The 46,428-nt window shown below is 44.7% G+C and carries 33 protein-coding genes and 1 CRISPR repeat array; of the genes, 16 read left to right on the forward strand and 17 right to left on the reverse strand.

What is annotated here, in order from left to right; all coding sequences use genetic code 11:
* Positions 1-112: 112 nt before the first annotated feature.
* Positions 113-1,251: direct repeats of the CRISPR family, unit length 36 nt; unit sequence GTTTCAATCCCCTCTCGGGGAAGTGGTAAAGGAGAC.
* A 212-nt stretch (positions 1,252-1,463) separates the two neighbouring features.
* The 3 genes from QUB56_RS13555 to sppA all read right to left on the reverse strand — a co-directional run bounded on the left by QUB56_RS13555 (position 1,464) and on the right by sppA (position 3,289).
* Positions 1,464-1,751, reverse strand: coding sequence for a hypothetical protein (locus tag QUB56_RS13555; protein ID WP_332955755.1), 288 nt, complete (start codon positions 1,749-1,751; stop codon positions 1,464-1,466).
* A 12-nt stretch (positions 1,752-1,763) separates the two neighbouring features.
* The gene (aroH, locus tag QUB56_RS13560; protein ID WP_332955756.1) at positions 1,764-2,189 is read right to left on the reverse strand and encodes a chorismate mutase; all 426 of its coding nucleotides are present in this window, start codon (positions 2,187-2,189) and stop codon (positions 1,764-1,766) included.
* A gap of 281 nt (positions 2,190-2,470) precedes the next feature.
* The gene (gene sppA, locus QUB56_RS13565) at positions 2,471-3,289 is read right to left on the reverse strand and encodes a signal peptide peptidase SppA (RefSeq protein ID WP_332955757.1); all 819 of its coding nucleotides are present in this window, start codon (positions 3,287-3,289) and stop codon (positions 2,471-2,473) included.
* A 360-nt stretch (positions 3,290-3,649) separates the two neighbouring features.
* Here sppA and QUB56_RS13570 point away from each other — a divergent pair, with 360 nt between their 5' ends.
* Positions 3,650-4,723, forward strand: a complete 1,074-nt coding sequence (locus QUB56_RS13570) for a DMT family transporter (RefSeq protein ID WP_332955758.1) — start codon at positions 3,650-3,652, stop codon at positions 4,721-4,723.
* Positions 4,724-4,736: 13 nt separating this feature from the next.
* Here the strand turns inward: QUB56_RS13570 and QUB56_RS13575 are convergent, their stop codons facing one another.
* From QUB56_RS13575 to QUB56_RS13590, 4 genes are read right to left on the reverse strand one after another with little or no spacing between them, the layout of a single operon-like run.
* A complete protein-coding gene (locus tag QUB56_RS13575; RefSeq protein WP_332955759.1) occupies positions 4,737-5,156 on the reverse strand; it encodes a PIN domain-containing protein in 420 nt (139 codons plus the stop codon).
* Complete coding sequence (locus tag QUB56_RS13580) at positions 5,153-5,449, reverse strand: hypothetical protein (protein WP_332955760.1); 297 nt, start codon at positions 5,447-5,449, stop codon at positions 5,153-5,155. Before QUB56_RS13580 ends, QUB56_RS13575 begins: the two co-directional genes overlap by 4 nt.
* Positions 5,450-5,499: 50 nt before the next feature.
* Complete coding sequence (locus tag QUB56_RS13585; RefSeq protein ID WP_332955761.1) at positions 5,500-6,180, reverse strand: phage tail protein; 681 nt, start codon at positions 6,178-6,180, stop codon at positions 5,500-5,502.
* A gap of 1 nt (position 6,181) precedes the next feature.
* On the reverse strand, positions 6,182-7,477 hold the full coding sequence (locus QUB56_RS13590; protein ID WP_332955762.1) for an AAA family ATPase: 1,296 nt from the start codon (positions 7,475-7,477) through the stop codon (positions 6,182-6,184).
* A gap of 47 nt (positions 7,478-7,524) precedes the next feature.
* Here QUB56_RS13590 and QUB56_RS13595 point away from each other — a divergent pair, with 47 nt between their 5' ends.
* From QUB56_RS13595 to tcmP, 3 genes are all read left to right on the forward strand, one after another.
* Entirely contained in the window at positions 7,525-8,373 is an 849-nt protein-coding gene (locus QUB56_RS13595; protein ID WP_332955763.1) for a M28 family peptidase, read from the forward strand.
* 202 nt (positions 8,374-8,575) lie between these two features.
* Complete coding sequence (locus QUB56_RS13600; RefSeq protein ID WP_332955764.1) at positions 8,576-12,283, forward strand: hydantoinase B/oxoprolinase family protein; 3,708 nt, start codon at positions 8,576-8,578, stop codon at positions 12,281-12,283.
* Between the two features lie 93 nt (positions 12,284-12,376).
* Positions 12,377-13,666, forward strand: coding sequence for a three-Cys-motif partner protein TcmP (gene tcmP / locus QUB56_RS13605; RefSeq protein WP_332955765.1), 1,290 nt, complete (start codon positions 12,377-12,379; stop codon positions 13,664-13,666).
* Positions 13,667-13,731: 65 nt separating this feature from the next.
* Here the strand turns inward: tcmP and QUB56_RS13610 are convergent, their stop codons facing one another.
* Positions 13,732-14,460 (reverse strand): phage Gp37/Gp68 family protein, encoded by a 729-nt coding sequence (locus QUB56_RS13610; RefSeq protein WP_332955766.1) that lies wholly within the window; start codon positions 14,458-14,460, stop codon positions 13,732-13,734.
* Between the two features lie 216 nt (positions 14,461-14,676).
* Between QUB56_RS13610 and QUB56_RS13615 the strand changes: the two genes are divergently transcribed.
* Together QUB56_RS13615 and QUB56_RS13620 are read left to right on the forward strand one after the other, a co-directional pair.
* Entirely contained in the window at positions 14,677-15,324 is a 648-nt protein-coding gene (locus QUB56_RS13615; protein ID WP_332955767.1) for a sigma-70 family RNA polymerase sigma factor, read from the forward strand.
* 175 nt (positions 15,325-15,499) lie between these two features.
* Positions 15,500-15,823, forward strand: a complete 324-nt coding sequence (locus QUB56_RS13620) for a 2Fe-2S iron-sulfur cluster-binding protein (RefSeq protein ID WP_332955768.1) — start codon at positions 15,500-15,502, stop codon at positions 15,821-15,823.
* A 608-nt stretch (positions 15,824-16,431) separates the two neighbouring features.
* Here QUB56_RS13620 and treS read toward each other — a convergent pair.
* Positions 16,432-19,815, reverse strand: coding sequence for a maltose alpha-D-glucosyltransferase (treS, locus tag QUB56_RS13625; protein WP_332955769.1), 3,384 nt, complete (start codon positions 19,813-19,815; stop codon positions 16,432-16,434).
* Positions 19,816-20,357: 542 nt separating this feature from the next.
* On the opposite strand from treS, the gene QUB56_RS13630 reads away from it, so the two are divergent.
* On the forward strand, positions 20,358-20,585 hold the full coding sequence (locus QUB56_RS13630; RefSeq protein WP_332955771.1) for a photosystem II protein, Psb35-related: 228 nt from the start codon (positions 20,358-20,360) through the stop codon (positions 20,583-20,585).
* Between the two features lie 344 nt (positions 20,586-20,929).
* Here the strand turns inward: QUB56_RS13630 and QUB56_RS13635 are convergent, their stop codons facing one another.
* Entirely contained in the window at positions 20,930-23,851 is a 2,922-nt protein-coding gene (locus QUB56_RS13635) for an AAA family ATPase (protein WP_332955772.1), read from the reverse strand.
* A 275-nt stretch (positions 23,852-24,126) separates the two neighbouring features.
* On the opposite strand from QUB56_RS13635, the gene QUB56_RS13640 reads away from it, so the two are divergent.
* The 3 genes from QUB56_RS13640 to QUB56_RS13650 all read left to right on the forward strand — a co-directional run bounded on the left by QUB56_RS13640 (position 24,127) and on the right by QUB56_RS13650 (position 28,568).
* Positions 24,127-25,542 carry an MBOAT family O-acyltransferase gene (locus tag QUB56_RS13640; RefSeq protein ID WP_332955773.1) on the forward strand — a complete coding sequence of 472 codons (1,416 nt, stop codon included), beginning with the start codon at positions 24,127-24,129 and terminating at the stop codon, positions 25,540-25,542.
* Positions 25,543-25,547: 5 nt separating this feature from the next.
* Entirely contained in the window at positions 25,548-26,519 is a 972-nt protein-coding gene (locus QUB56_RS13645; RefSeq protein ID WP_332955774.1) for a DUF459 domain-containing protein, read from the forward strand.
* Positions 26,520-26,792: 273 nt separating this feature from the next.
* A complete protein-coding gene (locus tag QUB56_RS13650; RefSeq protein ID WP_332955775.1) occupies positions 26,793-28,568 on the forward strand; it encodes a hypothetical protein in 1,776 nt (591 codons plus the stop codon).
* A gap of 113 nt (positions 28,569-28,681) precedes the next feature.
* Here QUB56_RS13650 and gloA read toward each other — a convergent pair whose 3' ends face one another.
* The 4 genes from gloA to QUB56_RS13670 form a co-directional block, all read right to left on the reverse strand.
* Positions 28,682-29,110, reverse strand: a complete 429-nt coding sequence (gene gloA, locus QUB56_RS13655; protein WP_332955777.1) for a lactoylglutathione lyase — start codon at positions 29,108-29,110, stop codon at positions 28,682-28,684.
* 73 nt (positions 29,111-29,183) lie between these two features.
* Positions 29,184-29,420 carry a hypothetical protein gene (locus tag QUB56_RS13660; protein ID WP_332955779.1) on the reverse strand — a complete coding sequence of 79 codons (237 nt, stop codon included), beginning with the start codon at positions 29,418-29,420 and terminating at the stop codon, positions 29,184-29,186.
* 152 nt (positions 29,421-29,572) lie between these two features.
* Positions 29,573-31,828, reverse strand: coding sequence for a heavy metal translocating P-type ATPase (locus tag QUB56_RS13665; protein WP_332955781.1), 2,256 nt, complete (start codon positions 31,826-31,828; stop codon positions 29,573-29,575).
* 360 nt (positions 31,829-32,188) lie between these two features.
* Entirely contained in the window at positions 32,189-32,389 is a 201-nt protein-coding gene (locus QUB56_RS13670; protein WP_332955783.1) for a heavy-metal-associated domain-containing protein, read from the reverse strand.
* A gap of 477 nt (positions 32,390-32,866) precedes the next feature.
* Here QUB56_RS13670 and QUB56_RS13675 point away from each other — a divergent pair, with 477 nt between their 5' ends.
* From QUB56_RS13675 to QUB56_RS13700, 6 genes are all read left to right on the forward strand, one after another.
* Positions 32,867-33,574: a DUF305 domain-containing protein gene (locus QUB56_RS13675; RefSeq protein WP_332955785.1), complete on the forward strand. Its 708-nt coding sequence runs from the start codon at positions 32,867-32,869 to the stop codon at positions 33,572-33,574.
* Between the two features lie 551 nt (positions 33,575-34,125).
* Positions 34,126-34,323, forward strand: a complete 198-nt coding sequence (locus QUB56_RS13680; protein WP_332955787.1) for a hypothetical protein — start codon at positions 34,126-34,128, stop codon at positions 34,321-34,323.
* 193 nt (positions 34,324-34,516) lie between these two features.
* A complete protein-coding gene (locus QUB56_RS13685) occupies positions 34,517-36,469 on the forward strand; it encodes an efflux RND transporter periplasmic adaptor subunit (RefSeq protein ID WP_445243341.1) in 1,953 nt (650 codons plus the stop codon).
* 582 nt (positions 36,470-37,051) lie between these two features.
* On the forward strand, positions 37,052-38,341 hold the full coding sequence (locus QUB56_RS13690; protein WP_332955789.1) for an ABC transporter substrate-binding protein: 1,290 nt from the start codon (positions 37,052-37,054) through the stop codon (positions 38,339-38,341).
* Between the two features lie 633 nt (positions 38,342-38,974).
* Complete coding sequence (locus tag QUB56_RS13695) at positions 38,975-42,088, forward strand: efflux RND transporter permease subunit (RefSeq protein WP_332955791.1); 3,114 nt, start codon at positions 38,975-38,977, stop codon at positions 42,086-42,088.
* A gap of 34 nt (positions 42,089-42,122) precedes the next feature.
* Positions 42,123-42,602 (forward strand): hypothetical protein, encoded by a 480-nt coding sequence (locus QUB56_RS13700; protein ID WP_332955792.1) that lies wholly within the window; start codon positions 42,123-42,125, stop codon positions 42,600-42,602.
* Positions 42,603-42,716: 114 nt separating this feature from the next.
* Here QUB56_RS13700 and QUB56_RS13705 read toward each other — a convergent pair whose 3' ends face one another.
* The 3 genes from QUB56_RS13705 to QUB56_RS13715 all read right to left on the reverse strand — a co-directional run bounded on the left by QUB56_RS13705 (position 42,717) and on the right by QUB56_RS13715 (position 45,947).
* Positions 42,717-43,661: an FTR1 family protein gene (locus QUB56_RS13705; RefSeq protein WP_332955794.1), complete on the reverse strand. Its 945-nt coding sequence runs from the start codon at positions 43,659-43,661 to the stop codon at positions 42,717-42,719.
* Positions 43,662-43,740: 79 nt separating this feature from the next.
* Positions 43,741-44,778 (reverse strand): helix-hairpin-helix domain-containing protein, encoded by a 1,038-nt coding sequence (locus tag QUB56_RS13710; protein ID WP_332955796.1) that lies wholly within the window; start codon positions 44,776-44,778, stop codon positions 43,741-43,743.
* A 164-nt stretch (positions 44,779-44,942) separates the two neighbouring features.
* Positions 44,943-45,947: a multicopper oxidase domain-containing protein gene (locus QUB56_RS13715; protein ID WP_332955798.1), complete on the reverse strand. Its 1,005-nt coding sequence runs from the start codon at positions 45,945-45,947 to the stop codon at positions 44,943-44,945.
* Positions 45,948-46,428 lie beyond the last annotated feature (481 nt).

Here is a 46,428-nt window from a genome sequence, read left to right on the forward strand (position 1 = left end):
TGCCGTGTCCCTACCCCCATTAATTGTAGGGACACGGCACTGCCGTGTCCTCTATATCATTCCGATGCAACCGGAAAAAATATCAGGGGCCCAGTGGAACAACCAGTTTGGAGTTTCAATCCCCTCTCGGGGAAGTGGTAAAGGAGACGTTGAGTAATGTAGCCAAGTTAGCTCAAGCTTTAGTAATGTTTAAATCCCCTCTCGGGGAAGTGGTAAAGGAGACTCAAAACTACCATTATCCACAAAGTCACGGAGAATTACAATGTTTCAATCCCCTCTCGGGGAAGTGGGAAAGGAGACACAGTTTGGTACTGGTGGCTACTACCCCAATGTAGCTGCGTTTTAATCCCCTCTCGGGGAAGTGGTAAAGGAGACCATCAACATCTTGAAAGGTGGCTACGATTCTGTTTTGTTTCAATCCCCTCTCGGGGAAGTGGTAAAGGAGACGCAATTACTGACGAGATGGGCTCGATTGTAGCAACAAAAGTTTCAATCCCCTCTCGGGGAAGTGGTAAAGGAGACTGTGACCTATTTAATGGGGAACAAACGGAGTTTAAAGTTTCAATCCCCTCTCGGGGAAGTGGTAAAGGAGACCTAACAAAACCCGAACTAGACAATGCCCGCCACTTAGAGTTTCAATCCCCTCTCGGGGAAGTGGTAAAGGAGACGATTAGCGGGTTAGTTCCGAAGATGAATGGTCCCTACGTTTCAATCCCCTCTCGGGGAAGTGGTAAAGGAGACAGGTGGAAAGTACGACAGAGTCGAAGTTTCCTATAATGTTTCAATCCCCTCTCGGGGAAGTGGTAAAGGAGACTAGCATTCTATTAGAATTGCGAGAGTGGTAGGTACTTTGTTTCAATCCCCTCTCGGGGAAGTGGTAAAGGAGACATGCCCTTTTTTAACCCTTTCCCGAAGGGTAGTCAAAACGTTTCAATCCCCTCTCGGGGAAGTGGTAAAGGAGACGTTTTAGCTCAGGACGTTACCAAAAACACATACGAGAGTTTCAATCCCCTCTCGGGGAAGTGGTAAAGGAGACGTGTTTAGTGGGAGATCCGACATGCTTTTAACTTCTGGTGTTTCAATCCCCTCTCGGGGAAGTGGTAAAGGAGACTCAAGACCCGGGAATTACTCTCGTCACCAGAAATGTTTCAATCCCCTCTCGGGGAAGTGGTAAAGGAGACTCTGCAAACGGTCAAACAGGTGCAGAATCCAAAAGTTTCAATCCCCTCTCGGGGAAGTGGTAAAGGAGACTCTTCGGCCAGGAAGCCTTACCCAGAAAGGGTTTCAAGCCTCAAATCGACGCACCTTTTTTTACCTGTCAATAAGACCGTAAAACCAGCAATAAGCTCAGTAGCTTCCAAGCCGTAAGCCTTGGTATCAGAGTAATCGACGCACCCCAACGAGAAAATCAGGGTTTTGCCGATCGCCCTCGCGGCGTCGATCGCCCATCTGCGACACTGAAACTAGCCGCAGATCAAAAAAAAAACTATGCAATTTTCAACGTTCTGGAGCGATCGAGCTTTGCAACTCGCAAACCCACCATACACATCAACCTGCAACTTGTCAACAAAAATGATAGTCAAATCCGACGATATCCCTTTTTGAGTTGTCAGGGCGACAAAATCAAAGAAACCGGGTTTTTGCAGTTGTAGTCGGCTGTAACCAACTATTCTAGAAAAAACCCGGTTTCTGGGAACCCGCGAGTCGAGGACTGTTAGACTTTTTGAATTGTCAGGGCGATCGACCTTCACAATTCAATAAGTCTAATTTTCCCCAGCCACCGCCACCGCTAAATTCCTATCCGGCCGCAAATTTTGAGCTCCCCGCAAATAAGGATGATAAATTTCAGTATGTGCCGGCCAATTAACCAGAATTAAAAACCGGATGCAGCGTTCCAAAGCACCCTCAACGTGCATTTGCTGTACGTCCAACAAAGCAACATTACACCAGTGAGGACGTTCGCGGGCGATCGCAGCCGGAAACACAGCATCTAAATCGCGAGTAGCAGAAAACGTAGCACTAATAATTAAATTTGGATCTAAATCATTTTTTGCTTCTAATTCATCTAATAATTCTTTCACCGCTTCTCGAATTGCTGCCACCGAATTCTCGCTAGCAGTTGTTGCCCCACGAATACCGCGCACTTGCCACTCCACGCAAATTTCCTCCATATTTTTGTTATGAGTCATTAGTCATTAGTTATTAGTCATTAGTTATGAGTCATTAGTCATTAGTTATTAGTCATTAGTTATACTAACTTAGGCTTAAATACCCAGTTTATTTCTAAGTCCCCCCTTGAGTAGAGTTCGTTTGTGTAGTTTGACCTCGAACTCCTAGGCTAAGCCAGCGCGAAGCGCTGATGATGGACAAAGCGCCGCATTGGAGTTTGAGGTCAACAGATTTCAACCGCCCAATCATCCAGGGAGTAACTAATGACTACCGACTCCTGACCAATGACTAATTTATTTAATCACGGGCGATACATCCACAACGGCACACCGTTAGTAGAAAGCTCGAATTCCAGCAAATTCTTGTAAGCCCAAAGCCCGGATGTATCCAGACTACTCCCCAACACGCGATTTAGGAAAGGTTTTGCTTTTTCTAGCGTGCAAGACTCGGTTTTTTCCGGGTCCAGGCCTGCGAGTTCGGCGGCCAGGCGGCGAGCGTCCTCTTCTGTTCCCAGTCGATCGACCAAACCCAATTCTAAGGCTTGCTGACCGGTAAAAACCCGACCGTCCGCAAAACTTTTCACTTTCTCAACAGCCAATGAACGGGCTTCCGCAACGGTTTCCACAAATTGCTGGTAGCTGGTGTCGATCAAGTCTTGCAGAATTTGCTGTTCCGGATCCGTCAATCCTCGATCGAATGCCAAGATATCTTTATAAGGGCCAGATTTAATCACCTCAAAAGAAACGCCTACCTTTTCTAACAGGCGTTCTATATTGTTACCCCGGATAATCACCCCAATGCTGCCAGTAATTGTACCGGGATTAGCAACGATATGCTCGGCTCCCATGCCGATGTAAACTCCGCCAGAAGCTGAAATATTGCCGAAACTGGCGACAATTTTGACTTTTTCGCGCAAACGCTTGAGCGCGCTGTAAATTTCCTGGGAATCGCCCACAGTGCCGCCGGGGCTGTCTATCCGCAGCAGCAAGGCCGGAAATTTGCGTTCTTCAACGGTTTTGAGAGCTTCTAGCACTCGTTTGCGGGTTTCTCCGGCAATGGCTCCGGTGATTTCGATACGGGCGATTTGTTTGCGGTAGCGGGGCTTGAATGGCCAAATCATGAGCAATTTACAGGCAATGTTACGGATTTTTGTAGCTAACTCTTATAGTGTGACTCATCCGAGGGAAGAAGAGGGGGGACACCGAGGCACGGTCCCTACAGCGAATCTGGGCGGGTACGGGCGCACTGTCTGCAAGTGCGATGAATTTACCCCAACACGGACAAGACTTGCGCCCTGCGACTAAAGAAACCAGGTTTTTTACCGATATTAAGGGTTTGAACCAAATATTTGGGTAAAAAAACCCGGTTTCTGGCCACCCGTGCGTCCAGGACTACACCAATATATAATTGTAAAAATTGCTTAACAAATCTACATCATTCTCGTGAGAGCCATTCTCATCAATTATTTGGAGAGTCCGCCATGCAGCTAAAGCTTACCGATTCAAAACTGCCTTTTGCCCCGCTGTTGCTAATTGCGCCGTTTTTCCTGTGGGGAACCGCGATGGTAGCGATGAAGGGGGTGATGCCGCACACAACCCCGCTGTTTGTGGCCGTCGTGCGTTTGATACCTGCGGGTGTGTTGGTGCTGCTGGCGGCCGCATTCATGGGAAAACCGCAGCCGCAGGGTTGGAAAGCTTGGCTGTGGATTTCCCTGTTTGCTTTGGTGGACGCTACTTTGTTTCAAGGCTTTTTAGCCGAAGGTTTGGCGAGAACCGGTGCCGGTTTGGGTTCGGTGATGATTGATTCTCAGCCGCTAGCTGTGGCGATTTTGTGTTTGTGGCTGTTTCAAGAAAAAATAGGTTTTTGGGGCTGGTTGGGATTAGTTTTTGGCGTTGCTGGCATCAGTTTGATCGGGTTGCCCGATGGCTGGATTTTGGGGCTTTTTCATCCTGAAAACAGGCAGGTTTCTGCGGGTATCGAACAGTTGTTTCAGGGTGGAGAATGGTTGATGCTGTTGGCTGCTTTGTCGATGGCTGTGGGTACGGTTTTGGTGCGCGGGGTTTGCCGTTATGTTGACCCGGTGGTGGCGACTGGTTGGCACATGATTTTGGGCGGTTTGCCGCTGTTGGCAATTTCGGCTGCAACTGAGTCTGAACAGTTTGTGAATATCGATTTTTCCGGCTGGATGGCCTTAGGTTATTCTACGGTGTTCGGAAGTGCGATCGCCTACGGTTTGTTCTTTTATTTTGCTTCTAGTGGCAGTCTAACAAGTTTAAGTTCTCTTACCTTTCTTACGCCTGTATTTGCTTTGCTGTTCGGCAATTTGCTTTTGGGCGAAGTCCTCAATCCGGTACAATCGATGGGAGTTGGGCTGACTTTGGTGAGTATTTATTTGATTAACCAGCGGGATACTTTGGCGGAAAAGTTGCGAAAAATGCGGCAGGGTGAAGCGAGTGCAGAAGTTGAAACAACAGGATTGTTAGAGTCGTCTGAGTTGAATTCTGTAGAATTACCCGTGCAGTTGCGGGTTAGCGAATTGGAATCAGAAGTTTAGCGCTTTGAGAAATTTAGCGAGAATCAGTTAATTCAAGAATTAACTGATTTGGAGTTACAATCCTAGGAATATTAACCGGAAAATCTCGCGGGTTGCGGGTGACAATGGCATCAATTAGATTGATGACAGCAGTGCTGTACTGAATCGCATCTTCAAAATCCTTGAAGTTGCAAGTTAATGCAATTGAAATAACCGAGTTATCTACTGTTGCTACTTGACAAAATGTGGCTAACTGCCGCAAAAACTCCAGTGTCCAATCGCGACCTTTGTCTCGGCGAATAATATAATAAAGGTCGCTAAAAGTTGAGGCTGAAACATAGCCTTGAATTTGTGCTTCTTCAGCTAAGGTTAAAATGCGATCGCTCTCAGCATAGAACGGTTCTCGCTCAAGCGCAACATCTGCTATTATATTGGTGTCTATGAGGACTTTCACAAGTTATGTTTCTCCTTCAAATATTCCCATTTTGCTTGTTTGTCGGAATCGTTAAAGTCTAGCGGTTCGGGTACAGCATCTCGCTCAAACAAAGCTTGAAAGGCTCTCACCTTGGTTTTAAACTTTGTCTGAGGTGTCTCAGATATCGCACTTTTCGACTCGCTAGCGAGTGTAACCGCATCAGCCACTGGCAAAACGATGATTTCGACATCTCCGGGTGGCATATCCACGGATTCCAAAACTACCAAGTTGCCAGTTGCATCGATTTTACCTCTCAGTTTGTATGGCTGCATAGTAATCTCCTAAGTTTTGTCTCTATTATACGACATGAAAATCTGGAGCGTTACCAGTCATCCTCTTCAAGAATTTGAATATTTCTACTCTCAATCTCTTCTATAAAAATTTTCAGACTAGGATTATCTTGGTAATGCTTCATTAAAACTTTATGCTTGCCATATTGTTTGGCCATCTCTCGATAATATTCAGGATTTTTAGGATTATTGTCAATTGTAAATTTGTGTTGCTTGGAAAGCTCATAATTTAACGTCTTAAGACAGTTTTTGCCTTTAGCTTTTTTCTGTTGAGCTGTATAATACAGTGGGAGCAACCAACACTCAATAGAATGTACAGATATTGCAAAAATTATCTTCTGTTGATTGGTATTGTAAAAATGCTCACCAATCCCGTCTCTGAATTTATCAATAACTTTTGCAATCAAATACTGAGGAGTTAACTCACGATTTTCATCTTGCTTGGCGAGCTGATAATCTTCTGAAACATCAGTATGTATTTGGATAAGAATATAATCGATAAATTGAAAGGCTTCCTTAAAATTATTTGACTCGCAGTAAGCAAAAACTTGACTCCAACCTCCATAGTTATGAGATTTATTCTCATCATCTTTATCTCTTTCTGGTTGAAGCGGTCTAATATCTATATCCGGGTTATTGAAATATCCTGCTAAAATACTTTGAATAACAATCTGGTCAGTTAATCCCTCTGTAATTAATCCAAAATTAGTCATATTAAAAATTCTTAGGAAGTCCTCCGATATAGCCCCTCAAAAAAGCCTCTGATAATTTTACAGGTTCTTGTCCCTCTAGAGGTTCAGGTTTTAGAATCCGTCTAGCTTTAGTATGCCCTAATTGGTTGCGGTAGATCACAAACAGCCGCTGTTCCTCATCATCTAAATCTAAACCGTCCAAAACAGCCGGGTTGTGGGTTGTAAATATAACTTGTTTGTCTTGTTTTTTTGCTAATTCGACTAATTCTTCCATTAATCTGCGACACAATCTGGGGTTGAGAGAAGCATCAATGTTATCAATTGCAAAAAAATTAGGCGTGAGATCGCTAATGAACAAGGCAAAGTAAAAGAGTAAAAATAAAAAGCCTTCATTAGAGCTTTTTTGGTCGAAGTAAGTTAAATCTCTATCTAAATATTTATCTTTTATTTGGATAGAACTTTGCAGGGGTGATAAATCTTCAGGCACTTCCAAATCTCTAAACCAATCTATTAATCGCAACTTTTCTTTAATTTGATTGAGTCTATTTTGGTTTTCCTCTGACTTCAAAACCTTTATCAGTTTAAATAATCCTTCACCATTAATGCCTAACGGTTGAATTTGTCCTTCTTTTTCAAAAGTGCGTAATGCTTGGTTTTCGGGAGAGTAAATTGTAAATTTACTGAAATTATAGCCATCACTCAACTTGTTAATTGAATTTTGAAATGATATAAAAGAAGAGGATATAATAGACGACAGAATCTCCTCAGTGGATATGTACTTTAAAGACTTTTTTCTGCTTTTTATTAATTCTTCTTGTAAGGCTTTAGATTCGTCTTTTGAATCTTCTAAAGAAGTTTCAGGAAGCGGCGATGGGGATATGTAATTTAAATACTCTTTTATTATTTTTATTAATTCTTCTTGTCTTAAGGTTGTAGATTCGTCTTTTGAATCTTCTAAAGAAGTTTCAGGAAGCAGCGATGTTGTTTTATTAATCCACTGAGAATACGGCAAGTTATCATTAGATAAGATACAACTAAAGTTTTCATCAGTTCCTTTGATATCAATTTTGATATCTTTATCTAAATTTTCCTTTTCAAAGGCCGATCGCATAAATCGAGGTTCTGTCACTCGAATCCCCCGTGCAGCTAAGAACTCATTATCAAGTTTATCATTAGCAGCCGCAGAAGCCAGGGCGATCGCCTCTAGGATATTGCTCTTGCCGCAGCCATTTTCACCGATCAATACAGTTACTCGTCCTAATTCTAGCTTCAGCTTTTGAATGGACTTATAATTTTCGATTCTGACTTCTCCAATCATAATTCAATCCCATATAATCTTAGTGTACTCATTGTATCTCCGATCGCATGGATCTCAAGGAACGCCTGCACAGCCATCTGATTCAAATTGTACGCGATCGCAATCCATACCTCGCATCCCAAGGGCATTTTTATGCTCAGCAATACATCCGCGAACAGTTGGCACAGTGGGGAACAGTAGAAATTGACGATTTTTCGGTTCGCGGCCGAATTCATCACAATCTTATTTTGGATTTACCCCCCTCCGAAAAGGCGAGTAAACAGGGGTTACCGCCGATCGTAATTGGTGCTCATTACGATACTGTACCCGGATCGCCTGGGGCCGATGATAATGCTACTGGTGTGGCTGTTTTGTTGGAACTCGCAAGGGATATCGCATCTGGGCCGCTCAAATATCCAGTGCAATTAGTCGCCTTCGATATGGAAGAATACGGTTGTTTGGGAAGCAGCCATCATGCAGCTAAATACAAGCAACAGCAAAAGTCAATCCGGTTAATGATTTCTTTGGAAATGTTGGGTTACTGCAACCATAATCCTAATTCTCAAAGCTATCCCGCTGGCTTGAAAGATTTTTATCCAAATAGTGGTGATTTTATTGCTTTAATTGGCAATTTGCGGACGGTTCCCGATTTGATTAATTTGAGTGGGAAAATTCGCAAATCTGGTCAGCCCTGCGAGTGGCTGCCGGTGCCGAATCGAGGTTTAATTGTCCCCGATACTCGCCGCAGCGATCATGTTCCTTTTTGGGATAATGGTTATCCGGCTATTATGGTGACTGATACGGCTAATATGCGGAATCCTCATTATCATCGAGAAAGCGATAGGATTGAGACTTTGGATTTGGATTTTTTGGCGGGTGTTTGTTGGGGGTTGGTTGAGGCTATTCGATATATATAGCAGTTTTATTTTAACGAACCGCTTTCGGCGCGTTAGGCGAAGCCGCGCGTAAGCGCTAGACCGCGAAGGAAGAAAGAAGAAGAGAAAAGAGAAAGTGATATAATTTTTATGAGTACAATGTTATGAGTTTTATGAATTGACTTTTAGATGGTTTTGTTAAATAATTCTCAATTATTAACCTAACAAAATTTAGGAAAAATATATGAAGGCTGATTTTCCCGATCGCACTCGCTGGCAATTTTGGATCGATCGCGGCGGTACTTTTACCGATATTGTCGCCAACAGCCCCGACGGTAAATTAGTCATTCACAAGCTGCTGTCGGAAAACCCGGAACGCTACACCGACGCCGCTGTTCAAGGAATTCGCGATATTTTGAGAATTCCCGCCGACGCAGCTATACCCGCCGCCGACATTGAAGCGATTAAAATGGGGACGACGGTGGCGACAAATGCTTTGCTGGAACGAAAGGGCGATCGCACAATTCTGTTAATTACTAAAGGTTTCCGCGATGCGCTGAGAATTGGCTATCAAAACCGCCCGAATATTTTCGCGCGTCACATTGTTTTGCCCCAGATGCTGTACGATCGAGTTATTGAAGTTGCGGAACGCTACAGCGCTCAAGGCGAGGAGTTAAGTGCTGTCAATCCCGAGTTTATCCCGTCTTTGCAGCAAGCATACGATGAGGGAATTCGCAGTTGTGCGATCGTATTCATGCACGGCTACCGCTACTCGGAACACGAAAAACAAGTTGCTAAAATAGCGAAAGAAATTGGCTTTACTCAAATTTCAGTATCTCACGAAGTCAGCCCGCTGATGAAATTAGTTTCGCGGGGAGATACTGCGGTTGTCGATGCTTATTTGTCTCCGATTTTGCGGCGTTATGTCGAACAAGTAACCAGTCAATTAAGAGAGGCAGAGCCTCTGGATATGGGTTCCCAGGCACAGCCTGGGAACGAGGAAATGCCCAAGGCCCAATCCCCTAAATTAATGTTTATGCAATCGAACGGCGGCTTAGTGGACGCGGCACAATTCCAAGGAAAAAACAGTATTTTATCCGGGCCTGCTGGGGGAATTGTCGGTGCAGTTCAAACCAGCAAAAAGGCAGGTTTTGATAAAATTATTACCTTTGATATGGGCGGGACTTCGACAGATGTTGCCCATTTTAACGGCGAATACGAACGCGAATTTGAGACGGAAATTGCTGGGGTGAGATTGCGATCGCCCGTGATGGCAATTCACACTGTAGCAGCCGGCGGCGGTTCAATTGTCTTTTTTGACGGGGCTCGCTACCGCGTCGGGCCGGAGTCTGCAGGAGCCAATCCTGGGCCCGCTTGCTATCGCAAAGGCGGCCCCTTGACGGTGACTGATTGCAATGTGATGTTGGGAAAAATTCAACCGGATTTTTTCCCGAAAGTATTTGGATTGAATGGAGATTTGCCGATCGCCCCTGAGGTAGTAAACCAAAAATTTGGGCAACTAGCGCGGGAAATTGGGGGCGAGAGGACGCCGGAACAGGTGGCGGAGGGTTTTTTGGCGATCGCTGTGGAAAAGATGGCAAATGCTGTCAAAAAAATCTCGCTTCAGCGCGGTTACGATGTTTCGGAGTATACATTTTGCTGTTTCGGCGGTGCGGGCGGCCAACACGCTTGTGCGATCGCCGATGCTTTGGGGATGAAACGGGTATTTATTCACCCTTATGCGGGTGTGTTGTCGGCTTACGGTATGGGTTTGGCTGATGTGCGGGCTATTCGCGAAAGGGCGATCGAGCAACAATTAAATGCAGAATTATTACCTGAGTTGCATGATATTTTAACCGAATTGGAGGCTGATGGAAAGAGGGAATTGAACCGCAGAGGCGCAGAGAACGCAGAGAATGAGTCTGAGGTTTTAGTTGTTAGGAAGCTGCGCTTAAAATATCAGGGAAGTGACTCGGTTTTGGCGGTAGATTTTGCTGACAGTATTGAGGTCATGCAGGCTGAATTTGAAGCAGCACACCGACAGCGTTACAGTTTTATTATGCCAGAAAAACCGCTGATTGTGGAAGCGGTTTCGGTGGAAGTTGTAGAAAGAATGGATGTGCCGGAAGCATCCACAATTTCCCCCTCTGGTGGCACGGGCATCTTGCCCGTGCCACCAATTTCTACCGTGCAAACCTATGTTGCTGGCGGGTGGCGGGCAACCCCTGTTTATCGGAGAGACGATTTGCGATCGGGCGACTGCATAGAAGGCCCTGCTATGATTGTTGAAGCTACGGGAACTAATATCATAGAACCGGGCTGGGAAGGGGAAATTACCGAAAATAACGATCTAATTTTGAACCGCAGATGCACGCAGGTGGACGCAGATAATATCCGCGTTGATTCGCGTTTATCTGCGGTTAAATCAGATCCGGTTTTGCTGGAAATTTTTAATAATTTGTTTCGGGCGATCGCGGAACAAATGGGCGTCACATTACAAAACACAAGTTCCTCAGTCAACATCAAGGAACGTCTCGACTTTTCCTGTGCTATTTTTGACAAAAACGGGCAATTAGTTGCCAACGCGCCGCACATTCCCGTACATCTCGGTTCGATGAGCGAAAGCGTTGAAGCTTTAATTTTAGCACAAGGCAATGCGATTCAACCGGGCAATGTTTATGTTTCTAACAATCCCTACAACGGCGGCACACACTTGCCAGATATCACCGTTATTACTCCAGTATTTGCTCGTGATTCCTCCCTTCCTTTGTTTTATGTTGCCTCGCGGGGACACCACGCCGACATCGGCGGCATTACTCCCGGTTCCATGCCTCCTAACAGTACAACACTAACTGAAGAAGGTGTATTGCTTGACAATTTCCTGTTAGTAAGCGAGGGCAATTTTCGAGAAAAAGAATTACTAGAAATTCTGACATCGGGTAAGTTTCCTGTTCGCAATTCCGCTCAAAATATAGCCGATTTGCAAGCACAAATTGCTGCTAACAAGCGCGGCGCAGAAGAACTTCTCAAGATGGTAGAACATTATGGATTAGAGACTGTGCAAGCTTATATGGGCTTCGTACAAGACAATGCTGAGGAGTCGGTGCGCAGGGTAATTGATGTTTTGCAAGATGGCGAGTTTACTTATCCGATGGATAGCGGCGGACAAATTAAGGTAGCGATTACAATTGACAAATCTGCCCGCAGTGCAAAAATAAATTTTACTGGCACTTCTGCTCAACAATCCAACAATTTTAATGCTCCCGCTGCGGTGTGCAAAGCTGCTGTTTTGTATGTTTTCCGCACGTTGGTAGATGACGATATTCCTCTAAATGCGGGCTGTTTGAAACCTCTCGAAATCATCAATCCCGAAGGCTGTATGCTGAATCCTCGCTATCCAGCGGCGGTAGTTGCCGGAAATGTAGAAACATCGCAGAATATTACCGATGCTTTGTATTGTGCTTTGGGAGTGATGGCTGCTTCTCAGGGAACTATGAATAATTTTACCTTTGGAAATCAGCGCTATCAATATTATGAAACTATTTGCGGCGGTTCGGGTGCTGGTGCAGATTTTGACGGTACGGATGCGGTTCAAACTCACATGACTAATTCGCGTTTAACCGATCCAGAAGTATTAGAATGGCGGTTTCCGGTGTTGTTAGAAAGTTTTGCAATTCGGGCTAATAGCGGCGGGAATGGATATCATGGCGGCGGGAATGGGGCAATTCGTCGCTTGCGTTTTTTGGAAAAAATGACGGCGGGGATTTTATCGGGGAGGCGGGTGATCTTTCCTTGCGGTTTGAATGGTGCGGGGGCCGGTTCTCTTGGTAAAAATTATGTTGTGCGGGAAAATGGAACTGTGGAAGCTTTGGGAAGTACGGCGGTTGTGGATATGGATGGCGGTGATGTTTTTGTGATTGAAACCCCCGGAGGTGGGGGGTTTGGAGTGTAAGAGTAAAACATAACTTTGCTCTAACTATTTTCATGTCGTAACTTTTATGTTACATTAATGCTCAATATAGCATTTTACTTAGGGATATAAAAAATGGAAGGCAAGCAATTATCTCTATTTTCAGAAGAACCAGAAAATTCCGAAAACTTTTTTGAACGCAAACGAGACTGGTCAGCATCTAAACATAGGATACTGCTTAAATACCTACAAGCATTTTGCTATAATCTTGGAGGTGATGGAAACTATCAATCCGAGCATATTAACTATGTTGATGGTTTTGCCGGTACTGGGAAATATAAAGAAGGAATTGGAATAGAAGATTTTGTAAACAATTCTAATTTTTGGGCAAAGTACCAACATAATTTTGAAAATACCGATGGCTCACCCTTAATAGCTCTAAAATGTGCTAACCTCTTTAATCAAGAAAGACGAGTCAACTTAAGATGTTTTTTTGTAGAGGCTGAAGCGGAGTCTAATCAACAGCTTAAGGAAAACTGTCGCTTTCTGGGTAAAGATTTGTTTTACAAAGTTTATGAAAGTCAAAAATTTGAGACCGCTTTTCCAGGTGTAATGAAGGACTTAAATCGCTATCCTACGTTATTTTTTCTTGACACTTTTGCGGTCAAAGGAGTTACTTTTGAGCATATCTGTGAAATAGGAAATTATGTCCGTCAGAACAAAGGAGAGCTATTTATACTATTTCACAACAGTGCAGTAGCTCGCCATGCGGGGCATTACAAAACTGTATATGATAGCATAAAAGAGCAAAAGACTGCTGAAACTTTTATAGAGAACTTGACTAAACTCCTAGGTATCAATTCAGACCAAGATTGGAAACCAAAGTGGCTAGAACTTAAAGATCAACCTCAACAATTTGAAAAATGGGCACTTGAATATTTTAAGAAAAGAATGAAAATAGAAGCAGGGTTTAGAGGAGCAACCAGTTTTGAAATTAAAGAAAGCTACAGCGATCCCAGACCCAAATATAGTATTGTAGTAGGTAGCAATCACCCCAAAAAAGCTTTTGGAAGTTTCTTGAACGATTTCGTTTGGGAGGAGGAAAGATTGTTATTTTTTAAGGACAGCCACACAGGAATTAAAAAATTTTTAGAAAAAGAATGGAATTCAGAGCAGCAGAAAAGATTAGCTGAAATAAAAACTCAAGCTATCAAAATTTTTGGTAAGCTTAATGATTGGATATCTTTTGACGATGCAATTACTCATCTAATATTAGAAATGAATGACATAGGACGTTTAAAGCGAACTCATTACAATAATGATGTTTTAGATTGGCTGTATACAGAACAATTGATAGAAATCAAACATCCTTCTAAGCAGAAAAAGCCTTACACATTAAAAAGCCACTTTAGGCTTAAAAAATGATACGAATATCAAACCGTATATGTAAGAAAATTTAGATTTTTTTACTCAACAGGGATTAAGGGTAGTTATTTTAGCCATCTTTTTTGATGTTTCTTCCACCTGTCAGGCATCTCATCCCAAATTTTCCCATCCAACAGTCTCCCAGCAGCTTTAGGTGTTCTACCTCCCCATTGCTTGAAGAAAAACGCGACTTCAGCATCCTGACACTGATCCCGAATACTTTGTGCCCATTCTTCCTGCATCGGACGGTGTTTTTGCCCCGACTCTCCCCCAACTATTACCCAGTGAATTCCTGTTAAATCAAGCTGTAACGATCCTAAAAGTGGTTCGCAGGATAAAAAGCGTACCTTTGCATTGACTTGTCGCAAATGATCCACACGATGAACATAGTTTTGATTTTCAACAGACACCCCCATCCAAATATTATCAGACCATTCAAGTTGAGAAGCTAACTCTACTAAACGTTTATCTCGCTTGGTAAGAATTTGATAAATGTGGTGAGGAGTTTCACGCATTACCTCAAAAACTTGTTTCAGAAATTCCAGAGAAACATCTTCATGGAACAAATCGCTCATTGAGTTAACAAAAATGCGACTCGGCTTGCGCCAGCTTTTAGGCTCATTCAAACGTTTTGGATATTCCGTTAAATCAAAACCGTTAGGAAAATTAGTATGAAACCGTTTTGTTAATGCTTCAGCATAACAATGCGTACAACCTGGACTGACTTTATCGCAGCCAGTTGTTGGATTCCATGTTCTGTCGGTCCATTCGATACCAGTATTAATGCTAGACATACCAATAATTTACCATTTAAACAACATTTGTAGGTGACGGTTAACAAATAAAATTGGGTCTATTAATTGAGATTTATTCAGCCTCACCTACAACTTAATTATATAATTAATTAACTTAATTATCAACAAATTTTGCCAGCACTTGCATCAAATGTATATCGTGTTGTAGAATCGGGCTGCACCAGCATTTATTCCCAAAACCTTTCCAGAACAATTGTGCAAACACCTAATTTTTCAGAATTCAACCATCCTGTGGTCAAATCCCTGTTTCACCACAGCGATCAAGAATTATTGACTCTGTTTCAAAACCATCCCGATCAAGGTAGGTTCTTCACGGCGATTTTTTGCCGCTACGCTCAAATTGTCTACTCCCTGATTCGCCATTCCGTGCGATCGCCCGTACAAGGCGATTACCTATTTGCCCACACTTGGCTGCACATCTATCACGAACTCCGAGGCCTGGATTTGCGCCGCGAAATCCATGAGTCTGATGGCGAAAATCTCAGTCTCCAAAACTGGCTGATTAATGTCACCGCCGTCTGCATCAATCAAGCCGATTTGCCCCCTGTTGAGTCGATTCACTACTCTTTGCAATCGGCTTCGCCTCCCCTCTGGTGTTACGTCAAACAAGCCTTAGAATTGTTAGCGCCTCTGCCCCGTTTAGTCGTGTTGATGGCTCAGACTTTCCGCTGGAGCGAAACTCGAATTGCCGCTTATTTACAAGCAGAAGGCGAAGCTATTTCGCCCGCTCAGGTAAAGGCTTTGCTGCAAAAAGGATATCAAAGTTTAGAATCCAACTTGCCGGAGGATATTCGGGCTATTTATCTAGGTGAAAATCTCGATTATCAAGAAGAACTTGTCTAGTATAGCGATCGAGTTTGTGGTTTCTCAAAAACCCGGTGTTGGGAAAATACCGGGTTTTTTTCGCTATCATGTATAGCGGAATGCGATCCGTGCGCACCGTACATTTTGATTTTTTGTGTAAATTGTAATCATCTATTTTGGTTGAATACCAGCAATCCCAATATAAGAGGTGGAAATGGCTGTTTATCAAGTTCGGTTGGTGAATGAGACTCTCGCGCTCGATCGCACGATCGCCGTACCAGACGACCAGTATATCTTAGATATGGCCGAAGATGCCGGCATCCGCTTGCCGAACGGATGCAAGCAAGGAGAGTGTTCTGCTTGCGTTGCCAAATTGTTGAGCGGTGAAATCGACCAAAGCGAACAAAAGTTTTTGAAGCCCTCAGAATTGCAAGCTGGCTACGCTGTTACTTGTGTGGCTTACCCGCTTTCTGACTGCACTTTGTTAACGCATCAAGAACAAGTTTTGTATCAAACATCTCTTTATTTAAAGTCGTAAGTAGGGAGCGATTTAAAGATACTCGTGAAGGCATCTACTCCTTCCAGAATGAATTTCTGGTGCGATGCCCTTTTTGTGATTCCTGTGCGATATTGCGTTGTATCGAGGATCGCGAATTAAATAACTTACAATTTTAATTGTTATTGTGGGATGGGCGTCCAGCCCGTCCTTAAAAGACGGGCGGGACGCCCATCCCACTTTCAAGAGTGGAAGTTATTTAATTCTCATTCCTAAGAGTCTGTTCTCTCGACTTCCAAAATGGATACAATCAGGCAAGAATCGAGAAGAAATTCTCAAAGCGATCGCCAAGATACGTGAATCAGTTGTGACCAAGAATTTCAAAGGTGGTACCCGCCACGTGATTTATCCGTGGAATCAATCCCAAATCTCAAATCGAAAATCCTCAAGCCCACGCCTTTAGCCGTGGGGTCAATCTAAAATCTAAAATCTAAAATCTAAAATCGATTGACTCCTACCTAATATTCGCCGCTGTCCATGGTTTTTCAACCAGATTTCGTGTCATGTAAGGTGCGTGACTCTCAAGAATCGGGCTGCCACTTGAGTGGCTAGAAAGTCACGCACCCTAATAAGTATAGATAAACCCGCCCTTATAAATTAAGCAATTGTAGAATCCGCTGAAGCGGAATTTGCGCCCAATCCAAGCGGTAATTGAGTTCGTAGGCTAGCTCGGCAACCGCTTTTTCCAAAATGTAAGCATCTAGCAAAACTTGTAGTTCCGGTATAGATTTGGGCAAGAAATTTGCATCGGCTGCTGTTACCAAATAGCTGTCAACAAAAGTGAGGCTGACCCAGCGGTGCCAAACGTTCGCCCACTGCTGCATCTCCGGGAGATTTTCAGGGCGAATCATGCCACTTTCTACTTCATTGCGGAGTGCCAAAGTAACAGCGTAACTCAAAGATTGCAGCATTCCCGCAACATCTCGCAGAGGCGACCTCTTCATCCGCCGCTCGCTTAAGGGTCGATCCCGTTCTCCTCCGAAATCAATAATTACGAAGTCTTTGCCTGTATAAAGAACTTGCCCGAAATGAAAGTCCCCGTGACAGCGAATTCTATCGGCCGTGATTCTCAAGTTCAAAATAGACTTGAAACGTTCCATGAGCAAATCTTCGCGGTTGAGGAGCTTTTGCGCGAATTTTTGTGTTTCTGGCGGCAGTTTGGACAGCCGTTTTTTCAGCTCCAGCAAAGTTCTTCCTGCCAGATTTCTCATGTGCTGATAGATGGAACGCTGGTAAAAGGAGGTGAAGTTTTCTGGGGCAAAAGCTGGATTTTCTGTGTCAGAAGCTAAAGCGAGGTGAAGTTCGGCTGTCCGCTGACCTAAAAGTTCGGCTGATGCTAAGTAAGACCCGATCAGTTCGCGAGCTAATGGCGGAATTTCTAGGGATAAATCCGCTACTAGCGAGTTTGACTGTCGCTGCGTCGATCCTGTCAAAGCGCTCGGTAAATAATTTTCGGGGGAAATAGATAAATTTTCGCCGGAATGCTTTGCTTCTACTGTCATTACTTGCTCGAAATAGTCGCGCAGTGTGTCTAATGTATAAGACCAAGCGTCTACGCTGTCGGGGATTAATTTTTGTAGTATTCCGACTGTAACGACTTGTTTTCCTGGTGTGTGATATTCCAATGCTCCGGCAATTGGAGCGTAATGTTGGATCGAGTTGCGCTCTGTTAAAAAGCGTCCGATTTCTAATTCGGGGTTGATTCCTTCCTCGACTTTTCGCAATATTTTCAGGACGAAGCGATCGCCGTAACCTGCGGATGTATTGCTTTGTTCTTTTTTGAAAACGTGAGGTTCGAGCTGCGATAAATCTTGTTCCGATCTGAATGCACTGTCGGCAATTCCTACCAGTTTACCTGCTACACCTGTGTAATTGCGAGAATTGCCGATCGCCCCCAGCAGCGCGCTCAGAAAACCTTTCTCCCCTGCAGCATCAAATAGTATCCCGACTTCCTTGTTGGTTTCTGGGAACTGCAGGCGCGCGATCGCCCGCTCGTCCACATCGCCTTTCATCTCTTCCCAACCTAAAGGCAAAACGTAAGTTTCCGGCATACCTTCAGTATAATTTAACAGCAAAAACAGAATGTAAACTTTAGATTCTTCCCCCGCACTATCTTTACATTCCACAGGTACAACCTCACTTATTTCTAATGATTGAATTGTCCTGTCTGTACCGCTATACCAGCGATTCCGTCGCAAGTATTCCGGCAAAAGATTGACCAGCATATCGCTTAACTGACTTGTAGAAAAAGCAGTTTTCCAAGTGCCTATGACCGCTAAACTAGGTAAGCCTGTATTAAAACCGTTCACCAAATAATCTTCGTGTTTAGCACTAAGAGTAAACCAGTAAAACGTGTGAGGGCTCAAGCTCAAAAAGTAAGGATCCTCGCCAACCGCCGGAAACTCAGTGCGGCCGAAAATCTCCACTGGAATAGCACCTTTAAAGGGCGAAAGGTCTAATTCTGCCGTCTGCACGAAGCGCGACAAATTAGCCACTACGAGGATGTGTTCGTCTTGATAAGTGCGCACAAAAGCTAAAACTTTGCGGTTTTCCGGGTACAGAAACTCGCAAGTTCCGCGGCCGAATGCTTGGAAGCGCTGTCGAATTGCAATTAGGCGTTTCATCCACCACCAAAGAGAACTCGGATTCGCCCGCTGCGCTTCCACGTTAACAGATTCGTAGTGATATTCAGGGTCAACAATTGGCGGGGCGTAAAGCCGCTGCGGGTTAGCGCGGCTGAAACCGGCATTGCGATCGCCGCTCCACTGCATCGGAGTTCTCACCCCGTTACGATCGCCCAAATAGATATTGTCTCCCATGCCAATTTCATCGCCGTAGTAAAGCACCGGCGTACCCGGAAGAGACAGCAGCAAAGCATTCATCAACTCGATGCGGCGGCGGTTATTTCCCATCAAAGGAGCCAAGCGGCGGCGGATGCCCAAATTAATTCTCGCCTGAGTGTCTTGAGCGTAAACCCGATACATATAATCTCGGTCTTCATCACTCACCATTTCCAGCGTCAATTCATCGTGATTCCGCAAAAATAATGCCCACTGACAGTTATTGGGAATCTGCGGAGTTTGCTGGAGAATGTCGCTAATCGGGAAGCTATCTTCCATATACAAAGCCATAAATAAACGCGGCATCAGCGGAAAATGAAAGTTCATGTGACATTCATCCCCAGCAGCGTAATATTCAACCGCATCCTCCGGCCACTGATTCGCCTCAGCCAGCAGCATCCGGTTCGGGAATTTCTCATCTACGTGCTTCCGCAAGTGCTTCAAGAATACGTGAGTTTCTGGCAGGTTTTCGCAGTTAGTACCTTCGCGCTCGTACAGGTAAGGCACCGCATCCATGCGCAGTCCGTCTACTCCCAGTGCCAACCAGAAATCTACCACATCTAAGATGGCTTGGCGGACGGCGGGATTGTCGTAATTTAAATCGGGTTGGTGGGAATAAAAACGGTGCCAGTAATAAGCTTTTGCTACCGAATCCCAAGCCCAATTAGAGGTCTCAAAATCTTGGAAAATAATCCGAGCATCTTGATATTTTTCCGGGGTGTCGCTCCACACATAAAAATCTCTTTCGTTACTGCCTTTAGGGGCGCGGCGCGCTCGCTGAAACCAAGCGTGCTGGTCGGAAGTGTGGTTGACAATTAATTCAATAATGACCCGAATTCCCCGCTGGTGCGCTGCTTCTAAAAGGTCTTTAAAATCCTCTAATGTGCCGTAAATTGGGTTGACGGTGGTATAGTGAGATGTATCGTAGCCGTCGTCTCGGAGCGGCGAGGGAAAAAATGGCAGTACCCAAATTGCTGTTACTCCCAAGTTTTGCAGGTAATCCAGTTTTTCGGTCAGTCCTCGAAAGTCGCCGATGCCGTCTGCATTGCTGTCTGCAAAAGCGCGAACTGGTACTTCGTAAATAATCGCGTCTTTGAACCACAAGGGGTCGTTATTTAACATTGAGTTGGACATGATTTTTAGGGTTGATTGGTAATTGGGAATTGGAACTTGAAATTTGGGAATTTGGATTTGTTATTTCAAATCCAAATTGATAAATCATAACTCATAATTTGGCCGCCGTTCCTCATGCGAGCGGCAGAGTTTTAATCGTAATTTATTAACGCAAAACTTATAACTCCTTAACTATAAAACCTCAACAATCTCTTTGGCTATTTCGGATACAGTTCACAATCCGGGTACTGTGCGCGGTGCACACCCGAAAGACCGGTGCGCGGTGTACACCCTACCAAGGCGTGTCAACAATCGCCTGAAACCCCTCTGTATCTCTCGCTGGTAGCCCAGTCTAGATCCCCCTAAATCCACCCTGCTTATTAAGGGGGGCTAGGGGGGATCGAGCTCTTGTTGACACTAAGCGCACCCTACAGACGAAGTATCAGGGGCGGTATTTACTACCTGCCGGACGGTTGCCACGATATAAGACTACCTTGACGTTAATGGCTAGCTATTGTTACATTTGTTTACATAAAGCAACAAAAGTTAAGGAAACAGCAAAAATGACTATTCTAATCGCTCTTTTTATTGTCGGCTGGGTCGCAGCCTCAGTCATTGGCACTCAAGCATATTTCCTGGGCGAACAGTCAAAGCCCATCCACGAGCGGAATTGGAACGATGAGTCTTTTGAACAACTGGCAAAATCAGTGACGGGAACAGAAGTTGATTACCTCGTTCGCGTTCCTGCATACAGCATGGATGTTTATGCGAGCCGCACCATTTCCAAGTAGTAATATTAAGTAAGGCGCTTCACTATTTTCAATAACAGGCTTTCTGCCCTGTTCCACTACAAGATGGATTGTTTGTGGAACAGGATACAGCATTTTTAACCACAGGCTTTCTAACCTGTGCGACTAGAGAATTAATTGTTTGTGGAACTGGATGCACTCTTTTCAATTATATAGCAATTCTTGCAGGAGTCGTAAATTTTTTACCCCACCCCAACCCTCCCCGATGCCTTGGGGAGGGAGTAAGAGATTCACAAATGATTTAGGATTGCTATAGGCTTTCTGGCCTTGACCGCTGGAAAATTTATTGTTTGTGGAACAGGCCGGAAAGCCTGTTCTTAACACGCCTACAAACTGTTACCTGCTAGGGCTGGGCGAAATTCTTTTTTGCGAAATTGCAAAGTGTTATTTTCACAGTCGATCGCAATTGTATCGCCCTCGACAAACACATTTTCCAGAATCTTGTTGGCCAGCGGGTTTTCCAGCTCCCGCTGGATGGCACGTTTTAAGGGACGAGCGCCGTAAACCGGGTCGTAACCAACATCTGTGATATGGTTTTTAGCCGCATCCGACAGTTCCAAAGTGATTTTTTGCTCTGCTAACAAACGCTCGATCCGCTTCACTTGAATGGTGACTATTTGCCGCAATTCGATCTTGCTCAAAGTGTGGAACAAAATTATTTCGTCCACCCGATTGAGAAATTCGGGCCGGAAGTGCGATCGCAGCGACCCCATCACCCGTTTTAACATCTGTTCGTACTCTTGGTCTGTCTCCCGTTCTTGACTCAATAAATTTTCATTTTCACTCTTGTCTGGAGTATCGACTCGCTCTGCCGACACCTCAACAGTACCGTCGGCAGCCACTTTATAATCTGTCTTTTGACTTGACAAATCTTTCGTTTCATGCTTCCGAGCAGCAGGTTTTTTGGGGGTTTTTTCCTTCTTAGTAAACACGTCTAAAATGTGGTCGCTGCCGATATTGCTAGTCATCACAATTACGGTATTTCTAAAGTCAACCACTCGACCTTGAGAATCGGTAATTCTGCCGTCATCCAACACTTGCAGCAAAATGTTAAATACGTCCGGGTGCGCTTTTTCCACTTCGTCAAACAGCACTACCGAATAAGGATGTCTCCGCACTGCTTCGGAGAGTTGTCCCCCTTCATCGTAACCGACATATCCGGGGGGAGCTCCTACCAACCGGGAAACGCTGTGTTTCTCCATGTATTCCGACATATCGATGCGGACGATCGCATCATCGCTGTCAAACAAAAACTCCGCCAATGCCCGCGCTAACTCAGTTTTTCCGACGCCTGTGGGGCCCATAAACAAGAAAGAGCCGATCGGCCTCCCGGGGTCTTTCATGCCCGCCCGAGCACGCCGAATTGCCGCCGCCACGGCTGTTACAGCTTCCTCTTGACCGATGACTTTTTGGTGCAAGTGTTTTTCCAATTGCAGCAACTTTTGGCGTTCGGATTCTAACAACCGGTTAACCGGAATGCCAGTCCATTTGGCGACAATTTCCGCAATATCCCCCTCAGTAACTTTTTCGCGCAGCAGGGAAGAACCTTGAGCTTGCTGTTTCAAAAGTTCCGCTTCTTTCGCTTCGCGATCGCGCACCGCCGTTTCCAACTTGCCGTACTTTAACTGTGCGGCTTTATTCAAATCGTAAGCCCTTTCTGCCTGTTCGATTTGGACTCGCAGTTGGTCTTCTTCTGCTTTCAATTTATTGATTGCATCCAACAACTGCTTTTCGCCCAACCACTGAGAGGACAATTTTTCCTGCTTAGCTTTTAAAATGTCAATCTCAGATGTGATCCGTTCGACGCGGAAGCCGAGCCCAGGGGCTAGAGCACCTTTTCCTTCGCCTTCGATCGACAATTTTTCCATTTCCAACTGCATCACCCGGCGGTCGATTCCTTCCAATTCCACAGGTTTAGAGGTAATCTCCATTTTCAAGTGGGCGGCCGCTTCATCTACGAGGTCGATCGCCTTGTCCGGCAAAAAGCGATCGGAAATATAGCGAAAAGACAGAGTTGCAGCAGCTACCAGGGCCGAATCCGTAATTTTTACCCCGTGGTGGCGTTCGTAACGGTCTTTCAATCCGCGCAAAATCGAAACAGTATCTTCCACGCTGGGTTCGCCGACAAATACTTGTTGAAAGCGGCGTTCCAAGGCAGGATCTTTTTCAATATTCTTGCGGAATTCGTCGAGAGTAGTAGCGCCGATGCAGCGCAATTCCCCTCTGGCCAACATGGGTTTTAACAAATTTCCCGCATCCATTCCCGAACCAGAACTGCCACCGCCGCCAGTGCCGACAACGGTGTGCAATTCATCAATAAACAGGACAATTTGCCCGTCGGAATCGATGACTTCCCGCAGAACAGACCGCAACCGTTCTTCAAATTCGCCCCGGAATTTTGCCCCAGCAATTAAACTGCCCATGTCAAGGCTAAATAGCTGGCGATTTTTCAAAGATTCCGGTACGTCGCCGTTGACAATTCGCTGGGCTAAACCTTCGGCGATCGCAGTTTTTCCAACTCCGGGATCGCCAATTAACACCGGATTGTTTTTTTGGCGGCGGGAAAGAACTTGCACCACGCGGCGGATTTCCTCGTCCCGGCCAATTACTGGGTCGAGTTTGCCGGCTTTGGCGGCTTCTGTCAAATCGCGGCCGTACTTGTTGAGGGCGTCGGAGTTAGCTTCGCCATCTTGATCTTGGGCTTTAGCGTTGCGGAGGCCGGCTTTCCCCGTTTCGGAATTTTTTTCTTGGGCTTTAGTAGCGGCGCGGACAGATTTGATCGCTTCTTCGAGTTTTGGCCGATCGATCGTACCGGCTGGGGGTTTGCGATCGTAACCGGGGCGGCCCGGCGGCCCGTCGCCTTTTGTCAGCAACCTGCGGCCGACTCGTTCGTCTTCTACTAAACCAATTAATAAATGTTCAACGTCGATAAAATTATCTTGCCAAGTCGCTCTAGTGGCCTCGGCAACATCTAACATCACTTCTAAGCCGCGGCCGAGGTATAGTTGGTCAGCGTTGGCAACTCTGGGCTGTCGTTTGGCAAAAGCATCTAACTGCTGCGCCAAGCGGGGGGCATCGACTCCAGCTTTGCTGAGAATGCTGTTGGCCTGGCCTTGCTGTTCGAGAAGGGCGATGGCTAAATGTTCAACCTCTAGCTGCTGATTGGCAAAGCGGCGGGCTACATCCTGGGATTTGACAATGGCTTCCCAGGCTTGATCTGTAAATTTGCTAGGGTCTGTTGGCTGCACGTTGGTTCCTCGCAATCAAGGGGATTCCTGTTGTTATCCGTTAATACATCGTCTCACAACCATCATAATCTTTAAACACGATTATGAATTTATGAGTGCGGTTAACTAGGGCGGAAGTTATGACCTAATTGACCTCTTGCAAAAGCTTACAGTCCGCAATCCACCCCGAAATTTGGTGCGTTCAGACCGACTCTGGCGATTCCCTTGGGGATAGGTTCGCTGCCCGTACTTATAAAAATATTGCCAGAATCAAGATTTTTTAGCGGCTGAGGTTTATGCTATTTCCCACTTACCAATTTTTAATCTTTTTCCTAATTATTTTTAGCGCGATCGTCTCTGTGAAACCCCAAGTCGAGTTGTATAAAATTGTCTTGCTAGTTTCCAGTTTATTATTTTATTCCTTTTGGAGTTTCGACTTTCTCTTGCTGCTCGTTTTAGGTACTGCCTACAATTATATCATTCTCCGGGCGGTCGGCAACGGCAAATATAAAAAACTTGCTTTAATCTCGGGGATAATTTTCAACATTGCCAATCTCGGCATCTTTAAATATTGCAACTTCTTTGTAACTTCTTTATTTGAGGTACTGAACCAGCTACAAATTCCAGCCAGCTTTCAAGTTTTGCAAATAATCGCCCCCGTCGGTGTGTCGTTCTACACTTTTAGAATGATTTCCCATTTAATCGACTGCTACCAGCAAAAAATCCCCTGTCCGAAATTTGTAGATTACGCCGCCTACATTACCTACTTTCCCCAAATAGCCTCCGGGCCAATCTCGCGACCTCTGGAATTTTACTCGCAGCTAAATTCCCAAAAAAAATACGACTATCAAATCGAAGAAGTTATAGTTTTAATTTTATCTGGGCTCTTCAAAAAATATACTTTATCGAGCTTTTTGTTTAACTTCACTCAACTGCCCTTTAAAGTCCCCCAGCAGTACAGCAGCATCGATTTAATCCTCGCCGCAATTTCCTATTCCTGTTTAATTTACGTAGATTTCAGCGGGTATTCGGATTTAGCCAACGGCATCTCCTGTTTGCTGGGTTTCCAACCCATCGCCAACTTTAATATGCCATACCGATCGCTCAGCGTGCAAGAATTTTGGAAAAGGTGGCACATCAGTCTTTCCGAGTGGCTGAGGGATTACGTTTACTTTCCTTTAGGCGGCAACAAATACGGCAAGTTGAGGAAGTACCTAAATCTATTTTTAACAATGGCGATCGGCGGATTTTGGCACGGCGCAGGTCTCAACTTTATTTTCTGGGGAGCAATTCACGGTTTAGGATTAATTGTCAACCATTTATGTAAAGATATCCCCCAAGCTATCCACTTTAAATTAGACTATGCCTTTCCCAGATTTGCTAAATTTTGCAGTTGGCTGTTAACATTTAGTTTTGTTACTTGTAGCTGGGTATTTTTCGGCACTCCCAACTGGGAAACTGCGGTGAAATTTTTTCAAGGAATTGTCCATCCGGCAGTCGCAACTTTTCAATTTAACTTTTGGCAATTGTATTTAGTAATTGCCGTCGTTGGCGCGCTCAACTTGTGGGGCGATCGCATCGCCAAAGTATTGCAAACCGTATTGTCATTAAAAAACATTTTCTTTCGGGTTGTCTTAGTTTCGCTGCTCGTGTATGCTATCTTGATGTTGGGGCCGAGTACCGTCCCGCCTTTTATTTACTTTAATTTTTAAGAAATATGAAAGACCGGGAAATTTTGCTGATTGTTACTTCTGTAATTCTCACTTTGATATTTTCAAACTTATCATTATTTCTGAAAAGCTTTGCTTCAACTCCTTTCGCCAGTCCCGAAATCAAACAAGCAGCGCGCCAGATCGAAATAGACGGTTTCAGGAAATCCGAACAAGATTTTTGGAGCAAAATTAAAGATATTAACTTCGATAGCCTCCCCAAAAAATCCGAAATTCCTCCTGTCAAAACCGAAACAAAAGCAGCCGCACTGCCCCAAAAGCTTGCTAAAAAACCAACCCCAGCTAAACCCAAACTGACCAGACCTTATCGCAAATTTTTATTTATTGGAGATTCCGTAATGTTCGACTTAGGAATTAAACTCCAATACACTCTTAAGCAAAAATATAATATCGCAGATACGAAAATTGACTACAAGGTATCGAGCGGATTAAATCGGATAGATTATTATGACTGGTATGCCAGAACTCGCCAAATTCTTAATGATTACCAGCCGGATGTAGTGATAGTTTTGTTCGGAGCAAATGACACTCAAGATATCACTGATTTTCAAGGAAAATCCCGGGTAATTTTAACCAAAGAATGGCAAAAAGCTTATCAAGAAAGAGTAGAAAGATATGCCTACTTACTTGCTTCGTCATCCGTGAGGAAAGTGTATTGGGTCGGTCAATCGATACCTAACAAATCTTCGTATCTCAAAGCTTTTCCTATCATGAACGATATTTATAAAAATGCCAGCAATTCTTCAGCAAAACTCGAATTTATTTCTACTTGGGACACTTTTGCACAAGCCGGAAAATTTCTTCCTGTAGTTGCTGATAAATCGGGGAAGCGAGGCTATGTAAAAAATAATGATGGCTTGCACTTTACCTCCCACGGAGCTCAAATTATCAGTGATTTAATCATTGACCAAATGGCGAGCGACCAAATCTTAAAAGCTCCGAAAAAAAAATCATTATAGTAGGTTGGGTTTCGTGGCCCAACGTAAAAATTTGATATTTCACCGATCAGTGCAAAATTATATATTTAGTTCGGGATGAAATTTGGTCTTGCTAAGCCCGGTTTAGAGGAAAAATCAGCGCTTTAGTCATGAGAAATTTATTCGTGAAACCACCGGGTTTCTAGCTTCCTATGCGTTCAGGACTAATATTGACAAAAAGCAGCAGGAGATGTAAAGTTACATTGAGGAGTAAACAACGGCGTCAATATCTACTAATTGTCATGGCGACAAATTATGACGAGCAATCAGTGCAAACCCGATCGCACCAGCATCCCTATGCCAATGGAATGCAGTGGCACAGCGCTAATCTTCACTCTCAGTAAATATACTCAAGCTTGGCAAAGAATAAACACAGTTGAAGGAATCCTGCAACAGTGCGGGATCGAGCCTTTTGCTGAAGTTTTGGGCGTACCGAAAAGCGGAATATTAAGGGGAAATATACTGGCATCCGTCAGAAAACCGCATCCGAATTTGCTGTTTCGCGCTTTGGCAATTCAGGCATTTGGGAAGGTGCGAAATGATCTGATATCAAGTGAGAGAGCAGCTAGAGTAAGGGATTTTAGCAAAAATCTGCTGGCGGCGTTAGAAGTGGAAGCGCGAGGGGGATCGACTCCTTTAATTCGGTGGTCTGTGGCTGTTAGTATTAAGTCAATTTGGTTGAATGAAGCAGGGCAAGGGCAAGGCAAGGAAGGTGGTGTAAATCTCACAATCAATGCAGGAGAAATTGAGCGGCAGGTTGTAGAAGAGCAAATTAAAGTCTTAGCAAGCAACAAATTTGCTTTGGGCGACAGCAGCAGAAATGACAGCAGTAAGGAATATGAGAATTGTCTAGATTTTTGGGTGTACGGCCCGAGCTGGCTGCTGCCGGGCCTGCCAATGGATTGCGAGGAATATCTGTTTTGGATCGATCGAGTATTTGCTGCGATCGCATTTACGAACCCGTACAAATTAAATGCCGAAAACGATGCAGCGGTAACAAACTTTTTGGAAGTTGCGGAAAATAATTTTAATGACTGGGAATTCTCCCAAATACTTGCCAAAATTTTTGAGTTTCTGCACCACCCCGAAGACAGAGTTAAAAATCTAGCTACAATTATTTTAGAACCTTACAAAGACCAGCTAGACCGAAAATCTGCGCTGATTATGACAGCGCTCGTATATAAATTTAATGTAAAACATCAGCCCTTAGAATATCTGACCATTCCCGAAATTGAGGAGTGCAAAGCGTCAGTGTATCTCCGTAAAAGGGAACTTGACGAGTTGTATGGTGAGGCTTTGTCGCTGTGCGAGGATGGCGAGGTCGAACTCGCAAGCTTCTTGTCAGCTCAACAAAGGAAATACCAAAATACTCTAGAGGAGAAGATCAACAATCTCAGCAAGTTCGTTAAATCGATCGTAGATTGCCAGAGCTTGTTAGATGCTAATAGGGAACTTTTGTATTTGACTGTAGAGCGGCTGAAAAAATGGGATTACACCCTAGACAATAAACTGGATGCGCACCGCAAACAACTCCAAAACCTGAGCTTTGACAAAAGCACCTCCGAGGAGTGCATAAACCGCGACAAGGAACTCAATTATATCAGAGATTGTTTGCAGTATACTTTGTATGAAGTCACATCAAATATTAACAGCCAAATTAGAGAGTTAGAACTTTCTGCGTCCAAAAATAGCAAGACTGTAACAGATATGTTTAGGTGGACGTGGCTATTGTTCGCCGTGGGGTTTTCAGTAGGGATGTTTTTGTATTTATTGGATTTAGTAATTAACGAAATATTCGGGGTCAGCTACGCCAGCGAATTTATAGTTTATTGGACTATTTTATTTAGTGTGATGGTGGTATTTTTGTTAGTATTAGCTGTATTCTTTTCTGTGGTCGCTGCTTTAGACCAGCGCCGACAATCTAAATTAATTTCTCAGTTTGATAGCTTAAGCAAAATAGGCAGCAGTTTTTCTGTTTTGTGGAAAAAGAGTTATTTACAGCAGTTTGTAGCGTCGGTGCGATCGAATTAAAAGTGTTGAAAACCCCCTCGCATCTCCTGAGTACGGTGCGTCAGATAAAAAGTTTCAATATAACTCAAAAAGTTTGTTTCTGACGCACCCTACCAGGACTAGCAGGACGAACTCTAGGAGGCGGTTACCGCACTTAATTTCTGACTGCTGCTGTTGGGCTTTTGCAGTTGAATTAATTCAACTTTATATCCATCTGGGTCTTGCACAAAAGCGATGACAGTTGAACCGTGCTTCATCGGTCCGGGTTCCCGAATAACTTTACCGCTGCGGGCTTTAATTTCTTCGCAAGTACCGTAAATGTCGTCAACGCCGATCGCAATATGACCGTAAGCATCCCCCAAATTGTACTCTGTGACGCCCCAGTTGTATGTTAATTCCAAAACTGTAGTGTCTGATTCGTCGCCGTAGCCCACAAAGGCCAGAGTAAATTTACCCTCTGGATAGTCCTTTTGCCGCAGCAATCTCATGCCCAGAACCTCGGTGTAAAATTTGAGGGACTCTTCCAGGTTGCCGACTCGGAGCATCGTGTGTAGTAGTTGCATTTAGCTCACTCCAAATTTTTAAGCTTCCTCAATTTTAGCGATATCTTGCTGGAAAAAACCGCCTCGGCCAAGTTTACCTGGTTTTAGCTTGCTTTTTACTGAACAAAAACCACCACAGTTCTAAACCAATTAATGTCAATCCCCCTGCTGTAACGCCAATTTTTAAACTTAACGGCTGTTCGATATGGCGAAATTGAGCGGTGGAATTGGCAGGAGGAATTGATATTTGATTTGCTCGAACTCCCGAGGCAATGGAGAGCATAATTCCTAAACTTCCGAGGCTTCCTAAGATTTGGCGTTGGTTCAACATTTTTTAAATTTATCCTATGACTGTTGACTGTTGACTGTTGACTGTTGACTGTTGACTGTTGACAGATGACTGATGACTGATGACTGATGAGTGTTGACTGTTGAGTGTTGAGTGTTGACTGTTGAGTGTTGACTGTTGACTGTTGACTAAATTTATGCAAGAGATTTTGGTTTAAAATTCCGCAATCGCAAAGCATTACTAACTACAGAGACTGAACTGAAAGCCATTGCTGCACCGGCGATAATTGGATTTAGCAACCAGCCAAAAATGGGGAACAAAATGCCCGCCGCGATCGGTATTCCAGCGATGTTGTAAATAAACGCAAAAAACAGATTTTCGCGGATGTTCCGCATGGTGGCGCGGGAAAGTTTAATTGCTGTAACTATGCCTTGCAAATCTCCTGAAATTAAGGTAATGTCGCTGGCTGCGATCGCCACATCGGTGCCGGTGCCGATCGCAATTCCCACGTCTGAAGCGGCCAAAGCCGGTGCATCGTTAATCCCGTCTCCCACCATCGCGACAATTTTTCCTTCCCCTTGCAGGGCTTGAATTTGAGCTGCTTTTTGGTGGGGTCTAACTTCGGCAAAAACGCGACTAATGCCCACGGATTGGGCGATCGACTCCGCAGTCGCGCGATTATCTCCAGTCAGCATCGCCACCTCCAAACCGAGTTTTTGAAGTGCTTTCACCGCCTGCGCTGACGATGGTTTGAGAGCATCCGCAATGCCCAGAATTGCCTCTATTTTGCCTTCTACAGCCATCCAAACAACCGTTTTGCTCGCAGCTTCCAAAGCTCTGGCGCGCAGTTCCAGATATTCAGTATCGCAGCCTAGTTCCTGCATCCACCTCAGCGTTCCCAGGGCGATCGACTTGGAGGCTACAACCCCTCGAACACCGCTCCCCGCGATCGCCTCAAAATCCTTAACATCCGTCAAATTAACCTCTTGAGATTGAGCATACCTCACAACAGCTTCCCCCAAAGGATGCTCCGAATTGCGCTCGACAGACGCCGCCAATTGCAGCAACTTTAATTCATTGCTGTTCGCCGTTCCCCTCACTGTCAAAAAATCAGTTACCGTCGGCTTGCCTTCTGTGAGAGTTCCCGTTTTATCTAACACAATAATTTGGATTTTGTGAGCTAATTCTAAACTCTCGGCTCCTTTAATTAAAATCCCGTTTTCTGCACCTTTCCCCGTGCCAACCATCACAGCAGTCGGAGTTGCTAAACCCAAAGCGCAGGGACAGGCAATAATCAGCACTTCCACCATTGTCACTGTGGCTAGAGTGAAGTTTCCCGTCGCGTTAAACCAGATAATAAAAGTAGCTAAAGCGATGGCAATTACTGCGGGAACAAACCAACCAGTCACTTGGTCGGCTAACTTTTGAATCGGTGCTTTTGAACCCTGTGCGTCCTGCACCATCTTGACAATTTGAGCTAAAAATGTATCTTTGCCAACTCTTGTCGCCCGAAACTTGAAGCTGCCAGTTTTGTTAATTGTGGCTCCGATAACTTCGTCGCCAAGCTGCTTTTTAACAGGCACACTTTCTCCCGTAACCATTGCTTCGTCTACAGTGGAAGAGCCTTCAATAACATCTCCATCTACCGGGATTTGCTCCCCCGGCCGCACCTGCACGATGTCGCCAATTTCCACTTGGGCGATCGGCACTTCCAACTCTTCCCCGTTGCGAACTATCCGAGCAGTTTTTGCTTGCAAACCCATGAGTTTGCGAATGGCTTCGGAAGTCTCTCCCTTCGCCCGATTTTCTAGGGTTTTCCCCAACAAAATTAAGGCGACAACGCTGGCGGCCACTTCGTAGTAAACGCTAGGAGTCAAACCTTGAGCGGTAAAGAAACCAGGAAAAAATGTCACAACTACAGAATAAAAGTAAGCAGCACTCGTACCCAAAGCAATCAGGGTATCCATTGTTGCTACGCGCCGTTTTAGGGATTTCCAAGCTCCCACATAAAACGATCTCCCGCACCAAAATTGTACGGGTGAGGTGAGCACTAATTGCAGCCAAAAATTGTGCAGCCATGCGGGAATAAATGGCAGATGCAAGCCCGTCATCGTCGGAATAGCGCCCACAAATAGCAGGATGCTTATGATACCTGCCGTCCAGAGTTTCCGCTGCAAGTTTTGAGATGCCGATTTACGATCGGCTTGTTCGGAATCATCTTCTGTCGCCGCCATTTCTTGAAGCGGCAAAGCTTGGTATCCCGCAGCATCAACAGCCGATTGAATTGTTTCTAAGTCGGTTTGCTTGGAGTCGTATTGGATGCTTGCTTGTTCCATCCCAAAATTGACATGACACTCAATTACGCCGGGAACAGATTGAATTGCTTGTTCGATAGAGGAAGCACAAGAAGCACAACTCATGCCCCGCAATTTAAGTGTGAGATTGTCCATAGATGCCCTCCTAAGTTATAAAGTTACCTTCTGTCTTCAAATGACCGAAAGCACCCAGGATACAAGCCCCCGGATTCATTCCGAAATCAGACTCAGGACCGGTGAAATAAAAAACCTGTATCCGATGAAACTTGCCCAGAGAATTTATCCGTGGGGTCAATGCTTCAATTCTTTAATCTAAAATCTAAAATCGATTGACCTCGCCTAAAAACTGATAAGGTGCGACGTACTCCTGTCGTGGAGAATCAAAAATTTTAGACTCTTGTGAAATCTCCCAGATTCAAAGCTGCAAGTAAATCAAAAATCTAAAATTGACTTGATTCAAAGCTGCAAGTAAATCAAAAATCACAAATCAAAAATCTAAAATTGACTTGCTGGATAGCCAGCAGATGCGATCGCTTTCCTAACTTCACTTTCCGACTTAGCGGTTTGAATCGCGACCAATTTTGTCTTGAGATCCGCCTCAACATTAGCGGCTGAGTCAATGGCTTGGACTGCTTTTGTGATTGTATTCGCACAAGCAGAACAAGCCATCTTAGGAACTTTTAGCTGTAAAGTCATAGTTGGAACCTCAGCAGAAACTACTCTGCTCAATAAATGAATTAACTCCATTGTAAAGTCTCCAGTTCACTGGAGAGTCAAGCGATTTTAGATTTTCGATTTTAGATTTTCGATTGAAGCATTGACCCCACGGATAAATACGTTAGGCAAGTTTCATCGGATACAGGTTTTTTATTTCCCCGGTCCTGAGTCTGCTTTCGGAATGAATCCGGGGGCTTGTATCCTGGATGCTTTCGGTCAAGGGGGATTGCGAAATAAATCAGGAATTCTGAAAAAAGTGGTTTGACACGCTACCCATAGGGGTAAGGCGCGCACTGTGCACCCTACATAATTCGGTTGTCAGTCCTGTATCTTAAATGTGAGTGCGATCGACGGCACAGCAACAATTATTTACAATTCCGAGGCAAAAATTTCATCCTAATTTCATTTATATGTGGAAAGCTGAAGATAAATGGCAGTTTTAAGGATATAAAATCGATGAAACCAATTTCACTAAAAACAGGCTTTGCAGCCCTGGTATTTACCGCCGCCGCCGCTTTAACCAGCGGAGTGCTTGCAGCTTGTTCAAAAGCCCCTTCCAGCGAAACTCAAGCGCCAAATGTTACGGCTGCAACCGAAGCAAGCAACAAGCAAGACATGGCACAAGGCGGCGGCATGGGTGGCATGAATCACAATATGTCAATGGATTTAGGCCCGGCTGATGCCGACTACGATTTGCGATTTATTGATGGCATGACAGTACACCATCAAGGTGCTGTAAACATGGCAAAAGAGGTACTCAATAAATCCAAACGTCCGGAAATGAAAAAACTAGCAAATAATATTATTGCTGCTCAGAACCGCGAAATCAATCAAATGAAACAGTGGCGAAAAGCTTGGTATGCCAAAGCCAGCAGTACGCCAATGGCTTATCACGCTCAAATGGGTCACATGATGCCAATGACTCCCGAACAAATGCAAAACATGATGATGACCATGGATTTAGGGGCGGCTGACGACCAATTTGACTTGCGATTTATCAATGCGATGATTCCTCACCACGAAGGAGCTTTAGTGATGGCTGAAGATGCTTTGAAGAAGTCAAAACGGCCGGAAATGAAGAAATTAGCTCAAGAAATTCTGACTTCGCAAAAGAAAGAAATTGAGCAAATGAAACAGTGGCGGCAAGCTTGGTACAAACAGTAATTTAGCTCCCATAAACAAAAGATGACACAAATCCACAATATGAGTTACAGGAATTACAGTAGGTCAATTGTTCAGGAAATACTTGTTTCACAAAGGCAAGAAATTGAAGACATGAAAAAGTAGCGACAACCTTGGTATAAATTGTAACTTAACTCGACTGTGCCTGTCAGCATTTGTCTGACCAAGAATTTCAAAGGTGGTACCCGCCACGTGATAAATCCGTGGAATCAATCCAAAATCTAAAATCGAAAATCCTCAAGCCCCCGCATTTATCCGTGAGGTCAATCTAAAATCGATAATCTAAAATCGATAATCGAAAATCCTCAAGCCCCCGGATTTATCCGTGGAATCAATCCCAAATCTAAAATCGAAAATCCTCAAGAAAGAGCATTTATCCGTGGGGTCAATCTAAAATCTAAAATCTAAAATCTAAAATCGATTGACTCCACCTGAGTTTGATTAGATTAGGTAAAAATACTGAAGACAATTGAGCCGCTCTACGTCTAAAGTAGTAGATAAGTCAGGAGAAAGCTATATAGACGGGGTGGATCATGATATTGAACAGCTTGGAGTTAAACACAACTTATCAATCAAATGCAGCGGCAGAAGAGCTAGTGAGTGCATTGACACAGGAAATTGAAGCGCAACCAGAGATCACAAAACGGGAAAAAAATCTACAGAACAATCGCTTGGCATTAGGCACAACTTATCTTCGTATTTTAGAAGCCGGGGGGCATCTGGGCTGCTGAGGCGAAATTTCATCCTAATTTCATTTGGCAGTGAAATACTAGGTTGAGTAGAGCATTTCTAGCTCTCGGTCATTGCTTAGCGGTCGCTTCTTGGGAAATGCTAATAAGTAGCTCCCGTTAATTGGGTTCACTTACTTATTTTGGCAAAATACCAACCGTTAAACCTGTGGCACTCAACCTGATTTCAAGGACAATGCCAACGATGATATTTCACAAATATGCTCAATCTGCGGCAATTATTAGCAGCTTTTCTGGAACTTTGTTCAGCCTAATTTTGCTAAGTTCTCCCGCCGCTGTTTTTGCCCACGCTGGCCACGGAAATGAATTTCACCACAGCGGCGAAACAATTCAAAATTCTGCTGCTATTTCTGTCGATGCCGAAACAGCAAAACGATTAGGTATTAAAGTCTCCCCTGCCGCCCGCCAGCGACTAGATATCGGCATCAAAACCACAGGACAAATTGAAACTTTGCCCAACCAAAAAGTCGAAGTGACGGCTGCTGTTGCTGGCAAAGTTGTAGAGTTGCTGGTTAAGCCTGGGGACAAAGTATCAAAAGGTCAACTGGTGGCGGTTTTATCGAGTTCAGAATTAGGACAGTTGCGGGTTGAATCTCTCTCGAAACGTGCCGAAGCTGAGGCAGATTTGCAGCAAGCGGAAGGCGATCTCAAACTCGCACGGGAAAATTACGATCGCCAACTTCAAATATCCGCAGCAGAAATCGCCCAAGCCCAAACCCAATTGACAGCGGTAACTAAGCAGTACCAACGAGAACAAGAATTAGTAAACAAGCGTTCAGTTGTCCAAGCCGCTCAAGAAAACTATCAACGTCAAGTTGAAATAGCGCAAGCCGAAATAGCCCGGGCAGAAACAGAATTAACTATTGCTAAAGAACAGTTCGATCGCGACAAACAATTAGCGGCATCAGGAGCGATCGCGCGGCGCACAATGCTGGAATCGCAAGCCCACTTCGCCGAAGCAAAAGCCGCTGCTGCTAAGGCAAAAAGCCGTCCTGAAGTTATCAAAGCCGAAACCGAAATTAAACAAGCCGAAGTAGACCTCCCAATGCGGGAATTGCGGGAATCTCAAGGCAGAGTAGCAGAAGCAAAAGCTCAACTTACCAGAGCTCAGAGCCGCCGGGAAGTCCTAGAAGCCGAGAACCAAGTCAAACGCGGCAAAACTGCCGTCGAAGTCGCTCAGTCGCGCATTCGCTTGGCTGACGCAGCCTATCAAGCGCGGCTGCAACAATTAGGAACTGTTGCCAACGATCGAGGACTCGTTACCGTAGTTGCTCCGATTTCGGGGACGGTAGCCGATCGCTTCATCACCCCAGGAGAGTCAGTAAACGCTGAAAAACCGTTGATGAGTCTGTTAAATGACAGCCGCGTTTTTGCCACAGCCAATATTTACGAAAAAGACCTGAATCAAGTAAAACAGGATCAGGAAGTCAGGGTAAAAGTCGCTAATTTACCCGAGCGCACTTTCACTGGAAAAATCGCCTTAATTGGGTCATCCGTGTCAGGAGAAACGCGGGTGGTGCCGGTGAAAGCAGAACTAGATAATATTAACGGTGAATTAAAGCCTGGACTGTTTGCTGAGTTGGAGATTTTAACCGACAAAACTGCCACAAATATTTTAGCAATTCCGAGTGCGGCAGTAGTGGATGTTAGCGGTAAAAAAACCGTTTACGTCCAAAATGGCAATGCTTATCAAGCTGTTGAAATTGAACTCGGTCAAACGGCCGGAGATTTAGTTGAAGTGAAGAGGGGTTTATTCGAGGGAGATTTGATAGTAACGCAGCGAGCACCTCAACTCTACGCACAATCTTTGCGGGGCGGCAGCAAGCCCTCAAAAGACGAGGAAAAGAAAAAGGCAACTCCAAAGGTAACAGAGGTTAATTTTAATAATTTACCCGTGTCTTTATGGTGGGCGGGAATAGGGGGAGGAGTTGCGATCGCATCTCTGACTTTTGCAGCCGGCGTGTTGTGGGGAAATCGGCGCAAATTGCCAACAATAGCAGCGGATTCTGGAAACAATGCCGGAAACAATAGTTTTTCCGCCTCCGCATCGGCGTTGGACAATGAACTGCTGTTACACAATGACAACCATCACGTTAAAACTCCAGAGGCAGAAGTCAATCGATTTTAGATTTTAGATTTTAGATTTTAGATTGACCCACGGATAAATGCTCTTTCTTGAGGATTTTAGATTTTCGATTTGGGATTGATTCCACGGATAAATCACGTGGCGGGTACCACCTTTGAAATTCTTGGTCAAGAGTTTAAAGTAACAGCACGACACGGAAGTCACGGATACACGGATAGCTGTTTTTATCAATACCCAATGCCCAATCCCCAATCCCCAATTCCCAAATTATTAAATATTCAGCAATATTCTTAGATGAGTAATTAACCGCCGCTGGCTATAGCGGTTCTCCATAAAATGAGGTACACACCGCTCGCAACTGATGCCCTCTGCCCGCGAGAGCGCCTCATGTTACTGAAAAAGGCTATATAGCAATCCTAAATGATTCAGATAAATTTGTAGGGGTAGTGCCTTTCTTTGCCTACCCCCTATCTATCGGGCAACCACGGGGGGATTGCCCCTACAATAATTATGCAAATGATGCGAGGATTGCTATAGTTGTTCTCGCCTTATCCCAGTTGGCGAAAGTTCGGAGTAAGATACAATTACCAATTACCAATTCCCAACTACCAATTACCTAACTAAATGTTCAGCACTATTGTAGTTGCACATACTAACTGGGGAAGTCCTAAGATGTTTAAGAAAAGTATCTTTACTCAAATTCTCACCTCGTTCATCACTTTTGTACTGGTTGTTGCTTGCAGTCAAACCAATCAACCTACCACCACCACCACTAATACTCCGAGCAATACACCAGCAGCAGCTACACCCAATTGGGCCACTGCCCTGCCAATTGGAGCAGCATTCTCGCAAACCAGCAACTATGCTCTTTTAGCTCAGGAATCAGTGGCTGGTGCCAAAATTGCTGAGAAATATTTCAACGACAGGGGAGGTGTTAATGGTACTCCTATTAAACTGGTGTTTCAAGACACTGGAGGGGATGAAGCAGGAGCCATCAACGCGTTCCAAACTCTAATTAATCAAGATCGAGTGGTTGGCATTGTTGGACCATCGGCTTCTCAGCAGGCATTTAGTGCCAATCCAATCGCAGAACGAGCAAAAGTCCCAGTCATTGGCGCATCGAATACTGCCAAAGGGATTCCTGAGATTGGTGAGTATATTGCGCGTGTCTCTGCACCTATTTCGCTTGTAGCTCCCAATGCAGTAAAGGCAGCGCTTAAGCTTAATCCTAAGATTAAAAAAGTCGCTGTTTTTTATGCTCAAAATGACGCTTTCACGACATCGGAGACAGCAATTTTCCAGCAAGCGATTAAAAACCAAGGGCTGGATATCGTCACCGTCCAAAAGTTCCAAACTACTGACACGGACTTCCAAGCTCAAATTGGTAATGCACTCGCTCTCCAACCCGACTTAGTTGTGATTTCAGGATTGGCAGCCGATGGAGGTAACTCGATCCGGCAACTGCGGGAACTGGGTTATAAAGGTACGATCGTTGGCGGCAATGGTTTGAACACGTCTAATATCTTCTCGGTGTGTCAAGCACTCTGCGATGGTATTATCATTGCTCAAGCCTATAGTCCCGAAGCCCCCGGCGCAATCAATGCTGCCTTCCGCGATGCTTATGTAAAGCAAAACAAGAAGGAACCACCGCAGTTTAGTGCTCAAGCCTTCACTGCCGTACAAGTATTCGTGGAAGCCTTGAAAGCTTTGGATACTAAAACCAAACTCAGCGCGTTGTCATTGGCAGAGTTACGCACAAAGCTGAATCAGCAAATCCTAGCTGGAAAGTACAATACTCCTCTCGGTGAAATTGCCTTTACCCCTGAAGGTGAAGTTGTACAGAGCCAGTTTTATATTGCTCAAATCAAGATGGATGTAGATGGAAATAATGGCAAGTTCATCTTTTTGAAGTAAGTGAAAAGAGTGCATCCCTATTTTGCAAAATAGTTGATTAATTTACCTGCACCCAGAAACGCTCTACGATCGTTCTTCATCGAAAATATACGGCCTAGGTTTTTTGCGCCCTTTGAATTGAGCGCGCACGCTCACCCGTTGCGATTTCTTTGGTGGAACGGGATTGTAGTCTATTATGTTTTTTGGTTCTTGCATTAATTGGTAAGTGCGAGTATTATTTTGGTGCTTGTATAATAATTATTGTAAGCGGCGTTGTTAAAAATAGCAATGCAGTTATACCATTTTAGATTTTAGAGTTAATATTTTAGATAGGACAGTTAAAACATTTCATCCTAATTTCATTTTTGTCTGTCAATCTAAACTGAAGAGCTATTTAACAATCTTCAGCCGAGGCATCCAGTTAAAATCACCAATTACCCACGACACGACACGGCAAACATGGATACACGAATAGGTTTTTCGGGAGTTCTGTAGGGGCGGTGCCCCCGTGCCCGCCCAAAAGTTTTGAGTTTTGAATTAAGAACTGTCTTTAACTCAAAACATACTTGCCCCACTCCGCTATTCAAAACTCAACACTCCTTACCGATTACCAATTATCAATTACCAATTACCAATTACTAATTACCAAATTAAATGTTCAGCACTATTCTTAGATGGGTAATTAACCGCCGCTGGCTAGTCGTTATCGCTACCATTATTATTAGTCTTTGGACATTGTATATCATCCCGCAAATGTCCCTTGATGTCTTCCCTCCTTTTGCACCCCCGCAAGTCGAAATTCAGACGGAAGCACCGGGTCTGGCACCGGAAGAAATCGAGTCTTTGGTAACACTGCCGATCGAAAGTGCAATTAACGGAACTCCTGGGGTGACAGCAGTGCGATCGTCTTCCGCTGTGGGCCTTTCTTCGGTTAAGGTAATCTTTGATTGGGGAACTGAAATTTATCAAGCGCGCCAGTTGATAACAGAACGGTTGCAGCAAGCGCAAAGCAAACTCCCCGCCGGAGTAGAAACACCGCAAATTTCTCCGACAACTTCTCCAGTCGGCACTGTTATTACTTATGCTTTTACCTCGGAAACTACTCCTTTGATGGAAGTGCGCCGTCTGGTTGATTGGCAAGTCACAAATCGCCTTCTAGCTGTGACGGGCGTTGCTCAAGTGGTGGCTTACGGCGGCGAAGAAAGGCAGTATCAAGTATTAGTAGAACCTGCTAAGTTGAAAGCTTTTAATGTGTCGTTGCAGCAAGTTGCCGAAGCGGCGGCGGCTGCGAATGTTAACGCGCCGGGGGGGTATTTAATTACGCCGGATCGAGAAACTTTAATCCGGGGGGTGGGGCGGATTGAGTCTCTGGAAGATTTGCAGCAATCGGCGATCGCCTCTCGCCACGGAACACCCGTCAGAATTGCTGATGTGGCTGATGTCAAGATTGGTGCTGCGATCAAGCGGGGCGATGGCAGTTTTAACGGCAAAAAAGCTGTGATTGTGATGGTAAACAGACAGCCCGTTGCTGATACTCCGACGGTAACTAAAGCGGTTGAGGCAGCAATGGCTGAGGTGCAGCAAGCTCTGCCAAAAGATATTAAAGTTACTGTGACTTTTCGACAGGAAGAATATATTAATTCCTCGGTGGAGAATGTGCGATCGGCTTTAGTTGAAGGCAGTATTATCGTCACTCTGATTCTCATCCCGTTTTTGATGAATTGGCGCACTCTGACGGTTGTTTTGCTGGATTTCTTTCTGACTTGGCTGTTCGGGCTGCTGGCGATGTATTGGCTGGGGCTGGGGCTGAATACGATGACTTTGGGGGGTTTGTCGGTGGCGATCGGCACTGCGATCGACGATGCGATCGTCTATGCGGAAAATACCTACCGCAATTTGAGAGAAAATACGTCTTCTCTTCATCCGCGCCCGGTGATGGATGTGATTTTTGAGGGCAGTCAAGAGGTGCGCGATTCTTTAATTGGGGCGACTGTTATTGGTATTGTGGTGTTTTCGCCAATTTTTACTTTGCCCGGTGTAGAAGGTAGGATTTTTACGCCTATGGGGATTACTTATTTGGTAGTTGTTGTAATTTCTAGTCTGGAATCGCTGTTAATATCTCCGGCCCTTTGCGCTATTTTGTTGCCTAACAAACGCATGAGCGCTGCGGAACCTTGGCTGCCGAGATTTTGCAAAAATATATATCATTTTTTGATAAATTTGTCAATGCGCTACTCGGGGATTATTTTAGCTTTAGCTGCTGCTAGCATGGTGGCTGCATTAATTATTTTGCCTTCCTTTGGACGGGTGTTTTTGCCGGAGTTTCAGGAGCAAACTTTGGTGAATACTATTCAGCTTTATCCGGGGGTTTCTTTGGAGACAACGGATAGCGCGGCTTTTGCTATTGAAGATGCACTTAAGGATGATACCAGGTTTGAATACGTGCAAGTGCGATCGGGCAGAGCTCCGGGAGATGCTGATGCTGCAGGAGTCAATTTAGCTCACATCGATATCGGTTTGAGCGAGGCTGGGATGAAAAACAGGCCGAAAACTTTGGAGTCGCTGCGGCAGGAATTTGCTAGATTGCCGGGAGTTGCACCAAATATCGGCGGTTTTATTTCTCACCGAATGGATGAGGTTTTATCTGGTGTCAGAAGTCAGATTGCTGTTAAAATCTTTGGCCCGGATCTGGATCGACTTCGCAGCATCGGTGCCCAAGTTGAAGAGCAAATGAAAACAGTTGACGGAATTGTGGATTTGCAACTCGAACCGCAGGTGCCAGTGGCACAAATTCAAATTAAGTTTAACCGTCAAGCTGCGGGTAGATACGGTTTGAAAATCGGAGAGCTTTCTGAAATAATTGAGACGGCTTTAAACGGGAAAGTTGTTTCTCAAGTTTTGGAGGCGCAGCAAACTTTTGACTTAGTTGTTTGGTTGCAGCCTGAAACCAGAAACAATCTAGAAACTATTCAGAATTTGTTGGTTGATACTCCAAGTGGCAACAAAATCCCCCTCGCCCAAGTTGCGACTGTTAAATACGGTACGGGGCCCAATACGATTAACCGCGAGAATGTTTCCCGGTTGATTGTGGCAGCGGCTAATGCTAAAGGTAGGGATTTGCGATCGGTTGTGAATGAAATTCAAGCTAAAGTCAAACGAGAGGTGCAGTTGCCTTTTGGCTATTTTATCCAGTACGGCGGTCAATTTGAAGCCGAGCAAAGAGCTTCGCAAAATATTATGATATTTAGCGCGATCGCCTTTTTGGTAATTACAGTATTGATGTACTTGTCCGTCAAGTCTATCGCTTCAACTGCTATGATTATGATTAATTTGCCGCTCGGATTAGTGGGAGGAGTAATTGCGGTAGCTTTGACTGGTGGCATCATCTCTGTAGCTTCTTTAGTTGGCTTTGTCACTTTATTTGGCGTTGCCACCCGCAACGGCTTGTTATTAGTAGACAACTACAACACTAAATTTGCCGAGGGAATGCCTTTTAAGGAAGCAATTATTAAAGGCTCCATGGAACGGCTCAACGCCATTCTGATGACCGCTTTAACATCAGCTTTGGGTTTAGCACCTTTAGTCTTTGAAGGTGGGGCGGGCAAGGAAATCCTGCAACCTTTGTCAGTAGTAGTTTTAGGCGGATTATTTACTTCTACTGCCTTGACTCTGTTAGTTTTGCCAGCTTTGTATGCTCAATTTGGTAAGTTTTTACGACCTCACCAACCTCAAGCCGCTGTTGAAGACGCCAAGGTAGTTAATGTGTGATATTTTTTAATTATTGTCAGCAAGGAGTCAAACAATGAAATCGCTCAAGTCAAATTTAATTATTTTAGGCAGCGTCGGATTGTTATTTTTGGGAGCCTGTAATAAAGGCGACCAAGCAAGCGATACAAATAGCAGTCCAGCATCCCCTCCTGTCGCCTCTGCTCCTGCGTCTTCGGCTCCCGCCGCTGCTCCAGGAAAAGCAACTAAAGGGGGGCAAGTTGTGGAGTCTGGAGCTTACCATTTAGAGTTTGTAACTGAAAAAGAAGCTACCGGAACTCATTTAGATCTTTATTTGCAAAAAGGGGAGAAAAAGGAACCAGTTCCTAACGCCAAAGTGACGGCTCAAGTGCAGTTGCCGAATGGAAAGCAGCAAACCCTAGCTCTCAAGTATGATGCTGAGGGCAAACATTACGCTGTGGTGTTTCCCGGCAAAGATGCAGGAAGTTATCCCGTGAAAGTTACTGCGAATATTAACGGAGAAAAAGTTGACGGTCGTTTTACCTTCAGTCAATAGATAGCTGATTTCCTAATGCGCTCTCTCTTATGGGCGCATTAGTTATTAGCAACAAACAACTGCCTCCTGCATTTCCACTAAAAAGCCGATCGTATCTCGATCGCACTTAATTTCCTATTTCGTTACCTGAGTTTTTTTGAACGGGAAAAACACTCGACCTGCCAAACTTTGAAAGTAAATGCCGCCGACGGTAATTAAAAAGACGAAATAAGCCATCGCCTGCACGACATAGAGCTTATCGGTGTAGCCAAACAGCGCGCTCAACAACAAACCGGGAAACTTTTCTTCGGGAAGCAGTTTCGAGGTATTCCACACCATCGGCCCGAGAATGCAAGAGTGCACTTTGGCAAATCTTTCGTAATAGAAACACAGTGCGGCTGACTCGCGATTTGTTTGCGATAAAATATTCATCGCGCTGTCAAAAAGTCCCAAGGTAGATACCACTAAGCCTGCTACAATGAAGAGCAATAAAATGCCCATATATTTGAAAAACAGGCGGATATTAATTTTGACTCCCCATTTAAACAGGAGGACACCAAGTCCGGCTGCTGAAAGTATTCCTCCCAAAGCGCCGAGGGCTGGAATAATGCCTTGTTGAAACTTGGCGACGACAAACAAAACAGTTTCAAACCCTTCGCGCAAAATGGCAATAAAAACTAAACTAAATACGCCCCAACCGGCATGAGAGTTTTGCGTTAAAGCAGCACTTACAGCGCCTTCAACTTCGGCTTTCATAAATCGCGCTTGCTTGGTCATCCAAATCAGCATCCAGCTCAGCATTGCTATTGCTATAACCCCAAAGATTGCTTCTAGCAGCAATTCCATAATCGGTGCAAAAGGCTGATTCGATGCGGACAAAATTTGAATCGTCCAGCCGAACAGTACACCTATCAAAGCGCTGGCAATAAGTCCAACTCCAACACCCCCAAAAACCCAAGGACTTAAATAAGTTTGTCCCGACTTTTTGAGGCAAGCGAGAACGATTCCGACAACTAAGGCGGCTTCGACTCCTTCGCGGAGAGTAATTACAAATGTGGGCAATGCTTCGCTAAAATTCATCTTTTTAATTGAGGTAATATCGGGAGGTAATTGGTAATTTTTTTTTACCAATTACCCTTGGCGGTTTCAGTTAACTTTTTTAAGATGCGGGTTTGAGAACTTTTTGGCTGTCGTTCTCGATCGATTTAACTAGCTTGGTGACTTCTTCGGTGGTTTTTACGGGGGCTGCAGGCGCGATCGCAGTTGGCCAATTTGCCTTAAGTTCAGTCATGCTGGCAACAATTGCTTTGTCGGTTTCGGGGCTAGTTTTAGCCACTTGTTCGGCGATATCTTTGTACAGCGTTTCCGCGTACATGACAAAACCCCGCGAATCTTGGTATTCAATAATTGCGGAAATTTTGCCGTTAGCAACTGCTGCTCCGTATTCGGAATTAGCTGTATCCAGCAAGCCGTTAATCACTTGCAGCACGAATTTCGGATCTTTGCGCTGCGCTTCGGGAAGGGCGGCAATTGCTCCGTCAACTGCTTGCATTGAGGTGTCAAATTCCGCATTCACTTGAGCCGGATCTTTTGCACCCGCTTTAACTAAATCCTGCAATTTAATTAAAGTCGTCTTAAATTCGGGAATTTTACGCTCGTTTAGCTGATCTTCCACATCGGCATAAATTTCTTCGACTGGATGCCCGATGTGAGGTTCTGCCTGGTCGGGTTTGCCTTGCTCCAAGAGTTCTTTTGCTACTATAAGATGCCCTTTCATCAATCCCATTTTAGTCATGAAGTCTACATCTTTGGCTTCACCTGTGAGGACGATATCTTCAATAGTCACCATGTCTTTAATTTCGTCGAATTGGGGTTGAGTAATGACATTTTTAGAAACCAATTCTTCGACTTTCCCGTAAGGACGACTGGCTTGAATCTTGTTAGAAAGTGCCGGTACTCCTAACTTGGCTTCGAGTTTATCTAACTCGGAAAGCAGCGCTGTATTAATGTTAATCCCGCCCTTGCCGCCGTGATTCCCGCTGTGACCGCTTGTGGCTGCGGGAATCGCGGCCGGTGAGGCGGCCGGTGAGGCTGTGCTGCCGGTGTTGCTGGTTGTGGGGGGGGAAACGCAACCGGCCAGAGCAACGATAAGGGCTGTAGCAGTGGCGGTCGGTAATAAGCGAAAGGATGGTAACATGGCTGTTGATTATTTTTACGTTAGGTGCAGTTGGATTCGCAAGTTATTAAGAAGATTTCTCAATTATTTGCGAGCTACTAATTCTACCTATTTGCGAGAAAATTTGGTAGATAATTTAAGACTTTCTTAACTGGAATCGCTGTAATCGGGGGGCGCGATTTGGGTTAAGCGATGACTTCAAATAAACCCATGCAGCCTGCTTCGGCGATCGCATCTTGATGGGGATGAAACATAAATTTTCCAGCGTAGCCGTAGGTAAATTCTAAAATATGCCGTTCAGCTACTCCCATTGTGATTACATCGGTTCTTTCACTGGGAGTTAAAGTCATTCCCGTGCGGTACACATCAAAAAAGTTGGCGTGCAGGTGAAAAGTTACTGCCGCTTCGTACTCAATCATGTTGAGAACGTACAGCCGGATTAGCTGATTTCGGTAAATAGGGATCGGGTTGTTCATGTAATAATTGGGCAACCCGTTAAAAGCGTAAAGTTCGTTTTTTTCGTCGTCGTTTACGTCGTATCCTCCCATGATTAATAACATTTCATCGGCGGGAGGGCGGGGTTTTGGCGGATCGATGATGAACATCCCATAGAGTCCTTTACCTATATGGCGAGTTACAGGAGCAATATGGCAGTGATATAGATGCACTCCGTAGGGAGCTGCATCGAATTCATAAATAAATACCGAACCGTTTTTCACTGGTTTAACGCCATCCATTTCGCTGGTATGAACGCCGTGAAAGTGCAGCGAATGAGAATGTCCGGCTTTGTTATAAAAAAGAACGCGGATACGATCGCCCTCAGTTGCCCTCAATGTTGGCCCCGGCACGCGATTGTTCACGTTCCAGGTGTTGAAAGTGACGGCGCTGTTAAGTTGCACGATCGAAGTATTAGCTTCTATGCGAAATTCGCGTACCGTGCGCCCGTTTTCGCGCGTCACCGTGCCGTAATCAAAATCCCGCGCAATTTGCAGCGGGTTGATATTGCTGACGGTGACTGCATCTGCGGGCATTGGCGGTACTCTCGCCACAGCCGATCGTTTTTTGGTCAAATTTTGCAATGCGATCGCGCTGCCCGCTACCCCTGCACCAGCTATTCCTAGCTGTAGCAGTTGGCGGCGACTCCAGCGCCCCGGCTTTTTCATGCCGGGACGATCGGATAACTCTGCCATACTTCTTGAAAATTATTCTCAAAAATTTGATTGCATTTGAGTATAAGACATTTCCAACTTGTTGTCAATAATTGTCAACTATCATCTTTTTCTGCGAAGCCAATCGATTTGAGATTTGAGATTTGAGTTTTGAGATTTATTCCCGTCAGTCAGCCTGCGGGTTGTAATGAATCCGGAGGCTATCGATTTTAGATTTTAGATTTGAGATTTTAGATTTTAGATTTATTCCCGTCAGTCAGCCTGCGGGTTGGAATGAATCCGGGGGCTATCGATTTTAGATTTTAGATTTTAGGTTTTAGATTTATTCCCGTCAGTCAGCCTGCGGGTTGGAATGAACCCGGGGGCTATCGATTTTAGATTTTAGATTTTAGATTTGAGTTTTGAGATTTATTGCCGTCAGTCACCCTGCGGGTTGGAATGAATCCGGGGGCTATCGATTTTAGATTTTAGATTTTAGGTTTTAGATTTATTCCCGTCAGTC

It is taken from the genome of Microcoleus sp. AR_TQ3_B6 (assembly GCF_036702785.1).
GTDB lineage: Bacteria > Cyanobacteriota > Cyanobacteriia > Cyanobacteriales > Microcoleaceae > Microcoleus.

Bases quoted from the DNA above. Each gene is read 5' to 3' on its own strand.
- aroH (WP_332955756.1), bottom strand. From the start codon at position 2,189: ATGACTCATAACAAAAATATGGAGGAAATTTGCGTGGAGTGGCAAGTG.
- sppA (WP_332955757.1), bottom strand. From the start codon at position 3,289: ATGATTTGGCCATTCAAGCCCCGCTACCGCAAACAAATCGCCCGTATC.
- QUB56_RS13570 (WP_332955758.1), top strand. From the start codon at position 3,650: ATGCAGCTAAAGCTTACCGATTCAAAACTGCCTTTTGCCCCGCTGTTG.
- QUB56_RS13580 (WP_332955760.1), bottom strand. From the start codon at position 5,449: ATGCAGCCATACAAACTGAGAGGTAAAATCGATGCAACTGGCAACTTG.
- QUB56_RS13585 (WP_332955761.1), bottom strand. From the start codon at position 6,180: ATGACTAATTTTGGATTAATTACAGAGGGATTAACTGACCAGATTGTT.
- QUB56_RS13590 (WP_332955762.1), bottom strand. From the start codon at position 7,477: ATGATTGGAGAAGTCAGAATCGAAAATTATAAGTCCATTCAAAAGCTG.
- QUB56_RS13595 (WP_332955763.1), top strand. From the start codon at position 7,525: ATGGATCTCAAGGAACGCCTGCACAGCCATCTGATTCAAATTGTACGC.
- QUB56_RS13600 (WP_332955764.1), top strand. From the start codon at position 8,576: ATGAAGGCTGATTTTCCCGATCGCACTCGCTGGCAATTTTGGATCGAT.
- tcmP (WP_332955765.1), top strand. From the start codon at position 12,377: ATGGAAGGCAAGCAATTATCTCTATTTTCAGAAGAACCAGAAAATTCC.
- QUB56_RS13610 (WP_332955766.1), bottom strand. From the start codon at position 14,460: ATGTCTAGCATTAATACTGGTATCGAATGGACCGACAGAACATGGAAT.
- QUB56_RS13620 (WP_332955768.1), top strand. From the start codon at position 15,500: ATGGCTGTTTATCAAGTTCGGTTGGTGAATGAGACTCTCGCGCTCGAT.
- treS (WP_332955769.1), bottom strand. From the start codon at position 19,815: ATGTCCAACTCAATGTTAAATAACGACCCCTTGTGGTTCAAAGACGCG.
- QUB56_RS13630 (WP_332955771.1), top strand. From the start codon at position 20,358: ATGACTATTCTAATCGCTCTTTTTATTGTCGGCTGGGTCGCAGCCTCA.
- QUB56_RS13640 (WP_332955773.1), top strand. From the start codon at position 24,127: ATGCTATTTCCCACTTACCAATTTTTAATCTTTTTCCTAATTATTTTT.
- QUB56_RS13645 (WP_332955774.1), top strand. From the start codon at position 25,548: ATGAAAGACCGGGAAATTTTGCTGATTGTTACTTCTGTAATTCTCACT.
- QUB56_RS13650 (WP_332955775.1), top strand. From the start codon at position 26,793: ATGACGAGCAATCAGTGCAAACCCGATCGCACCAGCATCCCTATGCCA.
- gloA (WP_332955777.1), bottom strand. From the start codon at position 29,110: ATGCAACTACTACACACGATGCTCCGAGTCGGCAACCTGGAAGAGTCC.
- QUB56_RS13660 (WP_332955779.1), bottom strand. From the start codon at position 29,420: ATGTTGAACCAACGCCAAATCTTAGGAAGCCTCGGAAGTTTAGGAATT.
- QUB56_RS13665 (WP_332955781.1), bottom strand. From the start codon at position 31,828: ATGGACAATCTCACACTTAAATTGCGGGGCATGAGTTGTGCTTCTTGT.
- QUB56_RS13670 (WP_332955783.1), bottom strand. From the start codon at position 32,389: ATGACTTTACAGCTAAAAGTTCCTAAGATGGCTTGTTCTGCTTGTGCG.
- QUB56_RS13675 (WP_332955785.1), top strand. From the start codon at position 32,867: ATGAAACCAATTTCACTAAAAACAGGCTTTGCAGCCCTGGTATTTACC.
- QUB56_RS13680 (WP_332955787.1), top strand. From the start codon at position 34,126: ATGATATTGAACAGCTTGGAGTTAAACACAACTTATCAATCAAATGCA.
- QUB56_RS13685 (WP_445243341.1), top strand. From the start codon at position 34,517: ATGCCAACGATGATATTTCACAAATATGCTCAATCTGCGGCAATTATT.
- QUB56_RS13690 (WP_332955789.1), top strand. From the start codon at position 37,052: ATGTTCAGCACTATTGTAGTTGCACATACTAACTGGGGAAGTCCTAAG.
- QUB56_RS13695 (WP_332955791.1), top strand. From the start codon at position 38,975: ATGTTCAGCACTATTCTTAGATGGGTAATTAACCGCCGCTGGCTAGTC.
- QUB56_RS13700 (WP_332955792.1), top strand. From the start codon at position 42,123: ATGAAATCGCTCAAGTCAAATTTAATTATTTTAGGCAGCGTCGGATTG.
- QUB56_RS13705 (WP_332955794.1), bottom strand. From the start codon at position 43,661: ATGAATTTTAGCGAAGCATTGCCCACATTTGTAATTACTCTCCGCGAA.
- QUB56_RS13710 (WP_332955796.1), bottom strand. From the start codon at position 44,778: ATGTTACCATCCTTTCGCTTATTACCGACCGCCACTGCTACAGCCCTT.
- QUB56_RS13715 (WP_332955798.1), bottom strand. From the start codon at position 45,947: ATGGCAGAGTTATCCGATCGTCCCGGCATGAAAAAGCCGGGGCGCTGG.